Source organism: Arthrobacter sp. AG367 (genome assembly GCF_007828995.1).
GTDB lineage: Bacteria > Actinomycetota > Actinomycetes > Actinomycetales > Micrococcaceae > Arthrobacter.
On the sequence record NZ_VIVE01000001.1, the window covers coordinates 516,577 to 573,672 of the forward strand.

The 57,096-nt window shown below is 65.0% G+C and carries 56 protein-coding genes (2 of these 56 cut by a window edge); 33 read left to right on the plus strand and 23 right to left on the minus strand.

Annotation, left to right across the window (positions count from 1 at the left end; genetic code table 11):
* Positions 1–754, minus strand: partial view of an aldo/keto reductase gene (locus tag FB478_RS02350; RefSeq protein WP_018771128.1) — the 5' portion only. It extends 182 nt beyond the left edge of the window; 754 of the gene's 936 nt are visible here — the first part of the coding sequence; its start codon is at positions 752–754; its stop codon lies beyond the left edge, outside the window.
* A gap of 51 nt (positions 755–805) precedes the next feature.
* Between FB478_RS02350 and FB478_RS02355 the strand changes: the two genes are divergently transcribed.
* Together FB478_RS02355 and mshC are read left to right on the plus strand one after the other, a co-directional pair.
* Positions 806–1,639 carry an undecaprenyl-diphosphate phosphatase gene (locus tag FB478_RS02355; RefSeq protein WP_144599737.1) on the plus strand — a complete coding sequence of 278 codons (834 nt, stop codon included), beginning with the start codon at positions 806–808 and terminating at the stop codon, positions 1,637–1,639.
* A 15-nt stretch (positions 1,640–1,654) separates the two neighbouring features.
* Positions 1,655–2,932, plus strand: a complete 1,278-nt coding sequence (gene mshC, locus FB478_RS02360; protein ID WP_134164736.1) for a cysteine--1-D-myo-inosityl 2-amino-2-deoxy-alpha-D-glucopyranoside ligase — start codon at positions 1,655–1,657, stop codon at positions 2,930–2,932.
* 77 nt (positions 2,933–3,009) lie between these two features.
* Here mshC and FB478_RS02365 read toward each other — a convergent pair whose 3' ends face one another.
* Positions 3,010–3,915 carry a PAC2 family protein gene (locus FB478_RS02365; RefSeq protein ID WP_018771125.1) on the minus strand — a complete coding sequence of 302 codons (906 nt, stop codon included), beginning with the start codon at positions 3,913–3,915 and terminating at the stop codon, positions 3,010–3,012.
* Between the two features lie 151 nt (positions 3,916–4,066).
* On the opposite strand from FB478_RS02365, the gene FB478_RS02370 reads away from it, so the two are divergent.
* The 18 genes from FB478_RS02370 to FB478_RS02455 all read left to right on the plus strand — a co-directional run bounded on the left by FB478_RS02370 (position 4,067) and on the right by FB478_RS02455 (position 24,585).
* Positions 4,067–4,798, plus strand: coding sequence for an HAD family phosphatase (locus tag FB478_RS02370; protein ID WP_026266054.1), 732 nt, complete (start codon positions 4,067–4,069; stop codon positions 4,796–4,798).
* A complete protein-coding gene (locus FB478_RS02375; RefSeq protein WP_018771123.1) occupies positions 4,791–5,996 on the plus strand; it encodes a site-2 protease family protein in 1,206 nt (401 codons plus the stop codon). Before FB478_RS02370 ends, FB478_RS02375 begins: the two co-directional genes overlap by 8 nt.
* Positions 5,997–6,092: 96 nt before the next feature.
* The gene (locus tag FB478_RS02380) at positions 6,093–7,157 is read left to right on the plus strand and encodes a tRNA (adenine-N1)-methyltransferase (protein WP_018771122.1); all 1,065 of its coding nucleotides are present in this window, start codon (positions 6,093–6,095) and stop codon (positions 7,155–7,157) included.
* A gap of 82 nt (positions 7,158–7,239) precedes the next feature.
* Positions 7,240–8,991, plus strand: coding sequence for a proteasome ATPase (gene arc / locus FB478_RS02385; RefSeq protein ID WP_018771121.1), 1,752 nt, complete (start codon positions 7,240–7,242; stop codon positions 8,989–8,991).
* Positions 8,988–10,661: a depupylase/deamidase Dop gene (gene dop / locus FB478_RS02390; protein ID WP_018771120.1), complete on the plus strand. Its 1,674-nt coding sequence runs from the start codon at positions 8,988–8,990 to the stop codon at positions 10,659–10,661. Before arc ends, dop begins: the two co-directional genes overlap by 4 nt.
* An 84-nt stretch (positions 10,662–10,745) precedes the next feature.
* The gene (locus FB478_RS02395) at positions 10,746–10,949 is read left to right on the plus strand and encodes a ubiquitin-like protein Pup (protein ID WP_018761343.1); all 204 of its coding nucleotides are present in this window, start codon (positions 10,746–10,748) and stop codon (positions 10,947–10,949) included.
* An 80-nt stretch (positions 10,950–11,029) separates the two neighbouring features.
* Positions 11,030–11,851, plus strand: coding sequence for a proteasome subunit beta (gene prcB / locus FB478_RS02400; protein ID WP_018771119.1), 822 nt, complete (start codon positions 11,030–11,032; stop codon positions 11,849–11,851).
* Position 11,852: 1 nt separating this feature from the next.
* On the plus strand, positions 11,853–12,563 hold the full coding sequence (gene prcA / locus FB478_RS02405) for a proteasome subunit alpha (RefSeq protein ID WP_018771118.1): 711 nt from the start codon (positions 11,853–11,855) through the stop codon (positions 12,561–12,563).
* Between the two features lie 9 nt (positions 12,564–12,572).
* On the plus strand, positions 12,573–13,937 hold the full coding sequence (gene pafA / locus FB478_RS02410) for a Pup--protein ligase (RefSeq protein WP_056390354.1): 1,365 nt from the start codon (positions 12,573–12,575) through the stop codon (positions 13,935–13,937).
* 115 nt (positions 13,938–14,052) lie between these two features.
* Entirely contained in the window at positions 14,053–15,021 is a 969-nt protein-coding gene (locus FB478_RS02415) for an FKBP-type peptidyl-prolyl cis-trans isomerase (RefSeq protein WP_144600032.1), read from the plus strand.
* A 64-nt stretch (positions 15,022–15,085) separates the two neighbouring features.
* The gene (locus FB478_RS02420) at positions 15,086–15,481 is read left to right on the plus strand and encodes an FKBP-type peptidyl-prolyl cis-trans isomerase (RefSeq protein WP_018771115.1); all 396 of its coding nucleotides are present in this window, start codon (positions 15,086–15,088) and stop codon (positions 15,479–15,481) included.
* A 103-nt stretch (positions 15,482–15,584) separates the two neighbouring features.
* Positions 15,585–17,570 (plus strand): YafY family protein, encoded by a 1,986-nt coding sequence (locus FB478_RS02425; RefSeq protein ID WP_144599738.1) that lies wholly within the window; start codon positions 15,585–15,587, stop codon positions 17,568–17,570.
* Positions 17,571–17,580: 10 nt separating this feature from the next.
* Positions 17,581–17,928: a hypothetical protein gene (locus FB478_RS02430; protein ID WP_026266053.1), complete on the plus strand. Its 348-nt coding sequence runs from the start codon at positions 17,581–17,583 to the stop codon at positions 17,926–17,928.
* 32 nt (positions 17,929–17,960) lie between these two features.
* Positions 17,961–18,233 (plus strand): Sec-independent protein translocase subunit TatA, encoded by a 273-nt coding sequence (gene tatA / locus FB478_RS02435; RefSeq protein ID WP_018771112.1) that lies wholly within the window; start codon positions 17,961–17,963, stop codon positions 18,231–18,233.
* 48 nt (positions 18,234–18,281) lie between these two features.
* Positions 18,282–19,076, plus strand: coding sequence for a twin-arginine translocase subunit TatC (gene tatC, locus FB478_RS02440; RefSeq protein ID WP_018771111.1), 795 nt, complete (start codon positions 18,282–18,284; stop codon positions 19,074–19,076).
* A 20-nt stretch (positions 19,077–19,096) separates the two neighbouring features.
* Entirely contained in the window at positions 19,097–22,021 is a 2,925-nt protein-coding gene (locus FB478_RS02445; protein WP_144599739.1) for an RNA helicase, read from the plus strand.
* Between the two features lie 58 nt (positions 22,022–22,079).
* Positions 22,080–23,747: an amidohydrolase gene (locus tag FB478_RS02450; RefSeq protein ID WP_144599740.1), complete on the plus strand. Its 1,668-nt coding sequence runs from the start codon at positions 22,080–22,082 to the stop codon at positions 23,745–23,747.
* Positions 23,748–23,841: 94 nt separating this feature from the next.
* Entirely contained in the window at positions 23,842–24,585 is a 744-nt protein-coding gene (locus FB478_RS02455; RefSeq protein WP_144599741.1) for a polyprenol monophosphomannose synthase, read from the plus strand.
* A 102-nt stretch (positions 24,586–24,687) separates the two neighbouring features.
* Here the strand turns inward: FB478_RS02455 and FB478_RS02460 are convergent, their stop codons facing one another.
* The 5 genes from FB478_RS02460 to FB478_RS02480 all read right to left on the minus strand — a co-directional run bounded on the left by FB478_RS02460 (position 24,688) and on the right by FB478_RS02480 (position 28,476).
* Positions 24,688–25,035: an RNA polymerase-binding protein RbpA gene (locus tag FB478_RS02460; protein WP_026266052.1), complete on the minus strand. Its 348-nt coding sequence runs from the start codon at positions 25,033–25,035 to the stop codon at positions 24,688–24,690.
* Positions 25,036–25,278: 243 nt separating this feature from the next.
* Entirely contained in the window at positions 25,279–26,220 is a 942-nt protein-coding gene (locus FB478_RS02465) for an SPFH domain-containing protein (protein WP_134164728.1), read from the minus strand.
* Between the two features lie 22 nt (positions 26,221–26,242).
* Positions 26,243–26,716 (minus strand): NfeD family protein, encoded by a 474-nt coding sequence (locus FB478_RS02470; RefSeq protein ID WP_018771105.1) that lies wholly within the window; start codon positions 26,714–26,716, stop codon positions 26,243–26,245.
* Between the two features lie 129 nt (positions 26,717–26,845).
* Positions 26,846–27,727, minus strand: coding sequence for a putative RNA methyltransferase (locus FB478_RS02475; protein ID WP_134164727.1), 882 nt, complete (start codon positions 27,725–27,727; stop codon positions 26,846–26,848).
* A 68-nt stretch (positions 27,728–27,795) separates the two neighbouring features.
* The gene (locus tag FB478_RS02480; RefSeq protein WP_144599742.1) at positions 27,796–28,476 is read right to left on the minus strand and encodes a peptide deformylase; all 681 of its coding nucleotides are present in this window, start codon (positions 28,474–28,476) and stop codon (positions 27,796–27,798) included.
* 53 nt (positions 28,477–28,529) lie between these two features.
* Here FB478_RS02480 and FB478_RS02485 point away from each other — a divergent pair, with 53 nt between their 5' ends.
* Complete coding sequence (locus FB478_RS02485) at positions 28,530–28,943, plus strand: nuclear transport factor 2 family protein (RefSeq protein ID WP_144599743.1); 414 nt, start codon at positions 28,530–28,532, stop codon at positions 28,941–28,943.
* 34 nt (positions 28,944–28,977) lie between these two features.
* Here the strand turns inward: FB478_RS02485 and FB478_RS02490 are convergent, their stop codons facing one another.
* Genes FB478_RS02490 through FB478_RS02500 form a run of 3 tightly spaced genes read right to left on the minus strand, consistent with a single transcriptional unit; the run spans position 28,978 to position 32,087 of the window.
* Positions 28,978–30,141, minus strand: a complete 1,164-nt coding sequence (locus tag FB478_RS02490; RefSeq protein WP_056390373.1) for an NAD(P)/FAD-dependent oxidoreductase — start codon at positions 30,139–30,141, stop codon at positions 28,978–28,980.
* A 3-nt stretch (positions 30,142–30,144) separates the two neighbouring features.
* Positions 30,145–30,840, minus strand: coding sequence for a class I SAM-dependent methyltransferase (locus FB478_RS02495; RefSeq protein WP_144599744.1), 696 nt, complete (start codon positions 30,838–30,840; stop codon positions 30,145–30,147).
* A 14-nt stretch (positions 30,841–30,854) separates the two neighbouring features.
* A complete protein-coding gene (locus FB478_RS02500) occupies positions 30,855–32,087 on the minus strand; it encodes a type III polyketide synthase (protein WP_144599745.1) in 1,233 nt (410 codons plus the stop codon).
* A gap of 414 nt (positions 32,088–32,501) precedes the next feature.
* Between FB478_RS02500 and FB478_RS02505 the strand changes: the two genes are divergently transcribed.
* The 3 genes from FB478_RS02505 (at position 32,502) to FB478_RS02515 (ending at position 35,447) form a co-directional block, all read left to right on the plus strand.
* Complete coding sequence (locus FB478_RS02505) at positions 32,502–33,608, plus strand: tyrosine-type recombinase/integrase (RefSeq protein WP_144599746.1); 1,107 nt, start codon at positions 32,502–32,504, stop codon at positions 33,606–33,608.
* Complete coding sequence (locus tag FB478_RS02510; protein ID WP_144600033.1) at positions 33,605–33,940, plus strand: helix-turn-helix transcriptional regulator; 336 nt, start codon at positions 33,605–33,607, stop codon at positions 33,938–33,940. Before FB478_RS02505 ends, FB478_RS02510 begins: the two co-directional genes overlap by 4 nt.
* A gap of 499 nt (positions 33,941–34,439) precedes the next feature.
* Complete coding sequence (locus FB478_RS02515; protein ID WP_261377342.1) at positions 34,440–35,447, plus strand: recombinase XerD; 1,008 nt, start codon at positions 34,440–34,442, stop codon at positions 35,445–35,447.
* 27 nt (positions 35,448–35,474) lie between these two features.
* Here the strand turns inward: FB478_RS02515 and FB478_RS02520 are convergent, their stop codons facing one another.
* Positions 35,475–35,984 carry a hypothetical protein gene (locus FB478_RS02520; protein WP_222430049.1) on the minus strand — a complete coding sequence of 170 codons (510 nt, stop codon included), beginning with the start codon at positions 35,982–35,984 and terminating at the stop codon, positions 35,475–35,477.
* A gap of 185 nt (positions 35,985–36,169) precedes the next feature.
* Positions 36,170–38,347 carry a S8 family serine peptidase gene (locus tag FB478_RS02525; protein ID WP_186447713.1) on the minus strand — a complete coding sequence of 726 codons (2,178 nt, stop codon included), beginning with the start codon at positions 38,345–38,347 and terminating at the stop codon, positions 36,170–36,172.
* 514 nt (positions 38,348–38,861) lie between these two features.
* Between FB478_RS02525 and FB478_RS02530 the strand changes: the two genes are divergently transcribed.
* Positions 38,862–39,263, plus strand: a complete 402-nt coding sequence (locus FB478_RS02530; RefSeq protein WP_144599750.1) for a DUF3054 domain-containing protein — start codon at positions 38,862–38,864, stop codon at positions 39,261–39,263.
* A gap of 115 nt (positions 39,264–39,378) precedes the next feature.
* Positions 39,379–39,660, plus strand: a complete 282-nt coding sequence (locus tag FB478_RS02535; protein WP_043456257.1) for an Lrp/AsnC family transcriptional regulator — start codon at positions 39,379–39,381, stop codon at positions 39,658–39,660.
* Positions 39,661–39,675: 15 nt separating this feature from the next.
* Here the strand turns inward: FB478_RS02535 and trpD are convergent, their stop codons facing one another.
* Positions 39,676–40,731: an anthranilate phosphoribosyltransferase gene (gene trpD, locus FB478_RS02540; RefSeq protein ID WP_018771095.1), complete on the minus strand. Its 1,056-nt coding sequence runs from the start codon at positions 40,729–40,731 to the stop codon at positions 39,676–39,678.
* A 112-nt stretch (positions 40,732–40,843) separates the two neighbouring features.
* Between trpD and FB478_RS02545 the strand changes: the two genes are divergently transcribed.
* The 4 genes from FB478_RS02545 (at position 40,844) to FB478_RS02560 (ending at position 45,213) form a co-directional block, all read left to right on the plus strand.
* A complete protein-coding gene (locus FB478_RS02545) occupies positions 40,844–41,518 on the plus strand; it encodes a heme-copper oxidase subunit III (RefSeq protein WP_223991571.1) in 675 nt (224 codons plus the stop codon).
* 86 nt (positions 41,519–41,604) lie between these two features.
* A complete protein-coding gene (locus FB478_RS02550) occupies positions 41,605–42,393 on the plus strand; it encodes a c-type cytochrome (protein WP_056390383.1) in 789 nt (262 codons plus the stop codon).
* A gap of 101 nt (positions 42,394–42,494) precedes the next feature.
* Positions 42,495–43,565 carry a ubiquinol-cytochrome c reductase iron-sulfur subunit gene (locus FB478_RS02555; RefSeq protein WP_026266047.1) on the plus strand — a complete coding sequence of 357 codons (1,071 nt, stop codon included), beginning with the start codon at positions 42,495–42,497 and terminating at the stop codon, positions 43,563–43,565.
* Positions 43,543–45,213, plus strand: a complete 1,671-nt coding sequence (locus FB478_RS02560; RefSeq protein ID WP_018771091.1) for a ubiquinol-cytochrome c reductase cytochrome b subunit — start codon at positions 43,543–43,545, stop codon at positions 45,211–45,213. The genes FB478_RS02555 and FB478_RS02560 overlap by 23 nt, the downstream gene beginning before the upstream one ends.
* Positions 45,214–45,319: 106 nt before the next feature.
* Here the strand turns inward: FB478_RS02560 and FB478_RS02565 are convergent, their stop codons facing one another.
* Positions 45,320–46,090, minus strand: coding sequence for a GntR family transcriptional regulator (locus tag FB478_RS02565; RefSeq protein ID WP_018771087.1), 771 nt, complete (start codon positions 46,088–46,090; stop codon positions 45,320–45,322).
* Between the two features lie 160 nt (positions 46,091–46,250).
* On the opposite strand from FB478_RS02565, the gene FB478_RS02570 reads away from it, so the two are divergent.
* Positions 46,251–46,544 carry an HPr family phosphocarrier protein gene (locus FB478_RS02570; protein WP_018771086.1) on the plus strand — a complete coding sequence of 98 codons (294 nt, stop codon included), beginning with the start codon at positions 46,251–46,253 and terminating at the stop codon, positions 46,542–46,544.
* Between the two features lie 75 nt (positions 46,545–46,619).
* Here FB478_RS02570 and FB478_RS02575 read toward each other — a convergent pair whose 3' ends face one another.
* The 5 genes from FB478_RS02575 to FB478_RS02595 all read right to left on the minus strand — a co-directional run bounded on the left by FB478_RS02575 (position 46,620) and on the right by FB478_RS02595 (position 51,843).
* The gene (locus FB478_RS02575) at positions 46,620–47,021 is read right to left on the minus strand and encodes a cytochrome c oxidase subunit 4 (RefSeq protein ID WP_018771085.1); all 402 of its coding nucleotides are present in this window, start codon (positions 47,019–47,021) and stop codon (positions 46,620–46,622) included.
* Entirely contained in the window at positions 47,018–48,745 is a 1,728-nt protein-coding gene (gene ctaD, locus FB478_RS02580; RefSeq protein WP_018771084.1) for a cytochrome c oxidase subunit I, read from the minus strand. The genes FB478_RS02575 and ctaD overlap by 4 nt, the downstream gene beginning before the upstream one ends.
* Positions 48,746–48,755: 10 nt before the next feature.
* Entirely contained in the window at positions 48,756–49,628 is an 873-nt protein-coding gene (coxB, locus tag FB478_RS02585; protein ID WP_026266044.1) for a cytochrome c oxidase subunit II, read from the minus strand.
* 185 nt (positions 49,629–49,813) lie between these two features.
* The gene (locus tag FB478_RS02590) at positions 49,814–50,203 is read right to left on the minus strand and encodes an iron-sulfur cluster assembly accessory protein (protein ID WP_018771082.1); all 390 of its coding nucleotides are present in this window, start codon (positions 50,201–50,203) and stop codon (positions 49,814–49,816) included.
* Between the two features lie 185 nt (positions 50,204–50,388).
* The gene (locus FB478_RS02595; RefSeq protein ID WP_134164722.1) at positions 50,389–51,843 is read right to left on the minus strand and encodes a dipeptidase; all 1,455 of its coding nucleotides are present in this window, start codon (positions 51,841–51,843) and stop codon (positions 50,389–50,391) included.
* A gap of 92 nt (positions 51,844–51,935) precedes the next feature.
* Here FB478_RS02595 and FB478_RS02600 point away from each other — a divergent pair, with 92 nt between their 5' ends.
* Positions 51,936–52,538 (plus strand): DUF3043 domain-containing protein, encoded by a 603-nt coding sequence (locus FB478_RS02600; RefSeq protein ID WP_018771080.1) that lies wholly within the window; start codon positions 51,936–51,938, stop codon positions 52,536–52,538.
* 97 nt (positions 52,539–52,635) lie between these two features.
* Here FB478_RS02600 and FB478_RS02605 read toward each other — a convergent pair whose 3' ends face one another.
* Entirely contained in the window at positions 52,636–53,706 is a 1,071-nt protein-coding gene (locus FB478_RS02605; RefSeq protein WP_018769262.1) for a quinone-dependent dihydroorotate dehydrogenase, read from the minus strand.
* Positions 53,707–53,841: 135 nt separating this feature from the next.
* Between FB478_RS02605 and FB478_RS02610 the strand changes: the two genes are divergently transcribed.
* Positions 53,842–54,801, plus strand: a complete 960-nt coding sequence (locus tag FB478_RS02610; RefSeq protein ID WP_018769263.1) for an alpha/beta hydrolase — start codon at positions 53,842–53,844, stop codon at positions 54,799–54,801.
* Positions 54,802–54,803: 2 nt separating this feature from the next.
* Here FB478_RS02610 and FB478_RS02615 read toward each other — a convergent pair whose 3' ends face one another.
* The 3 genes from FB478_RS02615 to leuA all read right to left on the minus strand — a co-directional run.
* Positions 54,804–55,649, minus strand: coding sequence for an isoprenyl transferase (locus FB478_RS02615; protein WP_144599751.1), 846 nt, complete (start codon positions 55,647–55,649; stop codon positions 54,804–54,806).
* 2 nt (positions 55,650–55,651) lie between these two features.
* Positions 55,652–56,404, minus strand: a complete 753-nt coding sequence (recO, locus tag FB478_RS02620) for a DNA repair protein RecO (protein ID WP_144599752.1) — start codon at positions 56,402–56,404, stop codon at positions 55,652–55,654.
* Positions 56,405–56,489: 85 nt separating this feature from the next.
* A protein-coding gene (gene leuA / locus FB478_RS02625) for a 2-isopropylmalate synthase (protein WP_018769266.1) crosses the window boundary here: on the minus strand, positions 56,490–57,096 show its 3' portion. Its footprint extends 1,133 nt past the window's final position; the window shows 607 of its 1,740 coding nt (coding positions 1,134–1,740); its start codon lies beyond the right edge, outside the window; its stop codon occupies positions 56,490–56,492.

The following is a 57,096-nucleotide window of genomic DNA, read 5'->3' on the forward strand; positions in this document are numbered from 1 at the left end:
TGGCCGCCATGCATACCGCATCCACGATGCGCGACGGCTTCTCCTCCAGGTAAGGCTCGACGTAGGCCGATTCGCTGGCCGACGCCCCGCGTGACCCGGCGGGGATGCCGCCGCGATACTTCCCGGTGAGGACGCCGCGGCCCAGCGGAGCCCACGCCATCAGCCCAAGCCCGGCATCCTCGGCGGCAGGGATCAGTTCCGCCTCCGCCGTCCGCTGAAGGAATGAATATTCCGCCTGGACGGCAACCAGGGGCACACTGCTGGTGGCTGCGGCCTTCGCAGCCTGCCAGCCCCTGAAGTTCGAAATTCCGGCGTACCGCGCCCGGCCGGTGCGTACCGCAAATTCCAGCGCAGCCAGCGTTTCATCGAGGGGAACGTTGCCGTCCCAGGCCTCAGCAAACCAGAGGTCCACATATTCCGTGCCCAACCTGGCCAGGCTCGCATCAAGTCCGGTGAGCATCGCATTGCGTGACGTGTCCACCGCGCGGCGCCCGTCCGGCGTCGTCATCCCTGCCTTGGTGGAGATGGAAATTTCGGTGCGGGACACCACATCACCCAGGAGTGAGCCAAGGATGGCCTCGGAGCCCCCGCCCGCATACGACGCCGATGTGTCCACGTGCCGGCCGCCCGCATCGAGGAAGGTACGCAGCAACTCGGACGCGTCCTGTTCGTCAGTTTCCCCACCCCAGGACCGGGTGCCCAGGGAGAGGGCGGAAACTCGCAATCCACTGTTGCCGACGTAACGCTGCTGCATAGCAGCAAGCTTACGGGCAGATGCACCACCGCCATGCCGTAGGGTCTTAGCGTGAACTGGTTTGAAGCGGCCCTGCTGGGCCTTGTGCAGGGACTGACCGAATTTCTACCTATTTCATCGAGCGCACACCTGCGGATCGTGGGGGAGTTCCTTCCCAACGCGGAGGACCCGGGGGCGGCCTTTACGGCCATCACCCAGCTCGGCACGGAGACCGCCGTGCTGATCTTCTTCTGGCGCGACATCGTCCGGATCGTCAAGGCCTGGGCCGGGTCCCTCACAGGCAAGGTGCCGCGGCAGGATCCCGACGTCCGCATGGGCTGGCTGGTGATCCTGGGCAGCCTGCCCATCATCGTGCTGGGCCTGCTCTTCCAGGACCAGATCGAATCGGTACTGCGCAGCATGTGGATCGTGGCCACCATGCTGATCGTCTTCGGGCTCTTCCTCGCCGTGGCCGACGCCGTGGGGGCCCAGAAACGGGACCTGGCGCACCTGACCTACAAGCACGGCATCCTCTATGGGCTGGCCCAGGCCCTGGCACTGATTCCCGGCGTCTCCCGCTCCGGCGGCACCATTACCGCGGGCCTGCTGATGGGCTACACGCGCGAAGCCGCCGCGCGGTACTCCTTCCTGCTCGCCATCCCCGCGGTCTTCGGCAGCGGGTTGTACCAGCTCTACAAGGTGGTGACCAAGGAAGGCATCTCCGGCCCGTTCGGCCTGCCGGAAACTGCCCTTGCCACCGTGATCGCCCTGGTGGTGGGCTATGTCATCATCGGCTGGTTCCTGAAGTTCGTATCCACGCGCAGCTACCGGCTCTTTGTCTGGTACCGGATCTTCCTGGGGCTGGCCCTGTTCCTCCTGCTCGGTTTCGGCGTCATCAGCGCCTAGGACTAGGCTTGGCTTGTGAAATCCTGGACTTCCCGCCCCGTTCCTGCCCTGCCCGGAAACATGCCCGCCATCCGGCTGTTCGATACCGCGGCAGGCCGCGAAGTGGCGCTGGAACCGGAAGCACGGCCGTCCATGTACGTCTGCGGCATCACTCCCTACGACGCAACCCACATGGGCCACGCCGCCAGTTATGTGGCCTTTGACCTGCTGAACCGCGCGTGGCGGGACGCCGGCAGCGAGGTCTCCTACGTGCAGAACGTCACGGACGTGGATGATCCCCTGCTGGAACGCGCCACTGCCACCGGAGTCGACTGGCAGGACCTCGCGGCGGAGCAGGTTGAACTTTTCCAGACGGACATGGAGGCGCTGAATGTCCTGGCGCCGGACCATTACGTTGGGGCCGTGGAGTCGATTGGCCTCATCGTCCCCGAGGTGGAGCGGCTGGTCAGCCTGGGGCTGGCCTACCAGGTTCCCGGCAGCAACGGCGAACCCGACGGGGATGTCTATTACGACGTCGAAGCGGCCGGCAAGCAGTCAACGGCACCTGATGCCTGGTCCCTGGGATGCATCTCCCACCTTGGCGAAAGCACCATGCTGGAGCTTTTTGCCGAACGCGGCGGAGACCCGGGCCGCGCCGGGAAGCGGCAGGCCCTTGATCCGCTGCTGTGGCGGGTGGAACGGCCCGGCGAGCCAAGCTGGCCCGGTGGAAGCCTGGGCGCGGGCAGGCCCGGCTGGCACATCGAATGTACAGTGATCGCCCAAAAATACCTGCCCTCGCCCTTCACGGTGCAGGGAGGCGGTTCGGACCTCATCTTCCCGCACCATGAGATGGGTGCCGGCCATGCATACTCGTTGGCCGGGGTACCGCTTGCCCGGCACTACGCACACGCCGGCATGGTGGGGCTCGACGGGGAGAAGATGAGCAAGTCCAAGGGCAACCTGGTGCTGGTCTCCAGGCTTCGCGCCGCCGGTGAAGACCCGGCAGCAATCCGCCTTGCCATCCTGGCCCACCACTACCGTTCCGACTGGTCCTGGACGGATGAAGGCTTCACCGCTGCCAAGGCAGACCTTGCAGCGTGGCGTAAGGCCCTCGACCACGCCCCGGAAGGTTCGGGCCGCGAACTGCTGGCCGACATGCGGGCGGCGCTGGCAGCGGACCTCAACGCGCCCGCCGCAGTCGCCGCAGTCTCGCGCTGGGCACGTTCAGCGAACGACGGCGGTGCTGCCGCCAGTCCCGCCGACAGCAGCCTGGTCAGGGACGCGGTGGACGCCCTTCTTGGCATCCGGCTCTAGGCTTCGGTTCCACGTCAGCAAACAGACAGGGGCCGGGCACGGGATTCCTCCCGGCCCGGCCCCTGTCCCTTTTAATGTCAGGGCCGGTCCTGGCCCCGCCGCTTCAGGTACCGCTCAAATTCGCGGGCAATGGACTCGCCGCTGGCCTCAGGAAGGTCGGCGGTGTCCTTGGCTTCCTCCAGCTGCCGGACGTAGGCAGCAATTTCCGGGTCCTCGGTGGCCAGCTCGTCGACGCCGCGCTCCCAGGCGTCCGCCTCCTCCGCCAGCTCGTGGGTGTCCAGCGGCACCTGCAGCAGTTCCTCGATGCGGTGCAGCAGGGCAAGCTGGGCTTTGGGGGAGGGGGCCTGTGCCACGTAGTGCGGCACCGCGGCCCACAACGATACGGTGGGGAGCCCGGCCAGCAGTGCCACCTCGGACAGGACCCCCACGATCCCCACCGGGCCTTCGTACTGCGAGGCTTCCAGGTTCATGCGTTCCCGGAGCTGGGCGTCATCGGACGAGGTGCTGACCGGAATCGGGCGGCTGTGCGGAACATCCGCCAGCAGTGCACCCACCAGCACCACGTAGTCCACTTTCAAAGCCTCTGCATGGACCAGCAACTCCGCGGTGTAAGCGCGCCATTTATAGGACGGCTCGGTTCCCTGCACAAAGATGACGTCCACGTTGGAGTTGGGCGCCGAGGCTTTGTAGATCCTGGTGGAAGGCCATTTGATCTTGCGTTCACCGGCAGAGTTCCTGCGGACCGTGGGGCGCGTGAACTGGAAGTCGTAGTACTCGTCCGCATCGATGGATGCGACTTTCTTGCCACCCCACAACTTGTTCAGGTACCGCAGCGAATCGCTGGCCGCTTCTCCGGCGTCGTTCCACCCTTCAAAGGCGGCAAGCATTACGGTTACGCGCTGTCCGTCAGCCACCGGCTGCAGGAACCGTTCCCGCTCGGGTCCGGCACCTTGTTCGGCGGTGTCTCCCTCGAAGCTATTCATTTCTTCACCCTACGTCCAAGGTGCGCACTCGTGCATGGAATGAAGCGCCGCAAATCGCCGCTAACCGGCGCAAAGGGCACCCCGCCTGCGTCATATTCGCCAAGGGCGTAGCCCACAGCCTCCGCCCAGCCACGCCCCGTAGACTGGCGTCATGCGATTTCCTGCCACCGGTTCCCCGCTCAAAGCTGTCCTATGGGACATGGACGGAACCATCGTGGACACCGAGCCATACTGGATTGCCGCGGAGCGTGCCCTGGTGGAGGCCCATGGCGGCACCTGGAGCCACGACCAGGCCATGCAACTGGTGGGCCAGTCACTGACGTTCTCCGCCGGCCTGCTCCAGCAGGCAGGCGTCGAGCTGGAAATCCGCGAGATCATCGACGCCCTGACCGCCCAGGTCATCAGCAGCGTCCAGCAGCAGGTGCCATGGCGCCCAGGCGCCCGGGAACTCCTCGAAGAACTGCACCTGGCAGGCGTGCGCTGCGCCCTGGTCACCATGTCCGAGGGGCCGCTGGCCCGCCAAGTGGTGGCCAGCCTTCCCCGCCCCTACTTTGAAGTCCTGGTCACGGGTGACACCGTGACCCAGGGCAAACCGCACCCCGAGGCCTACCTGACCGCCGTCGAACTGCTCCAGGAAAGCGATCCTGATCTCGGAATCCACCACTGCGTTGCCCTCGAGGATTCCGTACCGGGCGTGGCCGCGGCCGTAGCCTCCGGCGTCGCCACGGTGGCTGTCCCGCACATCGTTCCACTGCCCGACGACGGCAGCTACGCACTCTGGGACTCCCTGGCCGGCCGCGGCCTGGTGGAGCTTGAAGCCCTGCTCCCCGGGGCGCAGGCAACGGTGCCGGCCGCCACCGCCGCTGGTGACTCCCGTGGCTGATCCAGGCACTCAGCGGGACACCGAACCGGGCACCCCGCCGGGCACCACGGGACGACGCCGTGACGGCATCCCGCTGGGACGCATTGCCGGCGTTCCTGTCGTGCTTGCTTACTCCTGGTTTGTGATCGCGGCCTTCACCGTCATCGCGTACGGGCCCGTGTTGGCGCGGAACAACCCCATGCTGGGCATGAGCGCCTATCTCGTGGCCTTCGCCTACGCCGTCCTGCTCCTGCTCTCGGTGCTGGTCCATGAACTCGCGCACGCCCTCACGGCGAAAATCTACGGATGGCCCACCCAGAAGATCGTCCTCAACCTCTGGGGCGGGCACACCCAGTTCGAGAGCTTCACGTCTTCCCCCGGCCGGTCCGTCCTGGTGGCGTTGGCCGGACCGGCGGCCAATTTTGTCCTCGCCGGCGGAGCCTGGCTGGTCCTGGGCACCAACAGCCTGGGAAGTGTCGCCGAGATCCTGACGAACATCTTCATGTGGGCCAACTTCCTCATCGCCGTCTTCAATGTCCTGCCGGGCCTGCCGCTGGACGGTGGGCGCATTGTCGAATCCATCGTGTGGAAGGCCACCGGGAGCCAGGCGAAAGGAACCGTGGCAGCCGGCTGGGGTGGGCGCATCATCGTCCTGGCGATCGCTTACTGGTTCCTCCTTCGCCCCTACCTCGCCGGCGACCAGCCGGACTTCAGCCTCCTGATGATCACCATCCTGGTGGGCGGCTTCCTGTGGATGGGTGCCTCGGCTTCCATCCAGCAGGGCACGCTGCGGGCACGGCTGCCGCTGGTCAGCGCAGCGGGATTGTCGACGCCGGCCGTTGGGGTGCCTGCCTCGGGCACTGTCCGTGACGCCCTCCGCCTGGCGGCAGAAGGAACGAAGTCCGTGGTGGTGTGCGGACCGGACGGCCGGCCGCAGGGTGTGGTGGACCCCGGCGCATTGGCCTCGGTGCCCGACGCCGCAGCCGATTCGACGCCAGTCACCGCCATTTCGTTTCCCTTGGCTGCGGGAGCCTATGTTCCCGAGTGGTCCAAGGGGCAGGAGCTGATCCAGTTTCTTTCGCAGGTTGAGGGACGGCACTACGCAGTGGTGGACCACAATGGCAAAGTCACCGGGCTGCTCACCCAGGACGTTGTCCTCGCGGCCATCACAGGGAGGCGCCAGCGCACCGATAGGCACCCGCAGGGCCAGAACCGGTAGAGTTACCTGCCGGTCGTGCATTGCCGCCGCCAGGGGCCACAATATCCGTGGGCACTTTGGCCGCGGCACAAAAGGTTTACAGGAGCGAGGAACATCATGAGCAGCGAAACTGCCGTCAACGACGCCACCGGAGCAGCGCAAGCCGGTGCTGCCGCCAGCGGCTCGCAGCCGGTGGGAGCCGCCCGTCGCCGCGGCCCCTTCAGGGAAGGCGAGCGTGTCCAGCTCACCGACGAACGTGGCCGCATGAATACCATCACGCTTGAACGCGGTGGCGCCTTCCATACGCACCGGGGCTTCCTGAACCACGATGAGATCATCGGCAAGGTGGACGGCTCCGTTGTGGTGAACAACGTCGGCCAGCAGTACCAGACCCTGCGCCCGCTGCTGTCCGACTTCGTGCTGTCCATGCCGCGCGGCGCCGCCGTGGTCTATCCCAAGGACGCCGGCCAGATCGTGACCATGGCGGATATCTTCCCCGGGGCCCGCGTGGTGGAGGCCGGCGTCGGCTCCGGTGCCTTGTCCATCTCCCTGCTCCGCGCCGTGGGGGACAACGGCTACCTGCACTCCTTCGAGCGGCGTGAAGAGTTTGCGGACATCGCCCGGGGAAACGTGGAGACCATCTTCGGCGGCCCGCATCCTGCATGGCAGATCTCGCTCGGCGACTTCCAGGAGGAAGTGGTCAAGGCTGAAGAGCCCGGCTCCGTGGACCGCGTGGTCCTGGACATGCTGGCGCCCTGGGAATGCCTCGACGCCGTCGCCACCGTGCTTGCGCCCGGCGGCGTCTGGATCAACTACGTAGCCACGGTCACCCAGCTCTCCCGTACGGCCGAGGCGATCCGCGCCGACGGCCGCTTCACTGAACCTGACGCCTGGGAATCGCTGGTCCGCGGCTGGCACCTTGAGGGTCTCGCGGTCCGGCCGGACCACCGGATGGTGGCCCACACCGGGTTCCTGCTGGTCACCCGCCGGCTCGCCGACGGTGTGACGGGCATCTCGGTCAAGCGGCGGCCGTCCAAGACCGAATTCAACGAAGAGGATGTCAATGCCTGGACTCCCGGTGCTGTAGGGGAGCGGGCGGTGTCAGACAAGAAGCTGCGGCGGGCAGCCCGGGACGCCATCGCCGGAACGAATGTGGTGGACACGCCCGAGGTTACGAACTAGTCCACATTTCGGGAGTCTCCATCCCTACCCGGCATCTTGGGACTAATGTCTTAAGAGAAGCGCAGGAAGGGGCTGATACATCATGGAGACACCAAACCAGGACTCCGGACGTACACCGGCAGAGCAGTCTGCCGCCAACGACCTCTCGGTTGCTGACCGCCAGGTCAACATACTTCGGGACAAGCTCAGGCACATCGACCGCCAGTTGGCAGCGGCAACGCAGAACAACACCAAGCTGGTCAGCATGCTTGAGACGGCCAAGGCGGAGATTCTCCGGCTGAAAAACGCCCTTGACCAGGAAGGACAGCCGCCGTACAGCTTCGGCACCATCCTCCAGATCAACCCAAAGCGGCAGCCTTCCCCCGGCAACAGCGGACAGGCTGCCACGGAGGAATCGGTGGACATCTTCAACGCCGGCCGGAAGATGCGGGTGGGCATCAGCCCCCTGGTAAACATCAACCAGCTGGCGGTAGGCCAGGAGGTGCTGCTCAACGAAGCCCTCCTGATCGTTGCAGGGCTCGGCTATGAGCGCGCCGGCGAGCTGGCCACCCTGAAGGAGATGCTGGGACGGGACCGGGCCCTGGTGGTGGGCCGGGCCGATGAAGAACGCGTGGTCCGGCTCTCCGGCGCGCTGCAGGCCGAGAAGCTCAGGGTGGGCGACGCCCTCTCCGTGGATTCGCGGACCGGCTACGCACTCGAGAAGGTGCCGCGCTCCGAGGTGGAGAACCTGGTCCTGGAAGAAGTTCCGGACATCACCTACGAGGACATCGGCGGCCTTGGCCCCCAGATCGAGCAGATCAGGGACGCGGTGGAACTGCCGTTCCTGCACCCCGACCTCTACCGGGAGCACGGCCTGAAGGCGCCCAAGGGCATCCTGCTGTACGGGCCTCCGGGCTGCGGCAAGACCCTCATCGCCAAGGCTGTCGCCAACTCCCTCGCTGCCCGCGCCGCCGAGCGGTCCGGGAACGTGGACCTGAAGAGCTACTTCCTGAACATCAAGGGCCCTGAACTCCTCGACAAGTACGTGGGCGAAACGGAGCGGCACATCCGGCTGATCTTCTCCCGCGCCCGGGAAAAGGCATCGGACGGCAGCCCCGTAGTGGTCTTCTTCGACGAAATGGATTCCTTGTTCCGCACCCGCGGCACCGGAATCTCGTCCGACGTCGAAACCACCATCGTGCCCCAGCTCCTCAGTGAGATCGACGGCGTGGAACGCCTCGACAACGTCATCGTCATCGGCGCATCCAACCGTGAGGACATGATCGACCCCGCCATCCTCCGGCCCGGCCGGCTGGACGTCAAAGTCAAGATCCAGCGTCCCGATGCCGAAGCCGCCGCGGACATCTTCAACAAATACATCACGCCGGACCTGCCGTTCCACGAATCGGACCTCGCAGAGCACAACGGCGACGTCCAGGCCACGGTTGACGCCATGGTCCAGCGCACGGTCGAAGCCATGTACTCCACCGATAAGTCCAACGAGTTCCTGGAGGTCACCTATGCCAACGGTGACACCGAGATGCTCTACTTCAAGGATTTCAACTCGGGCGCCGTGGTGCAGAACGTGGTGGACCGGGCCAAGAAGTACGCCATCAAGGACCTGCTGACCACGCACCAGAAGGGCCTCCGGATCGAGCACCTGCTGCGCGCTGTGGTGGACGAGTTCCGCGAACACGAGGACATGCCCAACACCACCAACCCCGACGACTGGGCACGCATCTCCGGCAAAAAGGGCGAACGGATCACCTACATCCGCACCATCGTCCAGGGCAAGGCCGGCCAGGAACCGGGCAAGTCCATCGAGACGATGCCGACCACGGGACAGTATCTATGACGGGTGCAAAGGGACCCGCTGCCGGGGAAGCGCTCCCCGTCGGCGGGGCCATGCGGGTCATGGGGGCGGAAACCGAATACGGCATCCACGCCCCCTCCGCACCCTCGGCCAACGCCACCATGATGAGCGCGCGGGTGGTGCAGGCCTATGCCCAGGTCACCAGGCAGCGGGCGGCCGGCGGGGCCGAGACCCGCTGGGACTATACCGACGAAGAGCCGCTGCACGATGCCCGGGGTTGGACCGTGGACCGGGGAGCTGCACACCCCACCCAGCTGACCGACCAGCCACCAGTGCTTGACGCGGAGGCGGTGGCCCTGGCCTACGGGCGCGAGGAACTCGAACTGGACGGCCAGGACGAGTCGGGGACGCTGCTCATGAACATGGTCCTGGGCAATGGGGCCCGGCTGTACGTTGACCACGCCCATCCGGAGTATTCAAGCCCCGAGGTCACCAACCCACGGGACGCTGTGGCCTGGGACGCTGCCGGCGACCTTGTGGGGCTGGCGGCCGTGCGCCGGCTGGCGGCGGACCCGGCGCTCCCGCCGGTCAACCTTTACAAGAACAACACGGACAACAAGTCCGTGTCCTACGGTTCGCACGAGAACTACCTCATGCCCCGTTCGGTCCCTTTTGGCGACATTGTCCGCGGGCTCACGCCATTCTTCATCAGCCGGCAGGTGGTCTGCGGGGCCGGGCGGCTCGGGATAGGACAGGACAGTTCAACCCCGGGCTTCCAGGTCAGCCAGCGGGCCGACTTCTTCGAAGCCGAGGTCGGCCTGGAAACCACCATCCGCCGGCCCATCATCAACACCCGCGACGAGCCCCATTCCACCGCCGACAAGTACCGGCGCCTGCACGTCATCATCGGTGACGCCAATCTCAGCCAGGTGTCCAACTACCTGAAGTTCGGCACCACGGCCATGGTCCTGAGCCTCATTGAGGCAGGGCTCGCCCCCAAAATCGAAGTCTACGAGCCGGTGGCAGCGCTCAAAACGGTGAGTCACGATACCTCGCTGACAGCAAAGCTGCGCCTGTTGGACGGACGGCGGGTCACGGCGCTGGACCTTCAGTGGATGTACCACGAAGCCGCAGCCAAACTCGCCCAGGACACCGGCGTCGGTGACGCCGTGGACGGTGACGGGCACACACACGAGGTCCTGGAACGGTGGGCTGCCGTTCTCACCCAACTGGACAGTGACAGGGCCGCGGCTGCCAGTTCCGTGGAGTGGCTGGCGAAACTTACCCTGCTTGATGGGTATCGCCAGCGTGATGGACTGGAGTGGAGCGATGCCCGGCTTGGCCTGGTGGATCTCCAGTGGTCCGATATCAGGCCGGAGAAAGGCCTCTACTACCGCCTGTTGTCCAGGAACCGGATGCAGCGCGTGGTGGACGATGCTGCCATCTCCGCTGCCGTGGCCGAGCCCCCCGCCGACACCCGGGCCTTCTTCCGCGGAAAGTGCATCAGCAGCTTCGGCAAGGATGTGGTGGGGGCAAGCTGGGACTCGGTCATCTTCGACGTGCCCGGTTACGGACGGCTTCAGCGGGTGCCTACCAGGGAACCACTGAGGGGAACCAAAGCCCTGACCGGAGCGTTGTTTGAGCGCTACCGGGAAGCGGGACCGTTCCTCGGCGAACTGCTGGGACACAACAGTACTCCGCCTGCGGCGTAAACCGCGCCGGAACGCCCGTCCCGTGGCAGGATGGGCATATCGGAGGATCCGCCGGATCCACCGGAGGAAAAAGGAGGGAATCCAATGGCAGGCCAGGAGCAGCAGCAGCCGCAGTCACGCGACAGCCAGGTCGAAGACGACATCCCCGAGGCACCCCCGGCACCGCCCGAGGCGCAGGCTTCGGCGTCGACCGAAGGCGTGGACGACCTGCTCGACGAAATCGACGGCGTCCTGGAATCCAACGCCGAAGAGTTCGTCCGGGCATTCGTGCAAAAGGGCGGCCAGTAACCCGGACCCGGAAGGTGGCGGAAGCCGCGGACGGCCGGAATCTGTACCGACGTTGAAGTACCACGTTCAAGGAGTGATGAGTGCAGGAATCAACCGCCAACCAGGTAGCCGCCAACGCCACCTCGTCCTTTACGGAGCACCTGCAACGGGACCGGCCCGAGCTACTGCCCTTTAGCCGGTCCCTCCAGGGCGGCGTGTCCGGGGCTGCGCCGTTGCAGGTTCCGCACGCCACCACGATCGTGGCCATGAGTTACGGCGGCGGTGTCCTGATGGCGGGCGACCGGCGCGCCACCATGGGAAACATCATTGCCAGCAGGCACATCGAGAAGGTCTTCCCGGCAGACCACTTCTCTGTCCTTGGCATAGCCGGCACAGCCGGAATAGCGATCGACCTGACGCGGCTCTTCCAGGTTGAACTTGAGCACTACGAAAAGATTGAAGGAACCCAGCTCAGCCTCGAAGGCAAGGCGAACCGGTTGGGGGCCATGATCCGGGGCAACCTTCCCATGGCCCTGCAGGGCCTTGCCGTGGTGCCCCTGTTTGCAGGGTTCGACACCAGCGCCGGTGTCGGACGGCTGTTTTCCTATGACGTCACCGGGGGCAGGTACGAGGAACACGAACACCATACCGTGGGTTCCGGTTCCGTCTTCGCCCGCGGAGCCCTGAAGAAACTCTGGCGGCCCAACCTCACCCCGGCTGAGGCGCTGTCCGTCGCCGTGGAGTCCCTGTACGACGCCGCCGACGACGATTCCGCCACGGGCGGCCCGGATACCGTCCGGCAGTTGTGGCCCGTGGTTTATACAGTGGACAGGACGGGAGCCCGCCGGGTGCCCGAGGCCGAACTCGCGGCTGCTTCGCGCAGCGTGATCGAAGCGCGCACCATCGCCGGACGGGAGGCCTGAGATGACCCAGCAGTTTTATGTCTCGCCCGAACAGCTGATGAAGGACCGCGCGGATTTCGCGCGGAAGGGCATCGCCCGCGGCCGGTCGGTGGTTGTCATCAGCTGCGCCGACGGCATCGCACTCGTCGCCGAGAACCCATCGCCGTCCCTGCACAAGATCGGCGAAATCTACGACAAGATCGCGTTCGCCGCCGTGGGCAAGTACAACGAATTCGAAAGCCTGCGCCAGGCCGGCGTCCGCTATGCCGACGTCCGCGGGTACTCGTATGACCGCGAGGACGTCACCGCCCGCGGCCTGGCGAGCGTATACGCCCAAAGCCTGGGTGCCGTCTTCACCGCAGAGCAAAAGCCGTTTGAAGTGGAACTGGCAGTAGCCGAAGTGGGCTCCACGCAGGCCGAAGACCACCTGTACCGGCTGACCTTCGACGGTTCCATCGCCGATGAGCACAGCTTTGTGGTCATGGGCGGCCAGGCAGACAAGGTGTCGTCAACCATCGAGGCAGGATGGCAGGCGTCCCTGGGCTTCGCCGACGCTGTCCGGCTGGCTTTGAAGGGTCTCACGCCTGCCCAGGAGGGTGACCAGCCGGCAGCACCTCTGCCGCCCGGCGCCCTCGAGGTGGCAGTTCTGGACAGGCTTTCCGAAAGCTCCCGCGGCTCCCGGCGTGCTTTCCGCAGGCTGAACGACGCGGACATCACAGCACTGCTGGCCTAGGAGGACGACATGGACAAGAGAATCTTCGGCATCGAAACCGAGTTCGGGATCTCTTACTCGAGCCCCGACTCGAGGCCGCTGGCCCCGGAAGAGGTGGCCCGGTACCTCTTCCGAAAGGTGGTCAGCTGGGGGCGCTCGTCCAACGTGTTCCTCACCAACGGTTCGCGGCTGTACCTCGACGTAGGATCCCACCCGGAATACGCCACCGCCGAATGCGACGACCTCGCCCAGCTGATCGCCCATGACCGTGCGGGTGAGCTCATCCTGGATGACCTGGTTGATGAGGCCCAGGCCCGGCTGGCGGCCGAGGGCTTCAACGGCACCGTATACCTTTTCAAGAACAACACCGACTCCGCGGGCAACTCGTACGGCAGCCACGAGAACTACCTCATTCCCCGCCGTGGGGAATTCTCCCGCCTGGCCGAAATCCTGATCCCGTTCCTGGTCACCCGCCAGCTCATCGCCGGCGCCGGAAAGATCCTGAAGACGCCGCATGGCGCCACCTATGCGTTCTCCCAGCGGGCCGACCACATCTGGGAGGGAGTGTCCTCAGCCACCACACGGTCGCGGCCCATCATCAACACCCGTGACGAGCCGCACGCGGACGCGGAGTTTTATCGGCGGCTGCACGTCATTGTGGGCGACTCGAACATGTCAGAGGCGACCGCCCTGATGAAAGTCGGAACCGTTGACCTGGTCCTTCGGATGATCGAAGCGGGCGTGATCATGCGCGACATGCGGATGGAAAACCCCATCCGCAGCATCCGCGAGATCTCCCACGACCTCAGTGGCCGGGCATTGGTCCGCCTGGCCAATGGACGCCAGCTCACCGCCCTTGAAATCCAGCAGGAATACCTCACCAAGGTGACGGCCTTCGTCAATGAACACGGCGCCCACAACCCGCATGTACCGCTGATCCTGGATCTGTGGGAGCGGACGCTGCATGCCATTGAATCCGGTGACACCAAGGGCATTGACACCGAAATCGACTGGGCCATCAAGAAGAAGCTGATGGATAACTACCGCGAACGCCACGGCCTTGGCCTGGACGCGCCCCGCATTGCCCAGCTTGATCTGACGTACCACGACATCTCCCGCAGCCGGGGACTCTACTACCTGCTGCAATCCCGTGGAGCGGTCCGCCGCATCGTGGACGACACTGTCATCAAGGGGGCGGTGGACGCGCCGCCGCAAACCACCAGGGCCAAGCTGCGCGGCGACTTTGTCCGCCGCGCGCAGGAGTTGGGACGCGACTACACGGTGGACTGGGTGCACCTGAAACTGAACGACCGCGCCCACCAGACGATCTTGTGCAAGGATCCGTTCCGCAGCGTCGATGAGCGCGTCGATGCGCTTCTGGACTCTATGGGCTGACGTCCAGCTTCAGGGTCTATTCTGGATAAGGTCCTTTTAACGGGACCTCTTCACGGCATGCTCCGCCGCCATGCGGAGTGTCGTATCCACCCTGCCCCGACGAAAGTTTTCCTACGTGCGCCGACTACTAGCAATCCTCCTTCCCGGCCTGCTGCTCCTGACCGCCTGCGGAGGCACCGCCTCCCAGCCAGAGCCCAGCAGCCAGTCCGCCGGGGAGACTGCAAAGTTCGACTCCCTCAAGCTGACCGACAACGGGGACAAGAAGGCCCCTGGCGTGGACTTTGACAAGCCACTGGCCGTGACCCAGCCAACCATCAAAGTGGTTTCCGAGGGCAAGGGCGACGCCGTAAAGGCCAACCAGGTTGCCAAGATTTCCATCCTCGCCCTGAACGGCACGGACGGCTCCCAGCTCGAGGATACGTTCCCCAACGAGCCGGAAAGCCTGGAGCTGAATGACGAGCTCAAGACCAGCAGCGCAGTCATCTACAACGCTTTCGTGGGCGCCAAGGTTGGATCCAGCCTTGCACTGGCCGTTCCCGGCCAGCAGAGCGCGGCATCGGCCAGCCCCAGCCCTTCCGACGGCGCCAGCCCCAGCCCGAGTCCGGAAGCCGGGCCCACCCAGCTGCTGATCATCAAGGTGCTCTCCGCATCCGATCCCGCCCCGGTCCTGGACAAGCCCCAGGGCGAAACCGTGACGCCGCCGGCCGGGCTGCCTACCGTTACTGAAAAAGACGGCGTCCCCGAAATCAACGTTGCCGGTGCGGCTGCCCCCACATCCCTCGTGTCCCAGGACCTGATCAAGGGCTCCGGCGCCACCGTCAAGGAGTCCGACACGCTGACCGTGAATTACGTCGGCGTCAACCTGGCAGACGGCACCAAGTTCGATTCCAGCTTCGACCGCGGCCAGCCGGCCACCTTCCCGCTGACCGGGGTCATCAAGGGCTGGACCCAGGGCCTCGCCGGCAAGACCGTTGGGTCCCGCGTCCTGCTGGTCATCCCCAAGGACCTGGCCTACGGCGACGCCGGCCAGGGGCAGGCAAAGGGCGACCTGGTCTTCGTAGTGGACATCCTCGGGGTCAAGTAGCAAGACTTACATGGACGCCGCGTCCCTCGCGGCACCCCATCAGCATTTACGCATAGGAGCAAGCATGTCTTTTGGACAGCGGGAATTTGACCGCCAGAAGCCCGAAATCGATTTTCCGGAGGGCGACGTCCCCACGGAACTCGTCATCACAGACCTGATCGAGGGTGACGGCCGGGAAGCCAAGGCAGGGGACACCGTCTCCACCCACTACGTCGGCGTTGCCTGGTCCACAGGCGAGGAATTCGACGCCTCCTGGGGCCGCGGTGCACCCCTGGACTTCCGCGTCGGCGTCGGCCAGGTCATCCAGGGCTGGGACCAGGGCCTGCTGGGCATGAAGGTCGGTGGCCGCCGCCGCCTGGAGATCCCCTCCGAGCTGGCCTATGGCTCGCGCGGTGCCGGTGGCGCGATTGCTCCCAACGAGGCACTGATCTTCGTCGTGGACCTCGTGGCAGTGCGCTGACCCAGGCGCCAACACAGCCGGGAGCGCGGCAGTACTGGAGGAAGTTCCTCCGGTACTGCCGCGCTTTCTGCTTTCATCGGGGGAGTTTAGTAACGTAACGAGCGTGTCCCTATCCCGCACCGAACGACTCCTCAACCTGCTGATTGCGCTGCTCAACACCCGCTACGGGCTGCACCGCAGCGAACTGCGCGAAAAGGTCTACCACGACACCTCCGGCAATGACGTTGCGTTCGGACGGATGTTCGAGCGGGACAAGAATGACCTGCGGGCAATGGGCTTCGACGTGGAGACACTGACGGACATGGGCTGGAGCGAGGACGACCCCGCCACCACCAGGTACCGGATCGGCAAGGAGTCCAACCGGCTCCCGGACGTCCAGCTGGGGCCCGACGAGTGGACCGTCCTGCTGCTGGCCTCCCAATTATGGGAGCGCGCGGCACTGGGCACCGCCGCCCAAAGCGCGCTCCGCAAACTCCAGGCCGCCGGCAGGATGGCGGACGTGGAACTGCCGGCCGGGGTCCAGCCCCGGATCAAACCCGCCGGCCAGGCCTTTGATGACATCGTGGCCGCCATGCACGCCCGGCATCCGGTCACTTTCACGTATCTCGCCGGCACCACCGGCAAAGAGGAGGAACGCACCGTCGAGCCCTGGGGCCTGGGCAGCCGCTTCGGCCAGTGGTACCTCATGGGCTACGACCGGGCACGCGAGGCACCCCGGCATTTCCGCCTGTCGCGCTTCACCAGTGCCGTGACCACATTGGCGAAGGAGCAGTACACGCCGCCGGTGGACTTCAGTATCCGCGCAGAGCTGGACCTGTTGCCGGAACTGCCGCTGCGCACCGCCGTCGTGGACGTCAAGGAGGGGCACCTGCTGGCCCTCCGCCGTCGTGCTGTTCAAGCCACCCAGGACCAGGCCACAGGCCGGCCAGGTGCGGGCTACGACAGGCTCTTCATCGAGTACCGGGACCCGGAGGTGCTTGCCGAAGAGCTGGCCTCCTACGGACCCGATGCCCTGGCAGTGGAACCGGCTGAACTTGCTGCCGCCGTGAGGCGCAGGCTCCAGGCGGCCGCCGCGTTCAGCGACGCACCTGTCCCCGACTACACGTTCGCCGATGCCCGTGCCCGGACCGCCCGGAAGGGAACGTCTGAGGACCAGCTCAAGCGCATGCTGCAGTTGGTCCCCTTCCTGGTCCACAACCAGGGGCTGCACATCCAGGACGTCGCAAAGCACTTCGGCGTCACCCGTGAAGAGCTCGAGGCAGACCTTCGGATCCTCATCTGCTCCGGGCTGCCGGAGGGTTATCCGGACGACCTGCTCGATATCCAATGGGAAGACGACCACGTCTTCATTACCCAGGACCTTGACCTGAAGAAACCTGTCCGGTTTACCGTGGCGGAGGCATGCGCTTTGCTGACAGGTCTTGAAACGCTCAACGGCCTGCCGGACCTTCCCGGCGGCGGCGCGCTGGAGTCGGTTACCTTGAAGCTCCTGGCGGCCGCAGGCGAGGAAGGGCTGCAAGCTGCCTCCATTGCCGGGCCGGAGGTTGCACCTGCCGACGCCGCAACCCATGCCACGGTCCGCCAGGCCATCGAGACCCGCTCCCAGCTCCACCTGACCTACCTTTCACCCCAGCGTGACGCCGTCACCGAGCGCGACGTTGACCCGCTGCGGCTGTATTCCCTGGACAACACCTGGTACTTCGAAGCCTGGTGCCACCTGGTGGACGGGCTGCGGAACTTCCGCCTGGACCGGGTACAGGACGTTCACCCCAACGGAGCACCCGCCGCCCCGCACGGGATACCGGAGGGCGGGGTCCCGGCCAAGCTTTTCACCGCGAACGACGACGACACCACCGTCACCGTCCAGCTCACCCGGCAGGGGAGGGGGCTGGCGGAGGACTACTACGCGGAGCGTACCGCGGAGTTGCCCGACGGCGGCCTGGTGGCAGAGATCCGGTTCGGCAACACGGCGTGGCTGCCGATGTTCGTGGCCCAGCATGGCGGATCAGCCCGGATTCTGGCCCCTACGGAGCTGGCTTCCGCCGCGCGGGACTGGCTTGCGGCCTCGCTGGCCGGCTACGACCGATAGACTTCTCACCATGCCTTGGTGGTCCTGGATTCTCATATGGGTGGCGCTTGTCGCCGTTGCCCTGCTGTTCTATGTCCTGCTGGGCATCCGTCTCTTCCGACAGTTCATGGCCACGGTGAAGGACCTCGCTGCAGCGGGCGAAAAGCTGGGACACCTGAGCCCGGTCGAGGTGGCGGGTGAACCCGCGGATCCGTCCGGGCCCCTGCCGGGTTCTGCCGTTTTTGCCTCGCCCGCCGTCATGCGACATGATTACGAGGCATCCAAATGGGCCCGGCGCGAGGAACGCCGCCGTCGGCGAGTGCAGCGTAAAAAGGACCGGGGCCAGCCGCAGGCGCTCGGAGATCTCGACTTCACATAGAAGTAGGATGTACTTAGAGGAAAGGATTTCCCGTGGGAAGACTCTTTGACGGCCCCTGGCCGATCGTAATCATCATCGTTGTAGCTTTGCTTCTCTTCGCCGCCCCCAAGCTTCCGGCCATGGCCCGCAGCCTGGGACAGTCCATGCGGATCATCAAGTCCGAGGTGAAGGAAATGAAGAACGACGGCAAGGCCGACACCACCGACGCAAACGGTCCGGTGGAAGGCACCATCGTGAACCACCCCAAGGCGAAGCCCGGTGAGCCGACAGACGGCACTGACGTTCCGCCGTCGACCCGCGCCTGACCTCCCGTGGCACTGTCGCGGGCCCGTAAAGCCAATCCCGAGGGGCGGATGTCACTTTGGGAGCACCTCAAGGAGCTGAAGAACCGGCTGATCAAGTCGGCCATCGGCGTCGTCATTGGCGGCATTGGGGGCTGGATACTTTACGATCCGCTGCTGAAGGCTTTGGCCGAACCGGTTAACCGCATTTCCGATGAGACCGGCGGCCTTGCCGCCATCAACTTCGGGACCATCGCATCACCGTTCGACTTCAAGCTCCAGATGTCGCTCCTCATTGGCGCCGTCATCTCCAGCCCCATCTGGATCTACCAGCTCTGGGCCTTCATCACGCCCGGGCTGACATCGAAGGAACGGCGCTACACGCTGGGCTACATGGCTGCTGCCATCCCGCTCTTCCTGGCCGGAATCTGGGTGGGGTGGCTCGTGGTGCCGCAGGTGGTCCACGCGCTGACCCAGTTCACCCCGGCAGGCTCCTCCAGCGTCATCGATGCGCGGACCTACATCGAGTTCGTCACCCGGATGGTGCTCATGCTGGGCCTGGCCTTCCTGGTGCCCGTAGTGCTGGTGGGCGTCAACATGGCCGGGCTCGTATCCGGCCACACCATCCTCAAGGCCTGGCGCATTACAGTCTTCCTGGTCTTCGTCCTGGCCGCCATTGCCGCGCCGGGCGCGGATGCGATTTCGATGTTCATGCTTGCCGGACCGCTGCTGGCGCTGTTCTTCGCGGCAATCGGCATCTGCATCATGAACGACAAGCGCCGCGACCGCCGCCAGGCCCGGCAGGTCGAGGAAACCGAGGCCACAGCGGACGTCGCAACCCCCAGCAGTGAACTGAAGAAGCTCTAGCCTGCCGTTAGGCTTGGGGTATGTCCTCCACCACCGGACCCTTCTCCGCCGGGCCCATCGATCCTGAAGAAATGTCGCCGGCCGAGAGGTACCGTGCCAGCGCCGAACGCCGGGCCGAGGCCGCCACCTACCTCGGGGCGTTTATCCGGACCCTGGACTTCGAGCTTGACGACTTTCAACGGCAGGCCTGTCTTTCCCTGCAGCAAGGCAAGGGAGTCCTGGTGGCTGCCCCTACCGGTGCCGGGAAGACCATCGTGGGGGAGTTCGCCATCTACCTCGCGCTGCAGCGGGGACTGAAAGCCTTTTACACCACACCCATCAAGGCGCTCAGCAACCAGAAGTTCAGTGAACTCACCGCTAAATATGGTGCGGACAATGTGGGCCTCCTGACCGGCGACACCAGCATCAACGGGGATGCCCAGGTGGTGGTCATGACCACCGAGGTCCTGCGGAACATGCTCTACGCTGATTCGGCCACTCTGGGCGACCTCGGCTACGTGGTCATGGATGAGGTGCACTACCTCGCCGACCGGTTCCGCGGGGCTGTCTGGGAGGAAGTCATCATCCACCTGCCCAGCGAGGTCCAGGTCGCCTCACTGAGTGCAACCGTTTCAAATGCCGAGGAATTCGGGGCCTGGCTGGACACCGTCCGCGGCGACACAGACATCATCGTCTCCGAGCACCGCCCGGTGCCGCTGTGGCAGCACGTCATGGTGGGCCGCCGGATCATGGACCTGTTTGCCGGAGAAACCACCTTCGACGAGATCGCTCCGCCCGTGGAGGAAGACGACCTGCAGCCGGCCGCGTCCGGCACATCCCCCGACGCCGGCAAGGGACGTGGTTTCGACGTCAACCCGGACCTGCTGGCAGTGGCCCAGAGCGAGATGCGGCAGAGCTTCCGCAGCAGGCCCGGCCCCGGCGGAAGGGGCCAGCGCGGCCGGCGCGGAAACGACCGCGCCGCCCGTGGCGGCGAGAACACGGGAGTGCGCCCCGCCAGCCGCCCCCAGGTCATCGCCAGCCTGGACCGGATGGACCTGCTGCCTGCCATCACCTTCATCTTTTCCCGCGCAGGCTGTGAGGCTGCCGTGGCCCAGTGTGTCTCGTCCGGCCTCTGGCTCACCACCGAAACAGAGCAGCGGATCATCGCCCAGCGTGTTGACGAGGCGGGGCAGGACATCCCGGCCGACGACCTTGACGTCCTGGGCTTTTGGACCTGGCGCGACGGATTGCTCCGGGGGTTCGCGGCCCACCATGCCGGAATGCTGCCGACCTTCAAGGAGGTGGTCGAGAAACTCTTTGCCGATGGCCTGGTCAAAGCTGTCTTCGCCACGGAAACCCTTGCGCTGGGCGTCAACATGCCTGCCCGGTCCGTGGTGCTGGAAAAGCTGGACAAGTTCAACGGCGAAGCGCATGTGGACATCACTGCAGGGGAGTACACCCAGCTCACCGGCCGTGCGGGCCGGCGCGGCATCGATGTTGAGGGCCACGCCGTGGTGCTGTGGCAGCCCGGTACAGACCCGACGGCGGTCGCGGGACTGGCATCGCGGCGCACCTACCCGCTGAATTCCAGTTTCCGGCCCACCTACAACATGAGCATCAACCTGCTGGCGCAGTTTGGCCGGGCCAGGGCCCGCGAGATCCTCGAGTCCTCCTTCGCCCAGTTCCAGGCGGACCGCTCCGTGGTGGGCCTGGCCCGCCAAGTGCGCAGCCGCGAGGAATCCCTGGCCGGCTACGCAAAATCCATGACCTGCCACCTGGGTGACTTCACCGAGTATGCGCGGCTGCGCAGGGAACTTTCCGACGCCGAGAACGCCACGTCCCGCACCAAGTCCCGCGTCCGGAAGTCCCTTTGCGACGATTCACTGGCGCGGCTCCTGCCTGGGGACGTGGTCAACGTTCCCGGTGGCCGTGCCCCCGGGCCCGCCGTCGTCCTTAGTTCGGACCACGCCAGCCGCGAGCCGCGGCCGGCCGTGCTGACGCTTGACAACCAGCTGCGCAGGATTGGCGCTGACGACCTCGAGGGTCCCATCGCGCCGGTTACCCGGGTCCGCATCCCCAAGTCCTTCAACGCGAAGGTGCCCAAGTCCCGCAGGGACCTGGCGTCCTCTGTCCGGAACGCGCTGCGTGAGAACCGTCCGCCCGCCCCGGGCCAGAACCGCAACCATGACTTCGGCCGGGCCGCTGCCTTGCCCAACCAGGAAAGGCGCATTGCGGATCTTCGCCGGGCCCTGAAGGCACACCCGTGCCATGGGTGCAGCGAACGCGAAGACCATGCCCGGTGGTCGGAGCGCTGGTGGAAGCTAAGGCGCGAAACGGACGGCCTGGTCCGCCAGATCCAGGGCCGCACCAACACCATTGCCAAAACCTTCGACCGGGTCTGCGACGTCCTGTCCGTCTACGGTTACCTGGAAGACGCGGGAGACGGCCGGCTGAATATCAGCGCGGACGGCCAGCGGCTGCGCAGGATATACGGCGAGAAGGACCTGTTGATCTCGCAGTCCCTGCGGCTGGGCGCATTCAACGACCTCGACGCCGCCGAAGTTGCCGCGCTGGCCAGCGTACTGGTCTACCAGGCCAAACGCGAGGACCGGGGCCTGAGGCCGCGCATGCCCAGCGTCTCCCTGGAGACCGCCGTCGACACAGTGGTGAAGGAATGGTCCGTCCTTGAGGATGTGGAAGAGGAACACAAGCTCCCCCTGACCGGTGAGCCTGAACTGGGACTTGTCTGGCCGCTGTATAAATGGGCCCGTGGCCGCCATCTGCAGGATGTCCTCAGCGGCACCGATCTTGCCGCGGGCGACTTTGTCCGCTGGGTGAAGCAGGTGGTGGACCTTCTGGACCAGCTTGCCAAGATCCCCGGACTGGACCCGCGGTTGGCACGGCTCTGCGCCGAAGCGATCAACCTCATCCGCCGCGGCGTCGTGGCATATTCTTCCGTCCTTTAGCCCCGATGACACCCGGCCGGCCCACGCCGGCACCCCCACACCCCAGGAGTCTGCCCCCATGCCGCGCCCCGATGCCACTTCCCACTCTGATGCCGCCTCCCGGCCCGCCCCGGTCCTGTACCGCAATGGGTCCGTTTACACCGCGGCGGATCCATTCGCAACGGCCATGCTGGTGGACGGCGGCACCGTTGCCTGGGTTGGATCTGAGCAGGCCGCATCCTCCATCGCAGACAGTTCCATGGAGATCATCGACCTCCGTGGCGCCCTGGTTGCACCCGGCTTCGTCGATTCGCACATCCATCTGACGGAAACCGGGATCGCCCTGGAATCGCTGCAACTGGGCACGGCCACGTCGGCACGCGCGCTGCTGGACGCCGTCGCCGCGACTGGAGGGGAAGGGCCGGTGCTCGGCCACGGCTGGGACGAAACCAGGTGGGCGGACTCCGCCCTGCCCAGTGCCGAGGAACTGGAGCGGGCGTCAGGGGGCCGCCCGGTCTACCTTTCCCGGGTTGATGTGCACTCGGCCCTGGTTTCGACGTCCCTTGTACAGTCCGCGGACCTTCGCGGCAAGGACGGGTACGACGGCGGCGCCCGGGTCACGCGGGCAGCCCACGACGCAGCGCGGCTGGCAACCCGGCAGCTGCCCCAGGGCGTGCTGAAGGGGCACCAGGCCCGTGCCCTGGCGGAGGCTGCGGCGAACGGGTACGTTGCGCTGGCCGAAATGGGCGCACCGCACATCGGCGGGCCTGAGGACCTGAGGCTGGCCGCAGGATGGAACGACGCCGACAAGGACGCGGCGCGCTTTCCTGAGGTGCTGCCGTACTGGGGGGAGCTGGTTTCGTCCGAGGCGCAGGCCCGGACCCTTGTGGAGCAGCTTGGTGCCGGCGTCCGCGGACTGGCGGGGGATTTGAACATCGACGGGTCGCTGGGTTCCGGGACCGCCGCCCTGCGCGCCGGCTACAGCGATGCCGGGCAGGAACGCGGCAGCCTGTACCTCAGCGTCGACCAGGCGGCTGCCCACCTTGCCGCCTGCTCCCTTGCCGGGATCCAGAGCGGTTTCCATGTGATTGGCGACGCCGGGCTGGACACCGCGCTGGAGGCGCTGGACGTGGCGGCCAAGGAAGTCGGGGAGCAGCGGGTGCGGGCGGCGGGCCACCGCTTCGAGCACGTGGAGATGGCTGATGCCGCGGCCGTGGCAAGGCTGGCGCACTACTCGGTGACCGTCAGCGCCCAACCGTCCTTCGACGCAGCGTGGGGCGGAGCCGGGGGCCTCTATGAGCAGAGGCTGGGGGAGCGGAGCCGGTCGATGAACCCTTTCGCTGCCTTCTATTCAGCCGGGGTTCCTGTCTGTTTCGGCAGCGACAGCCCGGTCACGCCCCTCCGGCCCTGGTCCAGCGTGCGTGCCTGTGTGGAACACCACAACGTGGACCAGCGCATTTCCGCGCGCGCAGCGTTCCTGGGGCACACCCGTGCGGGCTGGAGGGCCGCACGGCACGCCAACCCCATGGCCGGGCAACTGGTTCCCGGCGCACCGGCCAGTTTCGCCGTCTGGGAGGTGGAGGAGCTGATGGTCCAGGTGGCTGACGGCAGGGTGCAGTCATGGAGCACCGATCCGCGGGCCAGGACCCCACTGCTGCCCGCACTGGACACAGGCTCCGACCCGGTATGCCTGCAGACCGTGAAAGACGGTGCCGAACTCTACGCCAGCCCGGCCCTGCGTTCCTGACCCATAACCCTCCGCCCTATAATGGGGAGTTGCGCCCGCCGCCGGCCAGCCCGGCATCAGGTGCTCCGACCACTTCCACCAGGAAAGGCCCTTCGTGCGCGTCCTTACGATCATTCCCACCTACAACGAACTGGAATCGCTGCCCAAGACGCTCCAGCGCCTTCGGAAGGCCGTTCCGGCGTCGGACGTGCTGGTGGTTGATGACAACAGCCCTGACGGCACCGGCCAGCTTGCCGACGGCTTCGCCGCCGAGGACTCCCACGTCCACGTCCTGCACCGCAAGGGCAAGGAAGGCCTGGGCGCCGCCTACATCGCCGGTTTTCGGTGGGGCCTGGACGCCGGATACGACGTCCTGGTGGAAATGGACGCCGACGGCTCACACCAGCCCGAACAGCTTCCCCAGCTGTTGGAAGCCGTGGACCAGGGCGCGGACCTGGCCATGGGCTCGCGCTGGGTTCCCGGCGGCAGTGTGGTCAACTGGCCGCTGTACCGCCAGGCGATCTCCCGGGTGGGCAGCACCTACGCCCGGCTGATGCTGGGCCTGCGGATCAAGGACGTCACCGGCGGCTACCGCGCCTTCCGCAGGACCACCCTGGAAAAGCTCAACCTGGACCAGGTGGATTCCGTGGGCTACGGCTTCCAGGTGGACCTGGCGTGGCGCGTGGCCAAACTGGGCCTGCGCATCGAGGAGCGCCCCATCACCTTCGTTGAGCGCGAACTGGGCGCCTCCAAGATGAGCGGCAACATCGTCATCGAAGCGATGGTCAACGTCACCCGGTGGGGACTTGCCGCCCGCTGGAACACCTTGACCGGCAGGCTGAAGAACAAGCAGCCGTAGTTTTTCCCTGGGCCGCCCCTCCGCGGCCTTCTGCGGACACAGGAAAAAGGGGGGCGGCCCCGCACCAAAGTGCGGAGCCGCCCCCCTTTTTTGAGGCTGGCCTTATGCCGAGCGGCGCTCTCCGCGGCGCTCCCGCAGGATGGTCAGGCGGTCCTCGAGGATCTGTTCAAGTTCAGGAAGCGAGCGGCGTTCCAGCAGCATGTCCCAGTGCGTGCGGACTGCCTTGTCATTGCTGGTGTCCGGCTTTTCGCCGTCAACCAGGAGCGCTTCCTTGCCGGTCTTGGAGACCCACACCGGAGGAATTTCCGCCTCGGAGGAGAACGTGACGAAAACCTGCTCGCCATCTGCGCAACGGTATTCGACCCGCTGGCGCGGAGCCGGCTCAACTCCGGACTCGGTCTCCATGCTCTGCGCACCAAGGCGCATGCCCCGCAGGCTGCGATCGCTCATGATTTCTCCCTCTGGTCGGTTCGCGGATGAAATCTCCGCGTTAGCCGGTGGCGACGTTGCGCCGCCGGACTAGTGTGTGCACTGTGCTGCATCATAAGATTCAACGCATTGCGAAGCTTGGTTGTTCCAGCTGGTCTTCTCCTGCCGGACAAATACCCAATTATACGGGCTTTAACACGTCTGCACCAAAACAGGGAGGGTTCGGCGGCTAGCCACTGAACCCTCCCTGTCTTAGTCAAGAGCCTAGGGCTGCGTGCGCTCGATGGGCGCCTCGTCGAAAAGTCCGCTGGCAGGCTCCGCGCTGGTGCCGCCAAGGGCGTTGCCGATTCCCTTCAGGGCTTCCCCAACTTCACTCGGGATGATCCAGAGCTTGTTGGCCGAGCCCTCAGCCAACTTGGGCAGCGTCTGGAGGTACTGGTAGGCCAGCAGTTTCTGGTCCGGGTTTCCCTTGTGGATGGCGTCGAAGACCTTCTGGATGGCCTGCGCCTCCCCGTCCGCACGGAGGATGGCGGCCTTGGCTTCGCCTTCCGCGGCGAGGATGGACGCCTGCCGCTGGCCCTCCGCGGTGAGGATGGCTGACTGCTTGGTCCCCTCCGCGGTGAGGATGGCAGCGCGCCGGTCGCGTTCGGCCCGCATCTGCTTCTCCATGGAGTCCTGGATGGAGTGGGGCGGATCGATGGCCTTCAGTTCCACCCGCGAGACGCGGATTCCCCAGCGGCCCGTGGCCTCATCGAGGACTCCCCGAAGCTGTCCGTTGATCTGGTCGCGGGAGGTCAGGGCCTCCTCCAGGTTCAGTCCACCCACCACATTGCGGAGGGTGGTGGTGGTGAGCTGCTCCACGGCCTGGATGTAGTTGGCGATTTCATACGTGGCTGCGCGGGGATCGGTGACCTGGAAGTAGACCACCGTATCGATGGAGACCACCAGGTTGTCTTCGGTGATGACCGGCTGCGGCGGAAAGGACACCACCTGTTCCCGCAGGTCCAGCAGCGGCAGCAGCCGGTCCACGAACGGGATGAGGATCGTCAGCCCGGGGTTAAGCGTGCGCTGGTACTTCCCGAGCCGTTCCACGACGCCGGCACGGGCCTGCGGAATAATCCGGACGGACCGGACCAAAACTATGATGACAAAGACGATCAGAACCACCAGCACAATGGCCAGTGCGGTTCCGCCTGCGTTTTCCATACAACTCCTTGTTCCCCAATTGTCAGGCTGTATCCGGACCGGCAGCCGCCGGCGGCGGTGCCGAAACTACTGCTGTGGCGCCGTCGATGGCCGCCACCACCACTTTCTGGCCAGCGGGAAGGATTCCCGCCGCGGAGCGCGCACTCCAAATATCGCCGCCGATTTTCACCAGTCCGCCGTCGGCGGTCACGGCCTCCATCACGACGGCCGGTTCACCGATCAGCCGGTCCACGTTGGTCCGCTGTTCGGCCGGCCCCTTCTTGAGATGCGAAAGGGCTACCGGCCGGACGAAGGCAACCATGAGCAGGGACACCACGCAGAAGACCACCACCTGGAGCCAGGGCTCTGCACCGGCGAAATCGGCAACCAGTGCGGCAAGGGATCCGCCGCCGAGCATGATGAAAAACAGGTCAAGGGTGATCATCTCGATCACCGCAAACGCCAGGAAAGCCGTGAGCCACAATGCCCACCAGTTTTCGCCAAGCCACTCGAACATCCCTGTTTCCCCCTTCGCCACGGGGGAGCCGCACGCGCGGACCCGCCAGTAACTGTCTTTTCATCGTAGTCCGCGGACTTACCGTGTGGGCCGGTTCATACCGGCCGCAGGGGGATAGTGGCCAAGTCGTTACGGGGCGCCGTGGGTCCTGGGCCTGAACACCAGGAGCCTGAACTTTGCGTCGGCTGTCACCGGCTCCGGGGAGTGTTCCAGCCGCGCAGCGATCTGCCCCAGGTCCAGGTGGTGGCCGGCCGGGCCCATGAACGCCAGGTCCGCGGCGGCGGCCCGGCCCAGCGCCAGCGGGATGTCGACGTCGACGCTGCTGGCCGGCTCGAAATGCCCCGCCATCGCCCCGGCCAGGCGCTCATCCTTGCCCTCCTCAATGCCAAGCATCCCGGTGAGGGCGGCGATGTCCCCAAGGTGCCCGCTCCGTGGCGTCACCACCACCAGCACGCCGGTGGGACGAAGGACCCGGGCAAACTCAGCCGGGTTCCGCGGAGCGAAGACCACGGTGACCGCATCCACCGAGTTTGCTGCTACCGGCAGCGGCTGCCAGATGTCCCAGACCAGGTTCACGGCCTCGGGATTGAGCCGGGCAGCGCGGCGAAGGGCAAATTTGGAAATGTCCAGGCCGACGGCGGACGCGTGCCGCCCGCCGGCCGCCGCCGTGTCGAGGATCTCCCGCAGATAGTGCCCGGTCCCTGTCCCCGAGTCCAGAACCACGGCACCTTCCTGCGGCAGGTTGGGCACGACGGCGGAGGCCACCGCCCGCGCCAGCGGCAGGTAGTGGCCGTTCCCCAGGAAGTTAAAGCGCGACGCCACCATGGCGGCACTGTCCGGTTCGAAGGGCGTGCCCTTGCCCACCAGGAGGTTGAAGTAGCCCTGCCGGGCGGCGTCGAAGCTGTGGCCGTTCGGGCACACCAGGCGGGGCTGGCGTGCGGCCGTTGCCTCCAGGTGTTCCAGCGGATGTGAGCAGACGGGGCACAGGAGGTGGAGATCCGCGGCAGGCATGGGAACCATCTTAGGACGGGCCGCCCTGCGCCCCTGCCGTTCGTCACTGCCCCGGGTGACGGCGAAGGTCAGCCGAGCGATATGCCTGCCGGCCCGTCGTCGAAACCCAGCCCTTCCCGCGCCTTGCTGATGCCGGGTTCAGCCCAGTGCGCCGCATACTCGGCGTTGCTGCTCAGGGACCGGAGTTGGGCACGGTCTATGTACAGGATGCCGTTGAGGTGGTCCGTCTCATGCTGGACGATGCGCGCCTGCCACCCGGAAAATGTCCGCCGCTCCGCCGCGCCGTCGGGCGTCTGGTACTCCAGGACCACGGTGTCGGGCCGCGCCACCACCGCCTGGAGCCCGTTGAGGGAAAGGCACCCCTCATAGAACGACGCCAGTCCCGTCCCCGCCGCCGTGTACCGGGGGTTTAGGATGGCCAGGAACTCCAGCGGGCTCCGGTGCCGCAGCGCCGCGGCGTCGGGATCGACGTCGAACTGGTCCTCCAGGACGGCGAGCTGCAGGGGGATGCCCAGCTGAGGGGCAGCGAGGCCCACCCCCGGGGCCTCGTGCATGACCTCGCGCATGACCCCGATAAGGCGGGCCAACTGGCCGGCGGAGAGCTGGCCGTCGAAGGCGGCGGCACGCTGGCGCAGGGCGGGGTGGCCGGCCTGGACGATGGGCGGGAGGGACCCGGCGGACAGGATCCGCTCAACAATCTCACGGATGTCGTCGGCGCCGGCGGTTGTTGGGGGAACAGTCTGGGTCATGGGGACAGCCTACTGGCGGAGCGGCGCAGGACCCTTGGGCTAGGGTCTACTGCATGGCTGATGATTCTTTCCCGCAGGCATCCCCGCTGGAGCACGTCCTGCAATTCATCCGGGTCCTTGAAGCCGGCGGCGGTGCGGAGGACATCCGGCCGTTCCTGTCGGAATCATTCCTGTTGACGGAGGCTCCGCACCTTTTGGCCCCGGAAGGGTCCACCCGCCCGCTGGCGGGAGTGCTTGCCGGTGCGGACCAAAGCCGCGATGTGGTGAAGGACCAGCAGTTCACGGTCCGGCGGACCACCTGTGAGGGAAGCCGGGTGGTGGTGGAAGCCGACTGGTCGGCCACCGTGCTGATGGATCTGCCCTACTGGGACCGTGGCGAGACGATCCGGGCCAGGACATCGTCGGTGTTTGAGGTGCGCAACGGCGTCATCGTCAGCCAGGACAGTTACGACTGCTATTTCCGGTAGCCCTGCAGCCGCTGGTTCCTGCCGGTTCACCTGGTTACTGCATGGTGAAGCGCCGGGCGGCCCACTGGTTCACGGCAGGCACGGCGGCGGCCGCGCCAATGGCGGCAGTGCGGACACGAAGGAGCGGCCCGGGCAGCGGCCTTCCAAGCATCATGTTGATTTCGGCTTGCCGCCGGGCCACGGCCGCAGCCCGGCGCCGGCTTGCCTCAAATTCGCGAAGCCGCCTTCCCGTTGGTTCGCCACCCAGTGCGGCGCAGATCACGGGCACCAGCGCCCTGGCATCCAGCCAGCCCAGGTTCATGCCCTGCCCGCCGATGGGGCTGATCTGGTGGGCGGCATCCCCCACCAGGACGGAGCGGCCGGCCACCATGCGCCGGGCAATCGTGGATTGGACGCTGAACGCGCTCAGCATGGAGTTGGTGTCCGGCTCAGGACGGAACCCGGTCCGGCGTTGCACAAGTTCCGCCAGCTCATCCGGTCCCGTGCCCGGTTCGGCGGGTCGTCCAAGCCGCACCACCCAGCGGCGCACCCGGCCGGGCAGCGGAAAGGACTCGACGATTCCTTCCGGCTCGAGGAACAGGACGGCTTTCTCCCCGTACCTGCTGCCATCGTCGAAATCCCCCATGAGGTAGTGGTCGGGATAGGACTTCCGGTCCACAGGGACGCCCAGCGCGCCCCTGATCCGGGACCGGGCCCCGTCTGCCGCGACCAGCAAGGCGGCGGTGGCGCTGCCGTTGTGGTTGCCGCGCCGGTTCGCGGCATCCGGGCTGGACTGGACCGCGATGGTGACCTTGCCGCCGTCGTTCCTGGCTTCGGTGACGTTGGCACCCCGGACCAGCGCCGCGGGGTCCAGGGTGCGCACGCGGTCCTCCAGGAGTTCCTCTGTCCTGAACTGTGGCAGTGCCAGGACGAAGGGGTAGTTTTCCGAGACGGCGCCGAACGCCATGGTTCCCACTGTCTTCCCGCCGCTGACCGCCATGCCGGCCCTGATCCGGATGCCGTCCTGGACCATGCTGGACGCAACGTGGATTCCGGCGAGTGCCTCCAGGGCCGGAGGGTGGATGCCGATGGCGCGGGTATGCCGGTTGCGTGACTGCCGCTGCTCAAAAACCCTTACCGATACGCCTTCCTGCAGCAACGCGGCAGCCAGGTACAGGCCAACAGGACCGCCGCCGGCGATCAGGACATCGGCGTCCAATTGTCAGCCCCGCCGGTAGGCGAGGAGCTGGTGGAAGGCTGATGAGCGCTCCACGGACCAGCCCGGGGGAGCGGAGGCCGCCAACTCGACCGGCCTGTAGCTCCGGCGGATGGAGGTGAGGCCGTCTTCCCGGATGAAGGACTGCCGGAACGGCAGGGCGGCCACACTGAAAAGGGCAAAGGCGGCAGGACTGCGGATCAGGTCGTTGTGCAACGCCTTTCCCGCGGTCAGGATCTCCGAATCCGCCAGCAGTTGCCGGAGTTCCTCCGGGCCAAGATGGTGCAGGACGTGGTTGGAGATGACAACGTCGAACCGGGCACCCTCGCGGACCAGCTCGCCGCTGTGCGCCTTGCGGAATTCCACGCCGGCCATGGACGGGCGTTGCTGGGCGAACCGGGCCGCACGGGGATCAGGATCGATGCCCGTGATATGCACCGCTTTGCCGTCTTTGGCCGCCCAGCGGGCCAGCATCACGGCCAGGTCGCCGCCGCCGGAGCCGATGTCCAGCACCGTCAGCGGGCGCTGGTCGGGAGGGGCCATGGTCCTGAGTTCCCTGGCATACAGTTTCCGCCAGCCGGACAGCACCCGGTTGATGACGGCGAACTGCCGGTACGTGTTGTCCAGGAGACGGGCATCGCAGTCCGGCCTGTCCATCTGCTCCACGTCCGTGGTGGCTCGTCGGCGCAGGAGGATCCCCATTCCGCGGACCGCTCTCAGGCCACGGGCGCTTCGGCCGGCGTCCGGCTTTGGAGCTGGCCCAGGGCATCCTCTGCCGCGCTGCCCTCCCACCCCGGAGCGCCGCCTGTTGCCTGCCGAATCTTGGTGAACAGGCCGGTTTCCACGGTCAGACCCGGGCCAAACGCCATGGAACAGATCCGCTCTTCGGCGGCGGGCCCTTCCCGGAGTGGTTGTTCAAGGATGTGCTTGAGGACGAAGAGCACCGTGGCGCTGCTCATGTTGCCGTAGTTGCGCGAGGTTTCCCGTGCGGGGATCAGCTGGGTGTCGCTGAGGCCGAGCCTGGACTGCACCTTGTCCAGGATGCTCCGGCCGCCGGGGTGGATGGCCCAGTGGGGGATTGCCGTGTAGGGGAGTGGCACCAGTTCCGGCTCCCTGGCCAGAAGGGGCTGCAGCGCGCCGACTATGTGGTCATCGATGATGTGGGGCACGTAGTTGCCCAGGACCATTTCAAAGCCGTTGTCACCGATGTTCCAGGCCATGGAATCCTCACCCACCGGTGTCAGGACCGTCTCGAAGTGGTCCAGCTTCATCAGTGCGGTGTCCGCCACGCCTGGGCGCGCGGTTACGACGGCGGCGGCGGCACCATCGGCGAACAGGGCCGAGCCCATGATGGTGTCCGGGTCGTTGGAGGTGCGTACGTGGAGCGAGCACAGTTCAGCGCAGACAACCAGGACCACCGCATTCGGGTCCGCCTCGCAAAACAGTTTCGCGGCACGCAGGGCAGGAAAGGCGGCGTAGCAGCCCATGAAGCCGAGGTGGTAACGCTGGACTGCGGGATTAAGGCCGAGTTCACGGACCACCTTGTAGTCGGGGCCCGGATTGAAGAAGCCGGTGCAGGAGACCGTCACGAGATGAGTTATGTCAAGTAAATCGACTTCCGGGGCGGCCCGCAGGGCAGCACGCGAGGCCGCCACAAACAGTTTGGTGGCCTCGCGGGCGAAGATATCGTTGCGGACTTTGGTGCTGGGGTTCAGCAGGAGCCCGGTTTCCTGGTCGTAGAACTGCGGTTCTTCGGCGCGGGACGTGTTGGTGAGTTCCTGGACGGCGGTAAACCTCGTCTCGATGGCAGCACCGTCAAAACAGGTGTTCACCAGTCGCGAGCCTAAGCGCGACAAGCCAGGCTGCGCGGCAAATACGTCACGGGCCTCGGACTGGATGAGCTTTGTCTCCGGAACTGCAGTTTCAAGTGAACGTACGTAGACCGTCATTGGTTCATTCTTGACGGGCGCCGGAATAAAGACAATGGGACCGCCGGTTTGACCAGCGCTTTTACGCAGGTGTTCGTGCTGGCTGGTTGGCTTGGTGCGCCCCGCTCCGGAGCAGTCCCAAAGCGCCGATAATCTACATTATGTCAACTAGTACTCTGCGTATCTCATTGGATGAATCAATTCGCCCCAATCCCCTGGGGACTCAAGGAAGTTCTCATCGGGCCCGGGATTCCGCGGATTTTCGCGTGTAACGCTCGCCGATTCTCACTTCTGTGGCCGCCTCTTTTGGCCAGTGCAGCCTGAACGCGACGTTGCTTGACGGGCTTCTGACCTGCGGTTTTGTGTTGATGATGCATTTAATGAATCATTGATTCAGGTTATGAATGCGGTTTGAGGGCGATTTGAGGGTAAATAGTGGCTGTTGATGGGTCCGGGCGCGTGCTTCAGCTGAGTGCCGTTTCTCTGCTGCATCCCGAGGAACAAACGCTCGAGGACATGTTCACGGGCTGGCGCAACCAGCAGCTGTCCCGGAACCTACAGTTCGACACGATTGATAAGGGCATCGGGTGTGTCCGGCGGTTCGTGGACCATGTGAACGAGTTCCCGTGGAACTGGTCGCCTGAGCATGTCGAGGAGTATTTCGGCGATCTGCGCTCGATCCATCAGCTCAAGCACTCCACCATCCGCGGTTACCAGTCCACCCTTCGCCGGTTTTCGTCTTACGTATCGAACCCGGACTACGGCTGGGACAGGATCTGTGAGCAACGCTTCGGGACGCACCCGTCCCAGGTCTTCTTTGACTGGAACACCGCCTCGCACGCGCAGGAGTACGAAGGGCGCCCTGCCAAGCGGCCCTTCACCAAGGCCGAATTGCAGACGCTGTTCGACCATGCGGACGACCAGGTCGAACTGATCGCGGCCTCGGGCAAGAAGGGCTGGAAAGCTGCCTACCGGGACGCCGTCATGCTCAAAGTGACCTACTCATACGGGCTGAGATTCAACGAGCTCCGACACCTGCAGACCATCGATTTCGCGACCAACCCGCAGGCGCGCAGGTTCGGGAAAGCAGGCGTCTGCAAGGTCCGCTTTGGCAAGTCCCGCAAGGGCTCCCCCTTCAAACCCCGCAGCGTCCTGACGGTCTTCGACTGGACCTCCGGTGTCATTGAAGACTGGCTCGCCAACGGGCGCGGCACCCTCGAAACCCTGGACCTGTTTCCCAGCGAACGCGGTGGCCTGATCTGTGAATCCACCTTGCTGCGCCGGCTCCGGCGCTACCTCGCCGAGCTGGGACTGCCAATGGATGGCCTGGACCTGCACTCCCTTCGCCGCTCCTACGCAACGCACCTGCTGGAAGACGGATGGGATCCTAGATTCGTGCAATATCAAATGGGCCACGAACACGCCTCCACCACCGGGATCTACCAGTTCGTCAGCGACGACTTCCGCAACTCCACCCTGCGGGCGGCCTTGGACCGCACCATGGACGAAGTCCTGGGCGTGCAGATGAGAGGCCAGTGGTGAGACGCGAAGTCGAATACAAATGGCGCCTATCCGAGCTCATGGCGGCAAGGGGCCTGCACAACACCACCGACCTCATCCCCTTGCTGGCCGAGCGCGGCATCACCTTGTCCCGGCCGCAGGTCTACCGGCTCGTCAACCAAAAACCCGAACGCGTCGCACTGCAGCTCATCGCCGCGATCTGTGACATCTTTTCCTGCGGACCCGAGGACCTCATCACCGTCACAGCAGCCGACGCCCGCGCACGCAAAACAGGCACCAGCGCCCCCAACGTCGTCGACCTGAACCGCACCGTCCGCCCGCGCCGGGCACGCATCATCGACGATGCCGACTGACAAGCCCCACGGCCTCAGCCCCCGAAACACCAGCCGCGGCCGGCCACGCACCACCGGGACCGCCACCTGCGCACGCTGCGGCCGCAACGCCGCCCGAACCCGGGCCACCTGGCCCGAAGGCAGAATCTGCGGCCCCTGCTTCACCATCGCCACCCGCACCCACGGGACCTGCCCGGACTGCGGCCAAAACCGGCTGCTCCCGGGACCACCAGAGACCGGCGGAGGACCCCGATGCGCACCCTGCGCCGGAATCCTCCGCGACTTCCACTGCACCCGCTGCAACATTGAAGGCGAGTTCTACCGGCGCGGTATCTGCGCCCGATGCGCCCTCCGGGACGACCTCAACGAACTACTGCTCACAGACGCTTTCGGCCCAGAAACAGCCAGCAAGATCGTTGATGTCCTTTGCAAGGCAGACCGGCCCGAAAGCATCATCACGTGGAAACGCTCCCCCAAAGTCCAAGCCCTCCTGACCGCGCTCTCTAGCGGGCAAATACCCGTGACCCACGAAGGACTCGATGCCGCGGCTGAATCAGTGAAACGCGAAGCCACTCACCTGCGCGCCCTGTTCATTCATCACGGGCTCCTCCCCCACCAGGACCCGTATCTGGCCCGGTTCGAGACCTGGATTGAGGACAAACTCCGCGACTTACCCGAGGAGATCGCCAAACCCGTCGCGCAGTTCGCCACCTGGCACCACCTCCGGCGCATCCGGTCCATCACAACACCCGAGAAGAGCGCTCAGGCCCCGGTGCACTCCGCCAAACAGGAGATCACCGAAACCATCAAGTTCCTGGACTGGCTCAGGGAGACTCACCAACGGACCGCGGCGAATTGCACCCAGCAAGACATCGAAACCTGGCTCGCCACCGGTCCCACGACCAGAAAAGCCATCCGCACCTTCATTGTCTTTATCAAGAACACCGGAACAAACCACCGCGTCGAAATGGGCCACTACACCGCCAAAAGCCGCCCCGCGATCACCCAGGACCAGCGCGTGGCCTGGCTGCGGGAACTGCTCGCCGGCACCAGCGAGTCCCTGACCTATCGAGTCGCCGGCATCCTGCTGCTTCTCTACGCCCAACCGGTCGTGCGGGTCGCCAAACTCCGGACCGACGCGGTCGAAACCAACGCCACCACCGGCAACATGCGGATCACTTTCGGCACGCACCCGGTGCCCATTCCCGAGCCCTTCGCCAACTTGCTTCGAGAACACCTTCAGAGCCGTCCGAACCTAAGAACAGGATCAGACACCCAAAGCCCGTGGCTCTTCCCCGGAACTCGAGCCGGCCAGCCCCTTCACCCAAACACGATCATGGACCGGCTCCGCAGCCTCGGCATTGACCTACGCGGCGCACGAAACACCGCACTCGACGAACACCTGACCATCTCCCCACCACCACTGGTCGCCGACGCACTCGGCTACAGCCACCAAATCGCATTCCTCCACGCCGATAACGCAGGCGACGCCTGGTCCCGCTACGTCAACTTACGCACCAAACCTTGAGCCAAGCGAGCCACAAGCAGGCGTTTGCTATCCGTTGCCCACTGGGTCGGATCCCTCCAGCGGAATAACGAAAGGCGCGAAACCAGCTCCGACCTTGGTTACAACGAGATCGGAGAAAACGAGCTCAATATAGTGACCATTAGTCTCAATCTGAACCTCATAAAAGGGAATGCCAAGTCGCTCTGCCCATTCAACGGCTTCGGCAGATTCCTCCACGAGGGACATGCCCGGATAGAGATCGTGATAATTGACGCCCCAAACATACCCATCCACCCCGGATTCGATGGCAGCGTTGTAGTCAAGAAGACGTTCATCGAGTGACCCTGCCCATGTTTCCTGGGAGACAGCGGTCTTCACGTTGGCGCGAACACAATGCGTGAATCGATAGCGAAGATACTCTGGCTTGATCCCCGTTCGGGGATCAGCGGTCACGTGTATGAACACGTCGTAGTCCCGCATGTATTCGGCGAAGCCATGGAAGACGATCCCGTGATCGAATACTTCCTCAAACGCTGCTGACAATTCGTGGCTATTCACTGACACATTCTCACCCATGTGGGGGCAACCGCCTGGCGCATGCCGCTAAAACAGGCCACGAATACGCACACATTCAATCCGCAGGGATGCCACTAGCTCTTTGGGAGCGCTGCCCTGCTCGCCGATGCCTTCGCAACGGACAAAGGCCGCCTTCGCCGGGAAAGTACAGCATGCGGCCGGCTGGGTCAGGAGATGTAGGAACCGCCTGGGCTCCAATGGATGACGCCGCCCTGGTAGTTTTGCGCGACGCCACCGTCGTTGCCCGTGGAGTACTCGTCACTTGTCGGGTAGCCGAGGCGCCCTGATTCGTACCCTGTTGAGGCCCAGATGGAGCGAATGCCGCCTACGGACATATGCGCTCCGGTGGCTGGGGACCAGACGATGGCACCGCCCTGGTAGTTCTGGTAGACACCCCCGTCGCGCAGCCCGCCCACTTCGTTTGATACCGGGTAGCCGAGCTTGCCGCCCTCAAATCCCGACACCGCCCATTCGCCACGGATGGCGCCAACAGAGATATGCGCTCCGGTGGCTGGGGACCAGACGATGGCACCGCCCTGGTAGTTCTGGTAGGCACCCCCGTCGCGCAGCCCGCCAACTTCATCGGTCACCGGGTAGCCGAGGCCACCATTCTCAAATCCTGTCTCCGCCCACAGGCCGCGGATCGCCCCCACGGAAATGTGGGCCCCCGTCGCCGGTGACCAGACGATGGCGCCGCCCTGGTAGTTCTGATAGGCACCTCCATCCCGGAGCCCGCCAACTTCATCGGTCACCGGGTAGCCGAGGCCACCAGCCTCAAATCCTGTCTCCGCCCACAGGCCTCGAATCGCGCCGGTGGAGACGTGAGCCCCGGACGCCGGCGAATAAAGGATGCAACCGTGCTGGAAACACTGGTACCCGCCGTTATCCCTGAGCCCATAGATCTCTCCCGTAGTGGCAGCTCCGAAGGCCCCGTTCAGGGACGCTGCCTTTACGGCAATCGGAGTCTGCGGGGCCGGAAACGCGACGGCGGCCAAGGCATCGATCAAGCCGGCGCCGCAGCCTCCTGGGCAGGTTCCCGGAAGGGGCCTGGCCGTTGCCTTCAGCTTCGCCTCGATCCGGGCTGGCGTCAGGGAGGGATCAGCGGCTTTCATCAGTGCGCCGACGGAGGCCGCCATCGGCGTCGCCATCGACGTTCCCATCAGGTAGCCGTACGCTTCTGCGCCTGGAGTGGTTGATCCGGCGTTGAAGGTGGACAGGATGCCGGCACCTGTGTCGCCTCCCGGGGCCATGACGTCGACGGCGGCACCGAAGTTCGAGTACGAGGCTTTGGATCCGGACTGGTTGGTGGCACCGACCGTAATGACGTTGCTGCAGTTTGCCGGCGCATTGTTTTCGGCGAGCTGGCTTTCGTTGCCGGCAGCCACGAATACGGATGAGCCGCGGCTGACCGCCCCGTCAATGGCGGCCTGCAGGGTGGAAGGGCAGGCCGCCGCTCCCCCGACGCTCAGATTGATGGTTTTCGCCGGGTTCGCATTGGCGGGCACGCCGGAGACTGCTCCTCCGGAAGCCCACGTAATGCTGTCCGACACGTCCGAGAGGTATCCGCTGCCGCAGTCACCAAGCGCGCGGACCGGCTCGATCTTCACGCCCGGAGCGGCGCCGCTGACTCCTTCACTGTTATTGGCGACAGCGGCGATAATCCCGGCGACATGGGTTCCGTGCCAGGAAGAATGGGCGGATGAGGTGGAACTGCAAGTCCCGGAGGTCCGGTAGTCCCCCGGGTCGGAGGCGTCCGGGTCCCTGCCGTCGCCGTCACTTGAAACGGTTGGGTCGGCGATCATGTCGTAGCCTGCCATGACGTTCGCGTTGAGATCGCTGTGGGCGGTTATGCCGGTGTCGATCACCGCGACGATCTGGCCCGTACCCGTGGTTTTGTCCCAGACAGACGGAACCCTGATGCCGACGCCAGGGTCAGACAGAGCCCACTGCAAGGAGTAGTAGGTGTCGTTGGGGGTGTACGACGGATGCATGAGAATGTCAGGCTCCACGGATTCGACTTTGTCGTCCGCAGCGATGCTCTCCAGCACGCGCCTGGACTCCCCGGCATTGAGCCTGTGGCTTGTCTTGACCACCTTGGCGTCGCTGGCCGTGGTCTTGATCTCCCGCACGCCGATGGAGGCATGCCCCGCAGCCCTGGAATAGGTCTCGTCCCGCTCCGCGGCGCTGCCGGCCGCTGAGGGTTTGAACTTTACGATGAACTGGTCGGTGGGAGCCGGGGCATCCGGCAATTTCTCTGCGGCTGAAGGCCCGGGCAAGACGGGTTTGTCTGCGGCGTTTGCGGCTGGTGCGGTGGCTACGCCGGCGATCGCGGCTACCAACACCACCCCCATAGTCCGTAAGTACGTGTATCCCTTCGTCACACCAGTCTTCATGCTCAGATTCACTCCCCTTGGCCTACGGTTCCACGGTGAGCTTACTAAGGCTTGGTGAACTCAGGGACCCCACCATCATCCAGCCCCAGGGGAGGCTGACCGGTGGGCTGCTGACGCCGGGACAGCTGCCGGTGATCCGGACGGGGTCAAGGCAACCGCAAGGTCCTGCCTTGCCGGCATGCTAACGGCGGCGCTGCATTGAGGCCCCAACGACCGCGCCGATTCCCAACCCAAGCGCACAGCCCCAAAAAGGAGTATGGAACACCGCCAAACCCACACTGATCCCGACGGCGGCACCAACCAGGCTGCAAATCCACAAAGCTTTATTCACACATGTCTCCAGTACAGCGGGACTGACCTCTGCTCCTGCTGAGACCATACTGCATGCCGATTCCGCCTCCGCTCCCCCGCTTCATGTGAGGTCCTGGGTCAAGCTCGAGGAGGCGTGACGGCTAAGCTCGAAACCATGAGTTCCTTGAAAACGAAGGCGGCAGCCACAACGTCCGGAAAAACGGTGCTGGCAGCGGCGGCTGCCGATGTCGTGCTGATCCTTGCGTTCGCCGCCATCGGCCGCGACGCGCATCACCGCGAGGAGCCCATCCTGGGTGTGCTGCTGACTGCATGGCCCTTCCTTGCCGGCGCGGCAGCGGGATGGGTCGTTTCCCGCGCCTGGCGCAGCCCTTTGTCTGCCCTCCGGGCGGGTGTTCCGGTCTGGCTCGGCAGCCTCATCGGCGGCATGCTTTTGCGCGCGCTGACCGCACAGACGGTTGTCCTCCCCTTCGTCATCGTTGCCACGCTGGCCCTCGCAACGTGCCTCGTGGGCTACCGGCTCCTGGCTGCCGGTGCCGCGCGTCTCCGCCGCCGATAGGGGCTCTCCGCCCGAAGGGCGGGCTGCCGGGAAAAGGACGCCCGTGTAATAGGCTGGCAGTAGAGAGAAACCTGCCGTGACTTGCTGCGGCGGAACTGATCGAAGGGGTACAAACGTGGTCACCGCATTTGTTCTGATCAAGACTGACGCCGCCCGCATTCCCGAGACTGCGGAGGAAATCTCAGCCATCGAAGGCATCAGTGAGGTGTACTCCGTCACTGGAGAATGGGATCTGATTGCGGTGGCGCGCGTCCACCGGCACGAGGACCTGGCTGATGTTATCGCCGACCGGCTCTCCAAGGTTCCTGCAGTGGTCCACACCACCACGCACATCGCATTCCGGGCGTACTCACAGCACGATCTCGACGCTGCCTTTTCCCTGGGCTTCGAGCAGTAACCCGCCAAGCCGTCCTCAGGCGCGGGACAGGGACACCCAACGGTCCAGGACGGCTGCAGCGGCGCCGGAATCTATCGATTGCGCAGCCCGCGCGTAGGCCTTCTGCATCCTCGCCAGGAACGGGCCTTCCGCTTCACGGTCGAAGGCAACCAGGCCTGCCGCCGCATTCACCAGGACCGCGTCCCGGGCAGGACCCTCCTTGCCGGCAAGCACGTCACGGACAACTCCTGCGTTTGCCACTGCATCACCGCCGCGAAGCTGCTCAACGGTGGCCAGGCTGATGCCAAGGTCCTCCGGGGAGAAGAACAGTTCAGTGACGCCCCCGCCGCGGATCTCCCACACGGTGGACGGGCCGGTGGTGGTGAGTTCGTCCAGGCCGTCGTTGCCCCGGAACACCAGCCCCCTGCTCCCCCGCCGGGCCAGGACGCCTGCAACGAGCGGCGCCATCCGCGCATTGGCCACGCCCACGGCCGACGCCTGCACCTTGGCAGGGTTGGTCAGCGGTCCCAGGAAGTTGAATGCGGTAGGTATTGCCAATTCGCGCCGGGGTACCGCGGTATGGCGGAATGACGGGTGGAACACCTGCGCGAAACAGAATGTGATACCCGCCTCTTCGGCGTTCCGGGCCACCTGCGCAATGGACAGGTCGAGCCGGACGCCGAGCGCTTCGAGCACGTCAGCGGATCCCGACGACGACGACGCGGCCCGGTTGCCGTGCTTCACCACCTTTGCGCCGGCCCCGGCGGCCACAAGCGCGGCCATGGTGGAGATGTTGACGGTGTTAAGTTGGTCACCACCGGTGCCGACGATATCCAGCTTCTCGCCGGAAATTTCCACCGGGTTGGCATGCGCCAGCATCGCCTCAACCAGGCCGGAAAGCTCATCCACGGTTTCGCCCTTGGCGCTGAGGGCCACCAGGAATCCGGCGATCTGGGCCGGCGTGGCTTCGCCGGACATGATGGTGTCCATGGCCCAGGACGTGTTCTCCGCCGTAAGGTCATTGCCCTTGATCAGTGCCGAGATCAGCCGGGGCCAGGTGTTGCCGGACGCTGCAGATGCCTGTGAAGTCACCTGCTGATGCTATCGAGCGATGGTGGGCACTGACCAATGTGAACGGTGCCGGGAACTTTTCCGGGCAATTTCGCGTCTTTGTAGAAAAAGTCCTCCCAAAAGGCGGTTTGCGTTGGGCAGCACGGACTTTTACAGACATAATGTCTATGTGACATCTGCGACCCATGCCCCCAGTACCCCGGCGCACCCAACGCTGAACCGCCCCAACATGGTTTCTGTCGGAACCGTTGTGTGGCTGTCCAGCGAGTTGATGTTCTTCGCCGGTCTTTTCGCCATGTACTTCACGCTCCGCTCCACGAGCGGTGAAATGTGGGCTGAAGAGACAGCCAAGCTCAACTTCCCCTTTGCGCTCGTCAACACGATTGTCCTTGTGGCCAGTTCCTTTACTTGCCAGATGGGCGTCTTCGCCGCAGAGCGGCTGCAGCCCCGGCGTACCGGAGGTGCCCTTCAGTTCGCCCGTTGGGGAATGAACGAATGGTTCACCCTGACGTTCCTCATGGGTGCGTTCTTCGTTGCCGGCCAGACCACCGAATACGCGATGCTGGTTTCCGAGCACGTCTCGCTTTCCTCCAACGCCTACGGCTCTGCCTTCTACATGACCACCGGCTTCCACGGCCTGCACGTCATCGGCGGGCTTATCGCCTTCCTGCTCATCATGGGCCGGTCCTTTGCCGCGAAGAAGTTCGGACACTTTGAAGCTACGTCCGCGATCGTCACCTCGTACTACTGGCACTTCGTTGACGTCGTGTGGATCGGCCTCTTCCTGGTCATCTACGTACTCAAGTAGCCAGCTTTGATTCTTTTTCTACAAGAGGCAGAATTTCAGGTAGCGGCTCCCGGAGCCGGCGCAGGATCGAATAAAGGAACCACCACGTGAAGGCACTCTCACAAAAGCGGCGTCACCCACTGGCAGCAATAGCGCTGCTTCTGATGGGGCTCCTCATCACGGGTGGGCTGTACGCCGTGGCAACCTCCATGAATGAGGCCAAGGCGAGCACCACCACCGCAAGCGCAAGCGACGTCGAAGAGGGCGGCAAGCTGTTTGCCGCCAACTGCGCCACCTGCCACGGCATGGGCGCCAGTGGTTCCAAGGATGGCCCCTCCCTGGTTGGCGTCGGCGCTGCCGCTGTTGACTTCCAGGTGGGCACCGGCCGCATGCCGATGCAGATGAACGGTCCCCAGGCAATGAAGAAGCCGGTCCAGTTCAACGAACAGCAGACCTCACAGCTTGCAGCCTACGTCGCTTCGCTGGGAGCCGGCCCGGCAATTCCTGCAGAAGACCTGACAAACGGCGGCGGCGACGCCGCAGCCGGCGGGGAGCTCTTCCGCACCAACTGCGCCATGTGCCACAACGCCGCCGCAGCCGGCGGCGCGCTGACCCAAGGCAAGTTCGCGCCCGCCCTGGCCGACGTCAGCGGCAAGCACATCTACGAGGCCATGGCCACGGGCCCGCAGAACATGCCCGTCTTCAACGATGCCAACATCACCCCCGAAGGCAAGAAGGACATCATCACCTTCCTGAAGCAGATCGAGACCACCGGTTCGCCGGGCGGTGCCGACCTGGGTTCGCTTGGCCCCGTCGCTGAAGGCCTGTTCGTATGGGTTGCCGGTTTGGGCGTCATTATCGCCTTCACCATCTGGCTGACTTCCAGGACGTCCTGACTTTCCGCGGGAAGCACACAACTTCTGCTGCCCAGTCAGCAGCTTGAAATTAGAAACTAACCCGGCACAACCGCCGGGACGAGAGAAGGATGAGGCGAATTATGGGCAACCATAGTGACGGCAGTCCGAACCACTCGGGCACCGTAGCTACGGCTGGTCAGAATGAGGTGGAGAAGTTCCAGGATCCTGGAATTCCCCCGCATCGTTTGCGCCTGGCTGACACGGACCCGAAGGCCGCAAAGCGGGCAGAACGGCAGGTCGCCTTACTATTTGGCATCTCTGTTGTTGGAACCCTGATCTTCCTGGTGGCGTACTTCGCCATTGATTTGGGTGATGACTCCAGCATCGCCACCATCCGGCTCCAGAACGCCCTGCTCGGTGTAGGTACTGCCTTCGCCATGCTGGGTATCGGTACCGGCATCGTGCACTGGGCCAAGGCCCTGATGCCCGACCACGAAGTCTCCGAAGAACGCCACGCCATCCGCTACGAGGAGGACCGCCAGGCGGCTGTCCGCATCGTCGACGACATCGTGGAAGAGACCGGCATCAAGCGCCGTCCGCTGATCCGCAACACCCTGCTCGGTGCTGTGGCACTCGCCCCGCTTCCCGCCGTCGCCATCTTCGGTGACCTCGGACCCCGTCCGGACGACAAGCTCGCACACACCATGTGGGCCCCCCAGGACGGAAAGCGCAAGCGCCTGACCCGTGACCCTGACGGAACTCCCATCAAGGCTTCGGACGTCACCATCGGCTCGGCCTTCCACGTCATCCCGGAAGGCCTGAACGAACTCGAGGAAGGCAAGCTCAACGAGAAGGCAAAGTCCGTTGTGCTGCTCATGCGCCTTGATCCCGCATCGCTCAACCCGTCCAAGGGCCGCGAAGAGTGGGGCTACAACGGCATCGTTGCCTACTCGAAGATCTGCACCCACGTTGGCTGCCCCGTTGCTCTGTACGAGCAGCAGACGCACCACCTGCTGTGCCCGTGCCACCAGTCCACCTTTGACCTCACGCAGGAGTGCAAGGTGATCTTCGGCCCCGCCAGCCGTCCTCTCCCCCAGCTGCCCATCGCAGTTGATGACGAGGGCTACCTGGTCGCTACCAGCGACTTCCATGAACCCGTAGGACCAAGTTACTGGGAGCGTGATTCGCATGAGCGCAGCATCAACAGCTGAGCCGGCTTTCGTCGCCAAAACCAAGACAGGCCGGATCACCGACTTCGTCGACTCACGAGTCGGCGGTTCGGGGATCCTCCGCGAGTTCGGCCGCAAAGTCTTCCCGGACCACTGGTCGTTCATGTTTGGTGAAGTGGCGCTGTACTCATTCGTCATCCTGCTGCTGTCGGGTACCTTCCTGACGTTCTTCTTCGACCCGTCAATGGCGGAGACGCACTACGACGGCGGCTACGTTCCGCTGAAGGGCGTGGAGATGTCGGTGGCGTACAGCTCATCGCTGAACATCTCCTTCGATGTCCGTGGCGGCCTGTTCATGCGCCAGGTGCACCACTGGGCAGCACTGCTGTTCGTTGCGTCGGTGGCAGTACACATGCTGAGGGTCTTCTTCACCGGTGCGTTCCGCCGGCCGCGTGAAATGAACTGGGTTGTGGGCTGTGTCCTGCTCATCCTGGCGATGGCTGCAGGCTTTACCGGCTACTCGCTCCCCGATGACCTGCTGTCCGGCAACGGCCTGCGCATCATCGACGGTGTCATCAAGTCCATTCCGGTCATCGGAACGTACATCTCGTTCTTCCTGTTTGGCGGGGAATTCCCGGGAACGGCCATTATCAGCCGCCTGTACATGCTGCACATCCTGCTGGTACCGGCCCTGATCCTGCTGATGATCGTGGCCCACCTGTTCATGGTGGTGGTGCACAAGCACACGCAGTACCCGGGTCCGGGACGCAACGACAACAACGTCGTCGGCTACCCCCTTGGTCCGGTGTACGCAGCGAAGGCCGGTGGATTCTTCTTCATCGTCTTCGGCGTCATTGCCCTGATGGCCGCGTTCTTCACCATCAACCCAATCTGGAACTACGGCCCGTACGACCCCTCCCCTGTGTCGGCCGGTACGCAGCCTGACTGGTACATCGGTTTCGTCGACGGCGCACTCCGGTTGATGCCGGGCACCTTCGGCAACTGGCACGTGGAGCAGATCTTCTTCGGACACGTCTTCACATTCAACGTCCTCCTGCCGGCCCTCGTTCCGGCCGGGATCCTGTTCACCGTGATGTTCACGTACCCGTGGATCGAGCGCTGGGTGACTAAGGACGACCGTGAACACCACGTCCTGGACCGCCCCAGGAACGCGCCCACCCGTACCGCCATCGGCATGGCAGGTTTCGTCTGGTACTGCGTCATGTGGGCCGCTGCTGGTTCGGACCTCATCGCCACGCACTTCCACGTTTCCCTGAACGACGTCACGTACTGGCTGCGGGCCCTGTTCTTCATCGGTCCGGTGATCGCATTCGTGGTTACCAAGCGCGTTGCCCTGGCGCTTCAGCGCAAGGATCGGGAGATCGCCCTCCACGGCCGTGAAACCGGACGCATCGTCCGTCTTCCCCACGGTGAGTTCATCGAGGTGCACGCGCCCCTGGATGAGTACAAGCGGTACAAGCTGGTGGGCTTTGAGTCACCTCAGGTCCTTCCTGCGGTCCCCAACGAGCATGGCGTGGTCACCCGCAAGGAAAAGCGCCGCGCATTCCTCTCCCGCTGGTTCTTCGAGGACCGCGTAGCCCCGGCCACGCCCGCTGAGCTGGAGGCCGCACACGGCCACGGACACGAGGCTGTTGAAGCGGCAGAAGGAAGCAAGAGCCTGACCCACTAGGCTTCTGTTCCAACAGGAAAGGCCCGATCCATCCGGATCGGGCCTTTCCTGTTTTCCTGGGGTGTGCTGCCCACGCCCCCCGCAGGGGAACGGATGGTTGGGGCGGCTAGTGGTTGCGGGCCCTCCTGGCTCCGGGCCGCTGCAGGGGCACCCACAGCTTGTACCGGTCCGCACGGTAGTAGGAGACCGAGTAGTCAACCATTGCCCGGGCCACAAAGGCATGCCGCTGGATCTTCAGCAATGGTGCCCCCACTTCGACGTTGAGGAGGCGCGCCGTGGACGGTGACGCCGCCGTCGCCTCGATCATGTCCTCCCCCCATTCCATAACAAGCCCGTACTGCTCGCTGAGGACGTTGTAGAGCGACGTGGGCGGCTCGCCGTCCAGCAGTCCCGGGACCCGATGAGCCGGTATGAAGTTTTCGTCCACGCTCATGGGCTCCCCATCCGCAAGAAGCAGCCGGCGGAAGCGGACCAGCGGGGTGCCCTCGTCCAGCTGCAATTCACGGGCCAGGAACGCACTGGCACCGATCTGTTCGAAGCTGAGCACTTTGGCGGCAGGCACCATGCCGCGCCGCTGCATTTCTTCGCTGTAGGACGTGAGCTTCACCTGCAGGTCGACTTTCGGCCGCCGGACGAAGGTTCCCAGGCCCACCACCCGCTCGATGACCTCCTCCCCCACCAGTGCATCGATGGCCTGCCGCACCGTCATCCTTGCAAGCCCAAACCGTTCGGCGAGGTCCCGTTCCGAGGGCAGGGCTGAACCCGGCGGGCATGACTCCGCGATGTACGCGCGAAGGATTTCCCGGAGTTGGACGTAGATGGCCGTTCCGCTGCTGCGGTCTATTTCCCCCGTGATTGCGGCGGCGCCAGCTGCCATGATCGTTCTCCTGCCGTTGGGTGTCCCCTCAATTTTAGAACGGTCTAGACCAGCCACGGACCGCGGCAATCTTTCGCGCCGCATCCGTGCAGGCAGCTATATTTGGTCTGGAAATTTTGCCACGAGACGGAGGGGGCCGTCTTTCACAGAAGGAGTCCCTTTGCCAACAGAAAAGGCCGTGGTGGCAGCGCCCGCGGGCCTGCATGCACGTTCCGCCGCGGTATTTGTGCGAGCCGTCACCGACACGGGCCTGCCGGTGACCATCAGCAAGGCAGGCGCAGACAAGGCCGATGCCCGTTCCCTGCTTCAGGTGATGACGGCTGACTTCCCACAGGGCTGTGAGGTGGAGCTGTCCATTAGCGACAGTGCGCTGGAAGGCGGCCTGGGGCGCGAGCAGGCCGAGAACGCGCTGCGGGAGCTTCGAGGACTTTTAGAGTCGCAGGGAGCCGTCTAGGGGCTTCCAAAAGCGCAATAACGACGTCGGGCCCCACCGGAAGGTGGGGCCCGACGTCGTTATTCGTTTGCTTGCTTAGTGCGCGTGGTCACCGCGGCTGTACTCGTACACCCAGCCCACGAGGGCCACGATGGCGAGGCCACCTGCGATGAAGATGACCCAGGCGCCTACGGCCAGGCCCAGGAAACCGGTGGCGCAGGCGATGCCCAGGACCAGAGGCCACCAGCTCCAGGGGCTGAAGTGCCCCTGCTCGCCGGCGCCTTCGTGGATTTCAGCGTCGCTGCGGTCCTCGGGACGAAGACCGACGCGCCTTCCGGTGAAGCCGAGGTAGGCCCCGATCATGCCGGCGAGGCCACCCACAAGCAGGATGCCCAGGATGCCGACCCACTCACCCCAGTTGGTCAGGAATCCGTAGACCAGAGCGACGGGAACGAAGAAGAAGACTCCAGAACCAAAGATCCAGGATTCGATTTTCACTGTGCGGTGTCCTTCTGGTCGGCGTTGCCGAGGACCGCTGCTGCGGGTGCCGGCGACTCAACGGTGTGGACCTGACGAAGTTCCGGGTGGTGCAGGTCCAGGGCGGGACGCTCCGAACGGATCCGGGGCAGGGACGTGAAGTTGTGGCGCGGCGGCGGGCAGGACGTGGCCCACTCCAGCGAAGCACCGAAGCCCCACGGATCATCAACCTGGACCTTTTCAGCGCTGCGCCAGGTGATGTAGACGTTCCAGAAGAACGGGATCAGTGACGCACCCAGCACGAACGATGCCACGGTGGAGAACTGGTTCATCCAGGTGAAGTTGTCCTCCACGAGGTAGTCGGCGTAGCGGCGGGGCATGCCCTCGACGCCGAGCCAGTGCTGGATCAGGAAGGTGCCGTGGAAGCCCAGGAACAGCAGCCAGAAGTGGATCTTGCCCAGGCGCTCGTTGAGCATCTTGCCGGTCCACTTGGGCCACCAGAAATAGAACCCGGCGAACATGGCGAACACCACGGTGCCGAACACCACGTAGTGGAAGTGCGCCACCACGAAGTAGGAGTCCGAAACGTGGAAGTCCAGCGGCGGGGAGGCCAGGATGATGCCGGTGAGGCCGCCGAAGAGGAAGGTGATCATGAAGCCGATGCTCCAGAGCATCGGCGTTTCGAAGGTCAACGAGCCGCGCCACATGGTGCCGATCCAGTTGAAGAACTTTACGCCGGTGGGCACCGCGATGAGCATGGTCATGAAGGAGAAGAACGGCAGCAGGACGGCGCCGGTGACGTACATGTGGTGGGCCCACACCGTGACGGACAGGGCTGCAATGGCGATAGTGGCGTAGACCAGGCCCTTGTAGCCAAAGATCGGCTTGCGGCTGAAGACCGGGAAGATCTCCGACACGATGCCGAAGAACGGCAGCGCAATGATGTACACCTCTGGGTGGCCGAAGAACCAGAACAGGTGCTGCCAAAGAACAGCGCCGCCGTTCTCGGGATCGAAGATGTGGGCGCCGAACTTGCGGTCCGCGCCGAGCGCGAACAGGGCGGCGGCCAGCGGCGGGAATGCCATGAGCACCAGGATGGCGGTGATCAGGGTGTTCCAGGTGAAGATGGGCATCCGCCACATGGTCATGCCCGGGGCGCGCATGCAGATGATGGTGGTGATGAAGTTGACCGCACCAAGGATGGTGCCGAAGCCGGACAGCGCCAGGCCGAAGACCCACAGGTCACCGCCGATGCCCGGGGTGAACGTCGTGTTCGACAGCGGCGCATAGGCGAACCAGCCAAAGGACGCTGCGCCCTGCGGGGTGATGAAGCCGGACACCGCGATGGTGGAACCGAACAGGAAGAACCAGAAGGCCAACGCGTTCAGGCGCGGGAACGCCACGTCAGGAGCGCCGATCTGCAGCGGCATGATCACGTTGGCGAACCCGGCAAACAGCGGGGTGGCGAACATCAGCAGCATCACCGTGCCGTGCATGGTGAACAGCTGGTTGTACTGCTCCTTGGTCTGCAGGATCTGCATGCCGGGCTCGAACAGCTCGGCGCGGATGAGCAGCGCCATGACACCGCCCAGGCAGAAGAACACGAAGGACGCAATCAGGTACATGTACCCGATGGTCTTGTGGTCGGTGGAGGTGATCCAGTTGACGACGATGCGCCCCTTGGATTTAGGTACCACGGGAGCCGACAGGACTCCCGCAGGTGCGGATTGGGTGTACGTAGCCACGTCGCTCCCCTTACTTGGTTTCGTTCAGGTTCGGGTTGCGGTCGTACTCGGCACCGAGCAGGCCGGTGTTGCCTTCGGCCTTGAGCTGGTCCATGTGGGCTTGGAATTCGGATTCCGACACCACCTTGACGCGGAACAGCATTTCGGAGTGGTACTCGCCGCAGAGTTCGGCACATTTGCCGTCGTAAGTGCCTTCTTTAGTGGGGGTGAACCGGATGTAGTTGGTCTTGCCGGGGATCATGTCGCGCTTCTGCAGGAAGGCGGGAACCCAGAAGGAGTGGATGACATCGCGGGCGTTGAGTTCGAGGTCAACAGACTTGTTCACCGGCAGGTACAGGGTGGGGAGCTGTTCCTTGTCGATGGTGTTGCCGGTGAGGTGGGCCTGGACACCGGCTTCGTGCAGGTCTTCCTGGATGACGTCGCCGGACTTGTAGTTGAAGTCCCAGGCCCACTGCTTGCCGCGGACGTCCACTACGACGTCGGCCGGCTGTGAACGGTCATCGATCGCCTGCTGGTCGCGGTCCGTGAAGTAGAAGAACACCAGGACCATGAAGATGGGGATGGTCAGGTAGAAAACTTCCAGCGGAAGGTTGAAGCTGGTCTGCCGCGGGAAGCCAACGGTTCCCTTGCGGCGGCGGTAAGCGACCAGGCACCAGATGATCAGGCCCCACGTAATGGTGCCCACCACGAGCGCAGCAATCCATGAGTTGACCCAGAGGTCCATGATGCGGTCGGTGTTGCTGGTGGTGCCACGTTCAGTGGGCATCCACCCTTTCTCTACCTCTGGCGAACATCCGGTCAAAACCAACGCGCCGGCAATTGCCAAGCTTGAGATCGTGGTGATCGTTTTGCGTCGGCTGCCGGTTCGGTTCTGCGAACTCACAGACGGCCCTTCCTACTTGTTGCTGTTGTCCGGGCAGCCATCGGCGCTCCGGGCACAAAAAAGTTTTACTACTCGGTGTAGAGCTTACCGCTCCGCCGGGCGTTTCGCCCACATGTCGGCGCCGAGCCCCCATGCCGTTTTGGACGGCAGGAAACCCGGCGCGGACATCAGGCGAAATAACCGGCTTAGTGGAATGAATCGCCGCAGGCGCAGGAGCCGCCGGCGTTCGGATTGTCGATGGTGAAGCCCTGCTTGGAGATGGTGTCTTCGAAGTCGATGCTGGCGCCGCTCAGGTACGGCACGCTCATCTTGTCCACGACGACTTCGACGCCGTCGAAGTCGCGCACGGCATCACCATCAAGGAGCCGTTCGTCGAAGTAGAGCTGGTAGATCAGCCCCGAGCATCCGCCAGGCTGCACGGCCACGCGCAGGCGCAGGTCGGTGCGGCCTTCCTGTTCCAGGAGGCTGCGGACCTTGCCTGCAGCGACATCGGTCAGGTTGACCTCGTGAACGGGCAGTTCGTCGCTGGCCACGCTTGTGGCGGCGGTGCTGTTTTCGTTGGTTGCGGTGCTCATTGGCCTACCTTCTTAGGACGGTCTGGCGGCGTCGCCGTAACGGCGCCTGCCCCTACAAATACGGTATGGGCTATAGCTACATGCTACGCGCGGCAGTCCTGTAGCTCTAACTCCTGGCGTAACCGTCAAAGCACGCCGGTTGTTCCCTGACAGCCGCCTGCCCGGCGTTCACGACGGAAGGCCCATCACTTGCCGGCTGAAAGGCCTTCACTGTTCAGCCGCGCGAGCATGAGGGCCTCGGCCAGGATGGCGTTGCGGAAGTCACCGATGTGCAGGGACTCGTTGGCACTGTGTGCCCGTGAATCCGGGTCTTCCACGCCCGTCACCAGGATTTGCGCTTCGGGGTACAGGTCCGTCAGGTCGGCAATGAACGGGATGGAACCGCCGATTCCGGTTTCGACGGCGGGAACTCCCCAGGCCTCGCCCAGGGCCCACATCGCAACCGTTGCCGCAGCAGAGGAAGTGTCCGTCCGGAACGGATTGCCTGCCTCCCCCGGAGTGAAGACGACCTTCGCACCAAATGGGGCGTTGGCCTCCACGTGGCGGCGGACCGCCTCCATGGCCTCCGCGGGAACCTGGCCCGGCGCCAGCCGCAGGCTGAACTTTGCCCGTGCGCGCGGAAGGAGGGTGTTGGAGGCAACGTCCACGGCGGGTGCGTCGAAGCCGATGATTGACAATGCCGGCTTGGACCACAGCCGCGAGGCGATGCTTCCCGTTCCAGCCAGCCGGACGCCGTCGAGCACGGAGGCATCGGCGCGGTAATCCGCCTCCGGCATGTCGACCCCGGCCGTGTCGCTGGACACCAGGCCCTCAATGGCCACGTTCCCATCCGTGTCGTGAAGGGTGGCGATCAGGCGGGACAGCAGGGTGGGGGCATCCAGCACCGGGCCGCCGTACATGCCGGAATGCACCGCATGGTCAAGGACCTGCACCTCAATCGTGCCATCCACGAGCCCACGCAGGCTGGTGGTCAGGGCAGGTGCGCCGACCTTCCAGTTGCTGGAGTCGGCCACCACAATGACGTCTGCGCGGAGCAGCTCGCGGTTCGCCTCCAGGAATGTCCGGAACGTGGGCGATCCTGCTTCCTCCTCCCCCTCGATGAAGAAGGTGACGCCCAGCCCCAGGGAATCGGCGAGGACTTCCGAAACGGCTGCGTAAGCAGCAATGTGTGCCATGATGCCGGCTTTGTCGTCAGCGGCGCCGCGGCCGTAGAGGCGGCCGTCCTTCTCGACGGCGGTAAACGGCGTTGTTTCCCACAGGGACTCGTCCCCCACCGGCTGGACGTCATGGTGGGCGTAAAGCAGGATGGTCGGTTTTCCTTTTGCGGCAGGCCGGCGGGCGACGACGGCCGGCCCGCCTGGCGTGCCGTCGGCCTTGTTGACGGACAGGACCTGGACCCCGCCGATCCCCACACCCCGGAGGAGTTCGGCGACGGCCTCCGCGCTGCGCTCCAGTGGCATGCGGTCGAAGCTTGGCCAGGCGATGCCCGGGATGGCCACGAGGTCCTTGAGACGTGCCAAAGTTTGATCGAAGGAACGGTCCACCGCAGCACGGAGATCTTCCGTCCTGCCGATGGCCTCAGGGCCTGGTCCTGATGTTCCGGTGGTGCTGTGCGGGGTGGCCGCGGGTGATGAAGTCATGGCCAAAACATTACCCCCGTCACATTCCGCGGCCTGCCGCCGCAGACGCGGGGGCAGGCCGCGGGCGGGCTGCTGCAAGGTATTCTGTTCTGGTGTTCGGACGTAGAAAAGAAGCGCCCTCGGCGCAGGAAACCATAGACCAGCAGGCAGCGGAGACGGCGGCGCGGCAGAACAGTGCCGCGGGCAAGGGTGCCCCTACCCCCACCCGGAAGGCCCAGGAAGCTGCCCGCAAGCGCCCGCTCGTGCCTGAGGACCGCAAGGCGTCCAAGGCTGCCGAACGCCAGGCCATCCAGGACCAGCGCCTCAAGATGCGGCGGGCCATGGACACCGGCGACGAGAAGTTCCTGCCGCTGCGCGACAAGGGTCCGCAGAAACGGTTTGCCCGCGACTTTGTGGATGCGCGGTTCAACCTTGGCGAATACCTGATGTTCGGCGCCCTGGTCTTTGTGCTGGTTTCCCTGGTGGTCCCGGCCTCCAGCGACATGATGATTTACGTCCTGGGCGCTTTCTGGGTCATGTTCCTGGCAGTCTTCGTGGACGTCTTCATTCTGTCGCGCAAGCTCCGCAAGCGGCTGGCGGAAAAGTTCGGCGAGGTGGAGCGCGGTACTGTCTGGTACGGCTCCATGCGGTCCCTGCAGTTCCGGAAACTGCGGCTGCCCAAGCCCCAGGTCCAGCGCGGACAGTACCCTGCCTGACCCTGCATCCACTTAAGAACGAAAAGCCCGGCGGTGTTCCGCCGGGCTTTTCGTTTTTATCGGGATCCGCTTTCCCGCAGCAACCTGCCTGCAGCGCCTAGGAGCGGCGGTTCTTTGCCAACTGCTTGTTGATCCGTGCCGCCCAGAACGGTCCTTCGTAAAGGAACGCGGTGTAGCCCTGCACCAGGGTTGCACCGGCGTCCAGCCTTTCCTGGACGTCCCGGGCCGACTCCACGCCGCCAACGGACACCAAGGTCAGGGCGTCGCCCGTAGCGTTCCTGAGCCGCTTCAGCACCTCCAGCGAACGCTGCTTCAATGGTGCACCGGAGAGGCCGCCGGCTCCGCACTTCGCCACCTCTTCTGCCGGCGAGGACAGTCCTGAACGGCCAATGGTGGTGTTGGTGGCGATGATGCCGTCCAGCTTCAGGTCGAGGGCAAGGCGCGCGACGTCGTCGATGTCCTCATCGCTGAGGTCCGGGGCAATCTTGACCAGCAGGGGCACATGCCGGCCCGCGGCCCGGTCCGCTTCCTGCCCCACGGCTGTCAGGAGCGGCCGGAGCGTCTCCACGTCCTGGAGCAACCGCAGGCCCGGGGTGTTGGGGGAACTGACGTTTACCACCAAATAGTCGGCGGCAGGCGCCAGGCTGCGGGCGCTCACCAGGTAGTCGTCCACGGCATCGGCCAGTTCCACCACCTTGGTTTTGCCGATATTGACGCCGATGACCGGACGAACCTCCGGGTACCGCCGCTGGAGCGCGGCGCGTGCTGCCCTGAGCCGGGGTGCAACGGCGGAGGCGCCGTCGTTGTTGAATCCCATCCGGTTGATGACGGCCCGGTCCTGGACCAGGCGGAACAAGCGCGGCTTTTCGTTGCCGGGCTGCGCCTGGCCGGTGATGGTGCCCACTTCAATGTGTCCGAATCCAAGCTCCGTGAGGGCCTCGATGCCGTGCCCTTCCTTGTCGAAGCCGGCAGCCAGCCCGAACGGTGACGGAAAGGTGACGCCAAAGGCTGTGGTCTGGAGCGACGGCGCCGGAGCAGTCAGTTTCCGCAGGACTCTCCCCGCACCGGAAGAATGTGCGAGCCGTATCCCCTTGAATCCGATCTTGTGGGCGCGCTCGGCGTCCATCCATGAAAAGGCCAGCCTGAAGAAAGTGGGATAAACGCGCATGCCTCCAGTTTCCCGTCTCCGGGGGCGCCGCACCAAAACGGAGACGCCGCAGTTCGGACAGCACAGTTCGGAAAGCGCAGTTCGGGCGCCGCAGTTCGGACAGCGCGGTCCGGTGTGCCGGTTTAGCATGAGGGCATGCAGTGGCAGCAGGACATCCTGGGCGGTGACTTCGAGTCACACTCCTTCGCGGCCACCGGACGTGACGGGGTTGAACGGAGGGCAACGCTGGTGCGCGTCCGGCCATCTCCCGACAGGGACCCTGCCGGCGGCAGCCGCCGGGCCGTGCTCTTCCTGCACGGTTGGAGCGATTATTTCTTCAACGTGGACCTGGCACGGTTCTGGGCTGCGGCCGGCTACGACTTCTATGCCCTGGACATGCACAACCACGGACGAAGCCTTCGTCCGGAAGCACCGGGCGGGTACGTGGCCGACCTCGCCGCCTACGACGCTGAAATCGAAGAGGCAATCCGCATCATCCGGGATGCAGGCGCACCGGGTCCCCTGGCCCTGATGGGCCACTCCACGGGCGGCCTGGTGGCAGCCCTGTGGACCACCCGCCATCCGGAAGCTGTTTCGCTGCTGATCCTCAACAGTCCATGGCTGGAAATGCACGGCAGTCCGCTGGTGCGGCGCGCTGCATCCAGCATGGTGCGCCCCTTGGCCCGCTTCCGCCCCGAGATGGTCCTCCGGCTGCCGGAACGCGGCCACTACTGGCGGACCATCAGCAGCTCTGCCGACGGCGAGTGGCCGCTTGACGAGCGGTACCGCCCCCGCATGGCCTTTCCGGTGCGCGCCGGCTGGCTTAGGGCGGTGCTCGCCGGGCAGGCGAAGGTGGCCCGCGGCCTGGGGATCCAGGCGCCGATCCTGGTACTGCTTTCCAAGGGCAGCGCGAACGGGCTCCTCTGGTCCGAGGAAATGCGCCGCACCGACGCGGTCCTGGACGTCAACACCATCAGCGCCAGGGCCCTCACCCTGGGCCGCACCGTAACCGTGGAGCGGATCGACGGCGCGCTGCACGACGTCTTCCTGTCACCCGAACCGGTCCGGGCCGATGCCTACAGGCGGCTGGCCCGCTGGTTGCGGGCGTATGGATGAAGCTATTCCGCCGGGGCAGCGGGCGCCGAGGGAGCAGCGGCGGCGTCCACGGCGCCACCGTACCGGCGGTCCCGCCTGGCATACTCCTCGACGGCGGCCCAGAGCGTGCGCCTGTCCACATCCGGCCACAGCGTGTCCATGAACACGAACTCCGCGTAGGCCGACTGCCAGAGCATGAAGTTGGACAGCCGCTGCTCCCCCGAGCTGCGCAGGAACAGGTCCACGTCAGGCAGGTCGGGCTCGTCCAGGTACTTCTGGATGGTCCGCTCGGTAATGGCGCCAGGCTTCAACTTGCCTGCCGCCACATCGGCGGCAATCGCTGAGACCGCGTCAGTGATCTCTGCCCTGCCGCCGTAATTAACACACATGGTCAAGTTACAGGTGGTGTTGGCCGCCGTGAACTCTTCGGCTTCCTCCAGCTCACGGATGACCGAACCCCACAGCCGCGGCCGGCGCCCCGCCCAGCGGACCCGCACGCCCCAGTCGTCCAACTGGTTCCGCTGCCTTCGCAGCACATCCTTGTTAAATCCCATCAGGAAGCGGACTTCCTCAGGCGACCTGCGCCAGTTTTCCGTGGAGAACGCGTACACGCTGACGTACTCGATGCCCAGTTCGATGGCCCCTGCCATGACATCGAGCAGCGCCGGCTCCCCTGCCTTGTGCCCCTCGATCCGCGGCAATCCCCGCTGGTTGGCCCAGCGGCCGTTGCCGTCCATGACGATGGCCACGTGCCGGGGAATGAATTCAGCCGGAATAGTGGGTGCCACCACGCCGGACGGGTGCGGGTACGGCGCCACCACGGGATGCGTGCGCCGGCGCGGTGCGTTGTTCTTTTTTCCCAGGGCCACTGTCAGCTACGCTCCACATGTTTGAGGGATTTCAGTACTCGTTCCAGATGCCACTGCAGGTACGCGGCCACCAGGCCCGCTGCTTCCTTGCGATGCTGCGGCAGGGAAGCATCCGCCGTCGTCCATTCCCCGGTCAGCAGCGCTGCCAGCAGCGTCACGGTCTCTGCAGCGGGTGCGGGGGAACCGGGCGGCCGGCACTGTGCACAAACCATGCCGCCAAGGGGCGCGGAGAAGGCCGTGTGCGGGCCCGGCATGCCGCAGCGGGAGCAGTCCGTGAAACTGGGCGCCCACCCGCCGGTGGCAAGGGCGCGCAGAAGGTAGGAGTCCAGGATGAGGCCAGCCGCATGTTCGTTGCGGCTCAGCGCAGCGAGGGCGCCCACCAGCAGGTTGTATTGTGCGGTACCGTCCTCGCCGTCGACGTCCGTCAGTTTCTCAGCCGTCTCCGTCATGGCGGCGGCCACCGTATACCTGCCGTAGTCCGCGGCGATGCTTCCGCCGTATGCACCCTTTGCCACGGCCTGCGTGACGATGTCCAGCGTCCGCCCTGACACCAACTGGAGATCGGCCACCATGAAGGGCTCAAGCCGGGCACCGAAACGGCTGCTGGTGCGGCGCACTCCCTTGGCGACGGCACGGACCTGCCCGTGGTGCTTCGTCAGGAGTGTGATGATCCGGTCCGCCTCGCCCAGCTTGTGGGTACGGAGTACCACGGCGTCGTCCCGGTACGCCCGGGAGGCAAAAGAGTGTTGGACCACGCTCTATCTTCCCATCCTGCCCGGCAGCTCGCTGCAAGGCCACGGTGGTGCCTCCGGTGGAAACCGGCGGCACCACCGGCAGGTATCAGGCCTGGGCGTCCCGGATGGCGCGGTTGACCGCGGAAATCACGGCCTTGAGGGACGACATGCTGGTGTTGGCATCGATGCCTACACCCCACAGCACCCGCTCCCCCACCGCGCATTCGACGTAGGCCGCGGCCATGGCGTTGCCGCCTTCGGACAACGCGTGCTCGCTATAGTCCAGCACGCGGACATCCACGCCGTCCTCATGCAGGATGTTCAGCAGGGCCGCAATGGGGCCGTTGCCGGTGCCGGTGCGGCTGACCTGGGCACCATCGATGGTGAGCGACGCGTGCAGCGTCATGCCGCCGTCGGCGTCTGTCTCCGTCTTGACGGCCCCCAGCGAGTAGCGGCCCCACTGCCCGTCGGCCCGGCCGGACGGCAGGTATTCGTCCTGGAAGATCTGCCACAGCTGCGCGCCGCTGACTTCCCCGCCCACGGTGTCGGTGCGGCGCTGGATGACGCCGGAGAATTCGATCTGCGCGCGGCGCGGCAGGTCCAGGCTGTGCTCGTTCTTCAGCAGGTAGGCCACGCCGCCCTTGCCGGACTGGGAGTTCACCCGGATGACGGCCTCGTAGCTGCGGCCCAGGTCCTTGGGATCCACGGGGAGG

What these genes read in the sequence shown, in the direction of transcription:
- FB478_RS02365 (WP_018771125.1), bottom strand. Translation starts at nt 3,915, where the DNA reads ATGAATAGCTTCGAGGGAGACACCGCCGAACAAGGTGCCGGACCCGAG.
- FB478_RS02370 (WP_026266054.1), top strand. Translation starts at nt 4,067, where the DNA reads ATGCGATTTCCTGCCACCGGTTCCCCGCTCAAAGCTGTCCTATGGGAC.
- FB478_RS02380 (WP_018771122.1), top strand. Translation starts at nt 6,093, where the DNA reads ATGAGCAGCGAAACTGCCGTCAACGACGCCACCGGAGCAGCGCAAGCC.
- arc (WP_018771121.1), top strand. Translation starts at nt 7,240, where the DNA reads ATGGAGACACCAAACCAGGACTCCGGACGTACACCGGCAGAGCAGTCT.
- dop (WP_018771120.1), top strand. Translation starts at nt 8,988, where the DNA reads ATGACGGGTGCAAAGGGACCCGCTGCCGGGGAAGCGCTCCCCGTCGGC.
- FB478_RS02395 (WP_018761343.1), top strand. Translation starts at nt 10,746, where the DNA reads ATGGCAGGCCAGGAGCAGCAGCAGCCGCAGTCACGCGACAGCCAGGTC.
- prcA (WP_018771118.1), top strand. Translation starts at nt 11,853, where the DNA reads ATGACCCAGCAGTTTTATGTCTCGCCCGAACAGCTGATGAAGGACCGC.
- pafA (WP_056390354.1), top strand. Translation starts at nt 12,573, where the DNA reads ATGGACAAGAGAATCTTCGGCATCGAAACCGAGTTCGGGATCTCTTAC.
- FB478_RS02420 (WP_018771115.1), top strand. Translation starts at nt 15,086, where the DNA reads ATGTCTTTTGGACAGCGGGAATTTGACCGCCAGAAGCCCGAAATCGAT.
- FB478_RS02430 (WP_026266053.1), top strand. Translation starts at nt 17,581, where the DNA reads ATGCCTTGGTGGTCCTGGATTCTCATATGGGTGGCGCTTGTCGCCGTT.
- tatC (WP_018771111.1), top strand. Translation starts at nt 18,282, where the DNA reads ATGTCACTTTGGGAGCACCTCAAGGAGCTGAAGAACCGGCTGATCAAG.
- FB478_RS02445 (WP_144599739.1), top strand. Translation starts at nt 19,097, where the DNA reads ATGTCCTCCACCACCGGACCCTTCTCCGCCGGGCCCATCGATCCTGAA.
- FB478_RS02450 (WP_144599740.1), top strand. Translation starts at nt 22,080, where the DNA reads ATGCCGCGCCCCGATGCCACTTCCCACTCTGATGCCGCCTCCCGGCCC.
- FB478_RS02460 (WP_026266052.1), bottom strand. Translation starts at nt 25,035, where the DNA reads ATGAGCGATCGCAGCCTGCGGGGCATGCGCCTTGGTGCGCAGAGCATG.
- FB478_RS02465 (WP_134164728.1), bottom strand. Translation starts at nt 26,220, where the DNA reads ATGGAAAACGCAGGCGGAACCGCACTGGCCATTGTGCTGGTGGTTCTG.
- FB478_RS02470 (WP_018771105.1), bottom strand. Translation starts at nt 26,716, where the DNA reads ATGTTCGAGTGGCTTGGCGAAAACTGGTGGGCATTGTGGCTCACGGCT.
- FB478_RS02475 (WP_134164727.1), bottom strand. Translation starts at nt 27,727, where the DNA reads ATGCCTGCCGCGGATCTCCACCTCCTGTGCCCCGTCTGCTCACATCCG.
- FB478_RS02480 (WP_144599742.1), bottom strand. Translation starts at nt 28,476, where the DNA reads ATGACCCAGACTGTTCCCCCAACAACCGCCGGCGCCGACGACATCCGT.
- FB478_RS02485 (WP_144599743.1), top strand. Translation starts at nt 28,530, where the DNA reads ATGGCTGATGATTCTTTCCCGCAGGCATCCCCGCTGGAGCACGTCCTG.
- FB478_RS02495 (WP_144599744.1), bottom strand. Translation starts at nt 30,840, where the DNA reads ATGGGGATCCTCCTGCGCCGACGAGCCACCACGGACGTGGAGCAGATG.
- FB478_RS02500 (WP_144599745.1), bottom strand. Translation starts at nt 32,087, where the DNA reads ATGACGGTCTACGTACGTTCACTTGAAACTGCAGTTCCGGAGACAAAG.
- FB478_RS02530 (WP_144599750.1), top strand. Translation starts at nt 38,862, where the DNA reads ATGAGTTCCTTGAAAACGAAGGCGGCAGCCACAACGTCCGGAAAAACG.
- FB478_RS02555 (WP_026266047.1), top strand. Translation starts at nt 42,495, where the DNA reads ATGGGCAACCATAGTGACGGCAGTCCGAACCACTCGGGCACCGTAGCT.
- FB478_RS02560 (WP_018771091.1), top strand. Translation starts at nt 43,543, where the DNA reads ATGAGCGCAGCATCAACAGCTGAGCCGGCTTTCGTCGCCAAAACCAAG.
- FB478_RS02565 (WP_018771087.1), bottom strand. Translation starts at nt 46,090, where the DNA reads ATGGCAGCTGGCGCCGCCGCAATCACGGGGGAAATAGACCGCAGCAGC.
- FB478_RS02590 (WP_018771082.1), bottom strand. Translation starts at nt 50,203, where the DNA reads ATGAGCACCGCAACCAACGAAAACAGCACCGCCGCCACAAGCGTGGCC.
- FB478_RS02595 (WP_134164722.1), bottom strand. Translation starts at nt 51,843, where the DNA reads ATGACTTCATCACCCGCGGCCACCCCGCACAGCACCACCGGAACATCA.
- FB478_RS02605 (WP_018769262.1), bottom strand. Translation starts at nt 53,706, where the DNA reads ATGCGCGTTTATCCCACTTTCTTCAGGCTGGCCTTTTCATGGATGGAC.
- FB478_RS02610 (WP_018769263.1), top strand. Translation starts at nt 53,842, where the DNA reads ATGCAGTGGCAGCAGGACATCCTGGGCGGTGACTTCGAGTCACACTCC.